The 57,671-nt window shown below is 60.7% G+C and carries 51 protein-coding genes (1 of these 51 running past the window's edge); 37 read left to right on the top strand and 14 right to left on the bottom strand.

Annotated features, from left to right (window positions below; genetic code table 11):
* Positions 1-238 carry the 5' end (the start) of a TraX family protein gene (locus ACEN2T_RS19460; protein ID WP_442117328.1) on the bottom strand. 491 nt of this gene lie to the left of the window's left edge, so the window shows 238 of its 729 coding nt (coding positions 1-238); its start codon is at positions 236-238; its stop codon lies off the left edge, out of view.
* A 90-nt stretch (positions 239-328) separates the two neighbouring features.
* Here ACEN2T_RS19460 and ACEN2T_RS19455 point away from each other — a divergent pair, with 90 nt between their 5' ends.
* Positions 329-1,369 (top strand): threonine aldolase family protein, encoded by a 1,041-nt coding sequence (locus ACEN2T_RS19455; RefSeq protein WP_442117327.1) that lies wholly within the window; start codon positions 329-331, stop codon positions 1,367-1,369.
* A gap of 146 nt (positions 1,370-1,515) precedes the next feature.
* Here the strand turns inward: ACEN2T_RS19455 and gbcB are convergent, their stop codons facing one another.
* Positions 1,516-2,616 (bottom strand): glycine-betaine demethylase subunit GbcB, encoded by a 1,101-nt coding sequence (gene gbcB / locus ACEN2T_RS19450; protein ID WP_032883983.1) that lies wholly within the window; start codon positions 2,614-2,616, stop codon positions 1,516-1,518.
* A 284-nt stretch (positions 2,617-2,900) separates the two neighbouring features.
* Between gbcB and gbcA the strand changes: the two genes are divergently transcribed.
* From gbcA to ACEN2T_RS19380, 14 genes are all read left to right on the top strand, one after another.
* Positions 2,901-4,196, top strand: a complete 1,296-nt coding sequence (gene gbcA, locus ACEN2T_RS19445) for a glycine-betaine demethylase subunit GbcA (RefSeq protein ID WP_032883986.1) — start codon at positions 2,901-2,903, stop codon at positions 4,194-4,196.
* A gap of 809 nt (positions 4,197-5,005) precedes the next feature.
* A complete protein-coding gene (locus tag ACEN2T_RS19440) occupies positions 5,006-5,503 on the top strand; it encodes a prepilin-type N-terminal cleavage/methylation domain-containing protein (protein WP_422631334.1) in 498 nt (165 codons plus the stop codon).
* Positions 5,478-5,858, top strand: coding sequence for a type II secretion system protein (locus ACEN2T_RS19435; RefSeq protein WP_032883989.1), 381 nt, complete (start codon positions 5,478-5,480; stop codon positions 5,856-5,858). Before ACEN2T_RS19440 ends, ACEN2T_RS19435 begins: the two co-directional genes overlap by 26 nt.
* Positions 5,845-6,351 (top strand): type II secretion system protein, encoded by a 507-nt coding sequence (locus ACEN2T_RS19430; RefSeq protein WP_442117326.1) that lies wholly within the window; start codon positions 5,845-5,847, stop codon positions 6,349-6,351. Before ACEN2T_RS19435 ends, ACEN2T_RS19430 begins: the two co-directional genes overlap by 14 nt.
* Before the next feature lie 70 nt (positions 6,352-6,421).
* Positions 6,422-7,954 (top strand): lytic polysaccharide monooxygenase, encoded by a 1,533-nt coding sequence (locus tag ACEN2T_RS19425; protein ID WP_442117325.1) that lies wholly within the window; start codon positions 6,422-6,424, stop codon positions 7,952-7,954.
* 202 nt (positions 7,955-8,156) lie between these two features.
* A complete protein-coding gene (gene gspG / locus ACEN2T_RS19420) occupies positions 8,157-8,588 on the top strand; it encodes a type II secretion system major pseudopilin GspG (RefSeq protein ID WP_122763904.1) in 432 nt (143 codons plus the stop codon).
* Between the two features lie 6 nt (positions 8,589-8,594).
* Entirely contained in the window at positions 8,595-9,059 is a 465-nt protein-coding gene (locus tag ACEN2T_RS19415) for a transglycosylase SLT domain-containing protein (RefSeq protein ID WP_032883995.1), read from the top strand.
* Positions 9,056-10,240 carry a type II secretion system F family protein gene (locus ACEN2T_RS19410; RefSeq protein ID WP_032883996.1) on the top strand — a complete coding sequence of 395 codons (1,185 nt, stop codon included), beginning with the start codon at positions 9,056-9,058 and terminating at the stop codon, positions 10,238-10,240. The genes ACEN2T_RS19415 and ACEN2T_RS19410 overlap by 4 nt, the downstream gene beginning before the upstream one ends.
* Positions 10,241-10,244: 4 nt before the next feature.
* Positions 10,245-11,882, top strand: a complete 1,638-nt coding sequence (locus ACEN2T_RS19405) for a GspE/PulE family protein (RefSeq protein ID WP_122754267.1) — start codon at positions 10,245-10,247, stop codon at positions 11,880-11,882.
* Positions 11,863-12,588: a hypothetical protein gene (locus tag ACEN2T_RS19400; protein ID WP_095185083.1), complete on the top strand. Its 726-nt coding sequence runs from the start codon at positions 11,863-11,865 to the stop codon at positions 12,586-12,588. Before ACEN2T_RS19405 ends, ACEN2T_RS19400 begins: the two co-directional genes overlap by 20 nt.
* The gene (locus ACEN2T_RS19395) at positions 12,585-13,139 is read left to right on the top strand and encodes a hypothetical protein (protein ID WP_095185084.1); all 555 of its coding nucleotides are present in this window, start codon (positions 12,585-12,587) and stop codon (positions 13,137-13,139) included. Before ACEN2T_RS19400 ends, ACEN2T_RS19395 begins: the two co-directional genes overlap by 4 nt.
* A gap of 5 nt (positions 13,140-13,144) precedes the next feature.
* Entirely contained in the window at positions 13,145-13,681 is a 537-nt protein-coding gene (locus ACEN2T_RS19390; RefSeq protein WP_032884514.1) for a hypothetical protein, read from the top strand.
* Entirely contained in the window at positions 13,678-14,169 is a 492-nt protein-coding gene (locus ACEN2T_RS19385; RefSeq protein WP_095185085.1) for a hypothetical protein, read from the top strand. The genes ACEN2T_RS19390 and ACEN2T_RS19385 overlap by 4 nt, the downstream gene beginning before the upstream one ends.
* A gap of 18 nt (positions 14,170-14,187) precedes the next feature.
* On the top strand, positions 14,188-16,107 hold the full coding sequence (locus ACEN2T_RS19380; RefSeq protein ID WP_442117324.1) for a secretin N-terminal domain-containing protein: 1,920 nt from the start codon (positions 14,188-14,190) through the stop codon (positions 16,105-16,107).
* Positions 16,108-16,244: 137 nt separating this feature from the next.
* Here ACEN2T_RS19380 and etfB read toward each other — a convergent pair whose 3' ends face one another.
* From etfB to ACEN2T_RS19350, 6 genes are all read right to left on the bottom strand, one after another.
* A complete protein-coding gene (etfB, locus tag ACEN2T_RS19375; protein ID WP_442117323.1) occupies positions 16,245-17,015 on the bottom strand; it encodes an electron transfer flavoprotein subunit beta in 771 nt (256 codons plus the stop codon).
* Positions 17,016-17,025: 10 nt separating this feature from the next.
* The gene (gene etfA, locus ACEN2T_RS19370; protein ID WP_442117322.1) at positions 17,026-18,246 is read right to left on the bottom strand and encodes an electron transfer flavoprotein subunit alpha; all 1,221 of its coding nucleotides are present in this window, start codon (positions 18,244-18,246) and stop codon (positions 17,026-17,028) included.
* Positions 18,246-20,189, bottom strand: a complete 1,944-nt coding sequence (gene dgcB, locus ACEN2T_RS19365; RefSeq protein ID WP_122763907.1) for a dimethylglycine demethylation protein DgcB — start codon at positions 20,187-20,189, stop codon at positions 18,246-18,248. Before dgcB ends, etfA begins: the two co-directional genes overlap by 1 nt.
* Before the next feature lie 154 nt (positions 20,190-20,343).
* Positions 20,344-22,404: a dimethylglycine demethylation protein DgcA gene (dgcA, locus tag ACEN2T_RS19360; protein WP_099601666.1), complete on the bottom strand. Its 2,061-nt coding sequence runs from the start codon at positions 22,402-22,404 to the stop codon at positions 20,344-20,346.
* A 15-nt stretch (positions 22,405-22,419) separates the two neighbouring features.
* Positions 22,420-22,950, bottom strand: coding sequence for a DUF5943 domain-containing protein (locus ACEN2T_RS19355; protein WP_005792152.1), 531 nt, complete (start codon positions 22,948-22,950; stop codon positions 22,420-22,422).
* 77 nt (positions 22,951-23,027) lie between these two features.
* Positions 23,028-24,005, bottom strand: a complete 978-nt coding sequence (locus ACEN2T_RS19350) for a dipeptidase (RefSeq protein ID WP_032884008.1) — start codon at positions 24,003-24,005, stop codon at positions 23,028-23,030.
* A 219-nt stretch (positions 24,006-24,224) separates the two neighbouring features.
* On the opposite strand from ACEN2T_RS19350, the gene ACEN2T_RS19345 reads away from it, so the two are divergent.
* From ACEN2T_RS19345 to ACEN2T_RS19335, 3 genes are read left to right on the top strand one after another with little or no spacing between them, the layout of a single operon-like run.
* Positions 24,225-24,626 (top strand): lysozyme inhibitor LprI family protein, encoded by a 402-nt coding sequence (locus ACEN2T_RS19345; RefSeq protein ID WP_032884009.1) that lies wholly within the window; start codon positions 24,225-24,227, stop codon positions 24,624-24,626.
* Between the two features lie 40 nt (positions 24,627-24,666).
* Positions 24,667-25,149: a hypothetical protein gene (locus tag ACEN2T_RS19340; protein ID WP_122754262.1), complete on the top strand. Its 483-nt coding sequence runs from the start codon at positions 24,667-24,669 to the stop codon at positions 25,147-25,149.
* A 40-nt stretch (positions 25,150-25,189) separates the two neighbouring features.
* Complete coding sequence (locus ACEN2T_RS19335; protein ID WP_032884011.1) at positions 25,190-25,606, top strand: DUF3010 family protein; 417 nt, start codon at positions 25,190-25,192, stop codon at positions 25,604-25,606.
* A 124-nt stretch (positions 25,607-25,730) separates the two neighbouring features.
* Here the strand turns inward: ACEN2T_RS19335 and ACEN2T_RS19330 are convergent, their stop codons facing one another.
* Positions 25,731-26,909 carry an AAA family ATPase gene (locus tag ACEN2T_RS19330; protein WP_442117321.1) on the bottom strand — a complete coding sequence of 393 codons (1,179 nt, stop codon included), beginning with the start codon at positions 26,907-26,909 and terminating at the stop codon, positions 25,731-25,733.
* A gap of 68 nt (positions 26,910-26,977) precedes the next feature.
* A complete protein-coding gene (locus ACEN2T_RS19325; RefSeq protein ID WP_032884013.1) occupies positions 26,978-27,922 on the bottom strand; it encodes a GlxA family transcriptional regulator in 945 nt (314 codons plus the stop codon).
* A gap of 193 nt (positions 27,923-28,115) precedes the next feature.
* Here ACEN2T_RS19325 and ACEN2T_RS19320 point away from each other — a divergent pair, with 193 nt between their 5' ends.
* The 5 genes from ACEN2T_RS19320 to ACEN2T_RS19300 all read left to right on the top strand — a co-directional run bounded on the left by ACEN2T_RS19320 (position 28,116) and on the right by ACEN2T_RS19300 (position 32,244).
* Positions 28,116-29,060: a choline ABC transporter substrate-binding protein gene (locus ACEN2T_RS19320; RefSeq protein WP_032884015.1), complete on the top strand. Its 945-nt coding sequence runs from the start codon at positions 28,116-28,118 to the stop codon at positions 29,058-29,060.
* A gap of 73 nt (positions 29,061-29,133) precedes the next feature.
* Complete coding sequence (locus ACEN2T_RS19315; protein ID WP_442117320.1) at positions 29,134-30,021, top strand: 3-keto-5-aminohexanoate cleavage protein; 888 nt, start codon at positions 29,134-29,136, stop codon at positions 30,019-30,021.
* Between the two features lie 125 nt (positions 30,022-30,146).
* Complete coding sequence (locus ACEN2T_RS19310) at positions 30,147-31,112, top strand: L-carnitine dehydrogenase (RefSeq protein ID WP_442117319.1); 966 nt, start codon at positions 30,147-30,149, stop codon at positions 31,110-31,112.
* 139 nt (positions 31,113-31,251) lie between these two features.
* Entirely contained in the window at positions 31,252-31,728 is a 477-nt protein-coding gene (locus ACEN2T_RS19305; protein WP_032884018.1) for a thioesterase family protein, read from the top strand.
* Positions 31,729-31,980: 252 nt separating this feature from the next.
* Positions 31,981-32,244, top strand: coding sequence for a hypothetical protein (locus ACEN2T_RS19300; RefSeq protein ID WP_032884020.1), 264 nt, complete (start codon positions 31,981-31,983; stop codon positions 32,242-32,244).
* A gap of 103 nt (positions 32,245-32,347) precedes the next feature.
* Here ACEN2T_RS19300 and ACEN2T_RS19295 read toward each other — a convergent pair whose 3' ends face one another.
* Both ACEN2T_RS19295 and ACEN2T_RS19290 read right to left on the bottom strand, forming a co-directional pair.
* Positions 32,348-33,451 (bottom strand): GlxA family transcriptional regulator, encoded by a 1,104-nt coding sequence (locus ACEN2T_RS19295; RefSeq protein ID WP_032884022.1) that lies wholly within the window; start codon positions 33,449-33,451, stop codon positions 32,348-32,350.
* Between the two features lie 591 nt (positions 33,452-34,042).
* Positions 34,043-35,419 (bottom strand): L-serine ammonia-lyase, encoded by a 1,377-nt coding sequence (locus ACEN2T_RS19290; RefSeq protein ID WP_032884024.1) that lies wholly within the window; start codon positions 35,417-35,419, stop codon positions 34,043-34,045.
* 416 nt (positions 35,420-35,835) lie between these two features.
* Between ACEN2T_RS19290 and ACEN2T_RS19285 the strand changes: the two genes are divergently transcribed.
* The 3 genes from ACEN2T_RS19285 to choV all read left to right on the top strand — a co-directional run bounded on the left by ACEN2T_RS19285 (position 35,836) and on the right by choV (position 38,873).
* Positions 35,836-36,783 (top strand): choline ABC transporter substrate-binding protein, encoded by a 948-nt coding sequence (locus ACEN2T_RS19285; RefSeq protein WP_032884025.1) that lies wholly within the window; start codon positions 35,836-35,838, stop codon positions 36,781-36,783.
* Positions 36,784-36,852: 69 nt separating this feature from the next.
* Positions 36,853-37,698, top strand: coding sequence for a choline ABC transporter permease subunit (choW, locus tag ACEN2T_RS19280; protein WP_003194913.1), 846 nt, complete (start codon positions 36,853-36,855; stop codon positions 37,696-37,698).
* Positions 37,695-38,873, top strand: a complete 1,179-nt coding sequence (choV, locus tag ACEN2T_RS19275) for a choline ABC transporter ATP-binding protein (protein ID WP_032884027.1) — start codon at positions 37,695-37,697, stop codon at positions 38,871-38,873. The genes choW and choV overlap by 4 nt, the downstream gene beginning before the upstream one ends.
* Positions 38,874-39,050: 177 nt before the next feature.
* Here the strand turns inward: choV and ACEN2T_RS19270 are convergent, their stop codons facing one another.
* Positions 39,051-40,985, bottom strand: coding sequence for a BCCT family transporter (locus tag ACEN2T_RS19270; RefSeq protein WP_233897097.1), 1,935 nt, complete (start codon positions 40,983-40,985; stop codon positions 39,051-39,053).
* 389 nt (positions 40,986-41,374) lie between these two features.
* Here ACEN2T_RS19270 and betI point away from each other — a divergent pair, with 389 nt between their 5' ends.
* From betI to yccS, 10 genes are all read left to right on the top strand, one after another.
* Complete coding sequence (gene betI / locus ACEN2T_RS19265; RefSeq protein ID WP_032884029.1) at positions 41,375-41,968, top strand: transcriptional regulator BetI; 594 nt, start codon at positions 41,375-41,377, stop codon at positions 41,966-41,968.
* Positions 41,969-42,078: 110 nt separating this feature from the next.
* Positions 42,079-43,551 (top strand): betaine-aldehyde dehydrogenase, encoded by a 1,473-nt coding sequence (gene betB / locus ACEN2T_RS19260; RefSeq protein WP_032884031.1) that lies wholly within the window; start codon positions 42,079-42,081, stop codon positions 43,549-43,551.
* A 142-nt stretch (positions 43,552-43,693) separates the two neighbouring features.
* A complete protein-coding gene (gene betA / locus ACEN2T_RS19255; RefSeq protein ID WP_032884032.1) occupies positions 43,694-45,397 on the top strand; it encodes a choline dehydrogenase in 1,704 nt (567 codons plus the stop codon).
* 203 nt (positions 45,398-45,600) lie between these two features.
* The gene (locus tag ACEN2T_RS19250) at positions 45,601-47,043 is read left to right on the top strand and encodes a TldD/PmbA family protein (protein WP_099601671.1); all 1,443 of its coding nucleotides are present in this window, start codon (positions 45,601-45,603) and stop codon (positions 47,041-47,043) included.
* A complete protein-coding gene (locus ACEN2T_RS19245) occupies positions 47,043-48,359 on the top strand; it encodes a TldD/PmbA family protein (RefSeq protein WP_442117318.1) in 1,317 nt (438 codons plus the stop codon). Before ACEN2T_RS19250 ends, ACEN2T_RS19245 begins: the two co-directional genes overlap by 1 nt.
* Before the next feature lie 183 nt (positions 48,360-48,542).
* Positions 48,543-49,433, top strand: a complete 891-nt coding sequence (locus ACEN2T_RS19240) for an alpha/beta fold hydrolase (protein ID WP_442117317.1) — start codon at positions 48,543-48,545, stop codon at positions 49,431-49,433.
* Positions 49,434-49,468: 35 nt separating this feature from the next.
* Positions 49,469-50,896, top strand: a complete 1,428-nt coding sequence (gene mdtD / locus ACEN2T_RS19235) for a multidrug transporter subunit MdtD (protein WP_032884036.1) — start codon at positions 49,469-49,471, stop codon at positions 50,894-50,896.
* A gap of 130 nt (positions 50,897-51,026) precedes the next feature.
* Complete coding sequence (dbpA, locus tag ACEN2T_RS19230; protein WP_233897098.1) at positions 51,027-52,364, top strand: ATP-dependent RNA helicase DbpA; 1,338 nt, start codon at positions 51,027-51,029, stop codon at positions 52,362-52,364.
* Between the two features lie 158 nt (positions 52,365-52,522).
* Positions 52,523-53,701 (top strand): NAD(P)/FAD-dependent oxidoreductase, encoded by a 1,179-nt coding sequence (locus ACEN2T_RS19225; protein WP_442117316.1) that lies wholly within the window; start codon positions 52,523-52,525, stop codon positions 53,699-53,701.
* 220 nt (positions 53,702-53,921) lie between these two features.
* Complete coding sequence (gene yccS, locus ACEN2T_RS19220) at positions 53,922-56,105, top strand: YccS family putative transporter (protein ID WP_032884039.1); 2,184 nt, start codon at positions 53,922-53,924, stop codon at positions 56,103-56,105.
* Between the two features lie 109 nt (positions 56,106-56,214).
* On the opposite strand, the gene ACEN2T_RS19215 is transcribed toward yccS, so the two are convergent.
* Positions 56,215-56,952: a substrate-binding periplasmic protein gene (locus ACEN2T_RS19215; RefSeq protein WP_032884040.1), complete on the bottom strand. Its 738-nt coding sequence runs from the start codon at positions 56,950-56,952 to the stop codon at positions 56,215-56,217.
* Positions 56,953-57,153: 201 nt separating this feature from the next.
* Here ACEN2T_RS19215 and ACEN2T_RS19210 point away from each other — a divergent pair, with 201 nt between their 5' ends.
* Complete coding sequence (locus ACEN2T_RS19210) at positions 57,154-57,606, top strand: GNAT family N-acetyltransferase (RefSeq protein WP_095185098.1); 453 nt, start codon at positions 57,154-57,156, stop codon at positions 57,604-57,606.
* Positions 57,607-57,671 lie beyond the last annotated feature (65 nt).

Here is a 57,671-nt window from a genome sequence, read left to right as displayed (position 1 = left end):
GCCAGCCCAGGTAACGCCAATGCCCAGTCACCGGTTCGTTTGCGACGCGGTGCAGGTTCACCGCAATCGCCAGGCAAAACCACGGGAACGCCAAGCGCCCCGGTACGTAGAGGCCATCGAGGCTCAAGCCGACATAACGCAGGTGGTCGAGCACCATGCTCAGCAGCGCCAGCCACTTGAGCAAATCCAAAGCGCCATCACGGACACGTCCGACAGGTATCGTTTCAGTACCGTGCATAATTCCCCAGTGACTTTGCATTTACAGAGCGTGCGTACGCCCGACAATCTTGGTTAAAGTGCGCACCAACATCGACCACAGGAATGGGCCATGACCGACAAGAGCCAACAATTCGCCAGTGACAACTATTCGGGCATTTGCCCGGAAGCCTGGGCCGCCATGGAACAAGCCAACCAAGGCCATCAACGCGCCTATGGCGATGATGAATGGACCCACCGCGCCGCCGACGGTTTCCGCAACCTGTTCGAAACCGACTGCGAAGTGTTCTTCGCCTTCAACGGCACCGCCGCCAACTCACTGGCGCTGTCCTCCTTGTGCCAGAGCTACCATAGCGTGATTTGCTCGGAAACGGCCCACGTCGAAACCGACGAATGCGGCGCGCCAGAGTTTTTCTCCAACGGCTCCAAGCTGCTCGTAGCCCGCACCGAAAACGGCAAGCTGACCCCGGAATCGATCCGCGAGATCGCGCTCAAACGCCAAGACATCCATTACCCCAAACCGCGCGTAGTCACCCTGACCCAAGCCACTGAAGTCGGCAGCGTGTACAGCCCGGAAGAAATCCGCGCCATCAGCGTCACTTGCAAAGAACTGGGCCTGAACCTGCACATGGACGGCGCGCGCTTTTCCAACGCCTGCGCCTTCCTCGGCTGCTCGCCAGCAGACCTGACTTGGAAAGCCGGTGTGGACGTACTGTGCTTTGGCGGCACAAAGAACGGCATGGCCGTGGGGGAAGCAATCCTGTTCTTCAACCACAAGCTGGCCGAAGACTTCGACTACCGCTGCAAACAGGCCGGCCAGCTCGCGTCGAAAATGCGCTTCCTGTCGGCGCCATGGGTGGGGCTGCTGGAAAACGACGCCTGGCTCAAACATGCACGCCACGCCAACCACTGCGCACAACTGCTGAGCAGCCTGGTGGCGGATATTCCGGGCGTGGAATTGATGTTCCCGGTACAGGCCAACGGCGTATTCCTGCAACTCTCGGAACCAGCCATTGCCGCGTTGACCGCCAAGGGCTGGCGCTTCTACACCTTCATCGGTAAAGGCGGCGCGCGATTCATGTGCGCGTGGGATACCGAGGAAGAGCGCGTGCGCGAACTGGCCGCAGACATCCGCGAAGTCATGGGCGCCTGACAATGACTCACTGATGTACATAAAAAATGTGGGAGGGGGCTTGCTCCCGATGGCGGTGGGTCAGCTTGCACATGCAGTGGCTGACACTCTGCTATCGGGAGCAAGCCCCCTCCCATATTTGGACTGTGTTGTGCCTGTTTGAGCAATCAGAACTCGATACGCACATCCCCTTTCGGCACGCTGCAGCACGACAGGATGTAACCGTCGGCTTCGTCTTCCTCGGTGATCCCGCCGTTGTGGTCCATCTCGACCTCCCCGCCCAGCTTCATCACCTTGCACGTTCCGCAAATGCCCATGCCGCAAGCTTTCGGGATCAACAGCCCAAGCTTGGCCGCCGCTGCGTGCACGGTTTCGCCCGGCGCCACGCGGATGCTCTTGCCTGACGAAATGAATTCCACCTGATGCAGGTCTGCCAAATCGATTTCCGGCGCGTCGGCCGCCTGTTCGGCTTGTTCCACCGCATCGGCACGAGCTTCCGGCGGCGTCGCACCGAAGGATTCCTCGTGATAGCGCGCCATGTCGAACCCGGCCACTTCCAGCAGGCGCTTGACCGCGTTCATGTACGGCGTCGGGCCGCAGCAGAACACTTCGCGCTCCAGGAAGTCGGGCACCATCAGTTCGAGCATCTTGTGGTTCAGGTAGCCCCGATAACCGGCCCAAGGTTCGCCCAGACCGTGCTTCTCACAGATCAGGTGCAGGCTGAAGTTATCGATCCGCGACGCCATGTGCTCCAGCTCGCGGTGGTAAATGATGTCTTTAGGCGAGCGGGCGCTGTGGATAAAGGTCATGTCGACATTGGCGTTGGTGTCGTAGAACCAACGCGCCATGGACATCACGGGAGTAATCCCCACACCGCCGCTGAGGTACAAGACTTTGGGGCTTGGGAAGTCGATGGCGTTGAACAACCCCACCGGTCCGTGTACCGCCAGTTCCTGGCCTTCGTGCAGCGTGTCGTGCAGCCAGTTGGACACCTTGCCGCCCGGCACACGCTTGATGGTCACCGAGAAGCTGTAAGGCACCGAGGGCGAGCTCGAAATCGTGTACGAGCGCATGATCGGCTGGCCTTCGATTTCCAGCTCCAGGGTGACAAATTGCCCCGGCTTGAAAAAGAACAGGATCGGCTGGTCGGCCATGAAGCAAAAGGTGCGCACGTCCCAGGTTTCCTGGATGACTTTGACGCAACGGACGATGTGCCGACCATTGGCCCAGGTCTGGGTAGTTACTGGATTCAGGAAACTGTTGGACATGCTGATTCTCCACTGCCGATATTCGGCTTTATGGTGGCGATTCTGCGTAACGCGAGAACCACCCATTTACCTATCTGCGACATTCACATACTTATCGCGACCAGCCCCCAACGACAGGGGGTTGCGCGTCGGGATCAGATTGGGCCATGTCGCCCATGGATAAGGATCGTCGCAACGCCGGCCCCACACTCGCACCCAACAACTACGCTTTCTTTACGCCTTGCATAGCATCAACCGTAGCCACTATTCGCCGGCCACACAGAATGGCCATGAGGACACACACGATGGACGTCACCGCAACCTTAAGCTTGGGCGATCCGCTGGAACCCGCACGCAAGGCCACCGCGCAAATGCTGCAAGAGCGCGAGCGCACGTTTTCGCTGCCGCAGCCGTTCTACTCTGATGACCGGCTGTTTGATATCGACATGCAGGAGATTTTCCAGAAAGAGTGGTTGATCGCTGGCATGACCTGCGAAATTCCCGCCAAGGGCAACTACCTGACCCTGCAAATCGGCAAGAACCCGATCATCGTGATTCGTGGCGCCGAAGGCGTGGTGCATGCGTTCCACAACGTCTGCCGCCATCGCGGCTCGCGCCTGTGCACCAGTGACAAGGGCAAGGTCGCCAAACTCGTGTGTCACTACCACCAGTGGACTTACGAGCTGGACGGCCGCCTGCTGTTTGCCGGTACCGAAATGGGCGCCGACTTCGACATGAAGCAGTACGGTTTGAAGCCGGTGAACGTGAAGACCGCCGGTGGCTACATCTTCATCAGCCTGGCCGAGAACCCGCCGGCCATTGATGACTTCCTGTCGACCCTGAACCACTACATGGAACCGTACGACATGGAGAACACCAAGGTGGCGGTGCAAACCACCTTGATGGAAAAAGCCAACTGGAAGCTGGTGCTGGAAAACAACCGCGAGTGCTACCACTGCAACGCCTCGCACCCGGAACTGCTCAAGACCCTGCTGGAATGGGACGATGTCACCGACCCGCGCGCCGACCAGGCGTTCAAGGACCACGTGGCCGCCTCCGCAGCCGCTTGGGACGCGGAAAAAATTCCTTACGCCCACGCCAGCTTCGGCCTGCGCAACCGCATCGTGCGCATGCCGCTGCTCAAGGGCACTGTGTCGATGACGCTGGACGGCAAGCAAGGCTGCGCCAAGCTGATGGGCCGCATCAAAAACCCCGATCTGGGCTCGATGCGCATCCTGCACCTGCCGCATTCCTGGAACCACTGCATGGGCGATCACATCATCGTGTTCACCGTGTGGCCAATCAGCGCCCAGGAAACCATGGTCACCACCAAGTGGATCGTGCACAAGGACGCCGTCGAAGGCGTGGACTACGACGTGGAGCGCATGCGCCAAGTGTGGGACGCCACCAACGACCAGGACCGTCGCTTGGCCGAAGAGAACCAGCGCGGGATCAACTCCACCGCTTACCAGCCAGGGCCGTACTCCAAGACCTATGAGTTCGGCGTGGTGAACTTTGTGGACTGGTACAGCGAGCGCCTGCTGAGCAATCTGGGCGCTGCACCGGCGCCTTACCTCAAAGGCGTTGCTGCACACGAATAATCGATACCCGCAGCTCAACAAGGTGGGAGGGGACAAGCCCCCTCCCCCACTTGAACCTCACACTGCTCAATATTTGATCAAATCTCTCGCAGGCCTCTGCCAGCGCGCCCTCCAGCCTTTACCCAACAACTTATCCACAAAGCCACCCACAGTAATTGTGGGCAACTGGCTTACTTGTCCAAAATTAACTGAAGAAAATCCGTGACTTATTCAACTCCACGGGTTTAGCCCTGCCTTGATCAATTTATGATCAATAGCCTGCAAGCCACGTAATACAAAGCCCACAGCGGTACGCAAACACCTTATCCACAGATCCGCCAACAGACTTTGGGGGCAACTCTGGCGACGCTGTGGAAAACCGCCTCAAACCTTCATAAACCGGGGCATCTACCGGTTTATCGGAACAAAAAGGGCGAATTGATCAAAATACAACCAACTCACTGAGAGCCACTGTTTATATGGCCTGTAGCTGATAGCGAACATCTTATCCACAGAACCGCCAACAGAGTTTGGGGGCAAGTCGAGAATGGGCAGCGTCCTTATCCACATCAAAATGCCTGTAAAAACCGCCACTTAGCCTGGTTGTTTTTCGTACAGCGCGCTGCAGGCCTTGATTTACATGCTCTGTGGACAACCACAAACACCTTATCCACAGGCACGTGCACAGTGATTGTGGGTAACCACCGCTTATCGGCCAACTGTACAAAAAATACTCAGATTCAAAGTTCATCTACACTCACTTTTGCAGTTATATCCATTGGCCTGGGTTAATGCAGAAGTCCTTGGCGCGATAGAAGGGAGATAGATCAGTGATAGGGCGGGGTCATTCCAGTCATCACTGCGCCAAAGGTTTTACGCTGATTGAATTACTACTGACGCTGGCCCTACTGGCCACGCTTTCGACAGTGGCTTATCCGCTGACGGCGTTGATGGGTAAACGCGACAGGGAACTTGACCTGCAACGCTCGTTGCGGGAAATACGCCGTGGGATCGACGCCTACAAAGAAGCCAGCGACGACGGACGTATTGAAAAAAGTATCAGCGACAGCGGTTATCCACCCTCCCTCCAAGCATTAGTCGAGGGGGTCACGGACAAGACCGATCTCAAAGGCAAAAAACTCTTCTTCCTGCGCCGCATCCCCCGCGACCCCGTCTGCGAGTGTCCGGAACTGTTGCCCGCGCAAACCTGGCAACTGCGCAGTTACAAGAGCACCGCTGATAACCCACAAGAGGGGGAAGATGTATTCGACGTTTCGTCCCGCAGCACACGGGAGAGTTTGAATGGAACGTCATACAGCCAGTGGTAATCGGGGTTTTACCCTGATCGAGTTGCTGGTGGTGATGGCTATCATCGCCACCCTCATGACCCTCGTGACGCCCCAGTATTTTCGCCAGCACGCCAAGGCCCAGGAAACCGTGCTGCGCCATAACCTGTCTTCCATCCGCCAGGCCCTGGACCAATACCGTGAAGACCACGGCAACAATCCCGAGTCCCTGCAAGCCCTGGTCGACCGGCGCTATTTGCGCGAAATCCCCATGGACCCGCTCACCGGCAAGCGCGACACCTGGCAACTGCAACCCTCCGACGAACAAGGCCTGGGCGACGTGCGCAGCGGTGCGCCCGGCAGCGCCCACGACGGGAGCGCCTATGCAGACTGGTAAACACAGCCAGGACGGCTCGGTGTTCATGGGCATGTTGGTGACAGTGGCCGTGGTGGCCGTGATGTTGATGGAAACAGGCACGCTGTGGTCCAGCGTGTTGCAGCGCGAGCGTGAGTTGGAACTGCTGGCGCGAGGCAATGAGATTCGGCGGGCGATCGGCCTGTACTACGCGGCTGGCAATACGTTCCCTAAGTCCCTCGAAGACCTGGTGCTGGACCGTCGCCAACCGACCATCAAGCGCTACCTGCGCCGGGTCTATGACGACCCGCTGACCGGCACCGCCGATTGGGGCGTGGTCCCGGGGCCGGGTGAAACGATCATGGGCGTGTTCAGCAACGCCAGCGGCGCGCCGTTCAAGCAAAGCAACTTTGCGGTGATCAATCAGAGTTTTACAGGGCAAGGCAGTTATCAAGGGTGGGTGTTTCTGTACGGCCCTGGACAGAGTAACCCTCCAATCCCCAGCGCTCCCCGTGGAGACCAGCCCAACCAATGATGCCCTTGCACACACACTGATCGTTCCAGCCGTTCGGAACTTTTCTATCTGAATTGAGGCGGACTACAACATGAATAACCTAAAGCGCTACACAAGGAACTTGATTAACTGGGTGCTCGCACTGGCAATTCTGATGCCGGCGCTGGCGATAGCCCATGGCGGCGTGGATACCCCCATCGCACGACAGATCCACTGCAGAATGCTTCCGGACTTTTGGTCAGGTAGCAAAAGTGACGCTGGGTGCGCAGCACTGGACAAAAAAAGTGAAAAGTATCCAGGTCAACAATGGAATGAAGTCGCGCACTTGATCCGGGCGCCCGGCTATGAGGACCTGGAGACCGTCAAGCGAGAAGTGCCGGACGGCAAACTGTGCTCGGCAGCCGACAGCAAAAAAGACGGCCTGAACCTGGTAGGGAACGAATCGCCGTTGGAGGCGAAATGGGATTGGCACCGCACCGACGTGACGCCCGAAAACGGCAAAATGGACGTGCGCATCATCGGCACGGCGCCCCACGTGCCCAGCTTTGCGCGGGTGTTCCTGACCAAACCAGGCGTTGACCCAACCCGCGCCCCCTTGACCTGGAATGACTTGACCCTTATCCACACCGAGCAATTCACGGTCGCGCAAACCAACTGGGGCAACAAGCCACCGGCTATTTCGGCCTCGGGATACTTCAAGATGTCAGTTCCGGTTCCGGCACAGCAGTCCGGCAAGGCGACGCTCTTCGTGCAATGGCAGCGCATAGATCCGGCCGGGGAAGGGTTCTACAACTGCAGCGACATTAACATCGTCGGGGGCGGTATTCCGGAGCGCTGGCGCGAGCTTGGCCAGTTCATCGACGCCGTCATGGGCGCCCTCAAACCCGGTGACGCCGTGCGCTTCCGCATCCTCGACAACACCCCGCGAGCCCAGGAGGTCGTCGATATAACCCTGCCCATCACGGCAGCCAATCTGGACGCGAAAATCTGGGGCCAACAACTGGCCAGTCAGATCAATGCGAGCATCGCCAAAGTCGGGGAAAAGCACGGTAACGACATTGCGTTCAACTCAGCCGACCCAAGCGCCAACTCAGTGTTCGTCCAGAACGAGGGTTACTCCAAGGCGATGTCCATCATTCCGGGTGGGGAAACGCCTGTTAACCCAGCGCCACCGGTTGCCCGTATTACCGGCCCCACTTCGTTGAAGTCCGGACAGGCATTTACCTTCAGTGGCACGGGCTCGACCGGTAGCAACGGGCAACTGCTCTACCAATGGGCGGTGCCTGGGATGACCGGGGCGCAGAACGCCGCCAACGTCAGCGGTACTGCCTACACCGTCACAGAGGCGACCCCGTTCAAGGCACGCCTGAATGTGCGCGACCAGCAAAACGGCAAGACCAGCCAGGCGGAGTTCGACTTCACGGTGACTCCGGACAGCGGCGGCGGAGAGTATCCGGCCTACGTAGAGGGCACACCGTACAAAGCCGGGGACATCGTGAGCAACGCTGGCGGTAACTACCGCTGCAGACCGTTTCCGAACAGCGGCTGGTGCGCTGGTGCCGCATGGGCTTATGCACCGGAAACCGGCGAAGCATGGCGCGACGCTTGGGAAAAGGTGGAATAAGCCGACGCGCATATTCATTAACTCGATAACCCCAAGAGCCAAACGTTATAGGGCGCCTCACGGCGCCTTATATCGACGAACGCTACAGTTGTAGAGGTGTAATTCGAATAGCGATGCAGTACTACCGGCGGTGCCCGCTCAAACGCGGGCCGGGAGATGGCTACACAACCGCCGTGCCTTGGCACTCCCACAGGGTATCTCCATGTACAGTCGCGCCTTTTTCCGCACCCGCTCCTGCGGTTTCACCTTGCTTGAGCTGCTGGTAGTCCTGCTGATCATTGCCCTGCTCGCCAGCTACGTCGGGCCGAAGATGTTTGATCGATTGGAACTGGCCAAGGTGCAAACAGCCCAGGGGCAGATGAAGTCCCTTGCCGATGCCTTGCATCAGTACCGCTTGGACACTGGCACCTACCCCGACGAAACACTCGGCCTGAATGCGCTCACGACGCGCCCCGCCAACGCGAACAATTGGCAAGGGCCGTACCTCAAGTCACTGCCGCCAGACCCATGGGGCAACCCTTACCTCTTCAAGAACCCCGGTACTGCGCCCAACGACGCAGAGATCATCTGCCTGGGCCGAGACGGCAAAGCTGGCGGTGAGAACACCTACGCCGACATCGTCTACGGGCTGTGACCCACCATGCGCCGCCTGCCGCTTGCCTTAACCCTGTTGTGCTGCATGGGCGTTGCCCAGGCCAACTGCTGGCAATTGGCGGCCAGCCGTTACCACGTTGACCCGCTTCTGCTGTACGCCATCGCCAAGGTCGAGTCCGGCCTCAACCCACACGCGCGTAACGTCAACAGTGACGGCAGCCAGGACATCGGCCTGATGCAAATCAACAGCCGTCACTTGCCTGCGCTCGCGCAATGGGGCATCACCGAACAACACCTGATTACCCAGCCCTGCACCAGCGTGATGGTCGGCGCGTGGATCCTCGCCGGGTTTATCCGCGAACAGGGCTATGGCTGGCAGGCAGTCGGCGCCTACAACGCCGGGGCCAAATCGGATCGCCAGGCGCAGCGCTCGCGCTACGCCCGGGCGGTGTGGCGCTACTACGGTGAGTTACTGCAACAACGCCAACAACTGGCGAGGCAGGCACCATGATCGACGTCGACGCACGCATCATCCGCGACGGCCATTTGCAGTCCCTGCAACTGCACGCCGTGGACCTCTCCCAGGCGCGCCGGCAACTGCAGGCCGAGGGTGTGCAAGTCATCTCGCTCAAAGCCCGCCGCCAACTCAAACTGCCGAGTCGCCGCAGCACGTTCGCCCTTGGCCTGTTTATCCAGGAACTGGTGGTGCTGCTGGACGCCGGACTGGTGCTGGTGGAAGCGGTGGAAACCCTGCGCGACAAGGCGCCGCCGGGCGTCAACCGACAGGTCATGAGCGATCTGCTCGCCTCCATGTATGAAGGCAACTCACTGTCCAAGGCGATGCAGCTCAAGCCACAGACGTTTCCTTCGCTGTTGATCGCCACCGTGGCGTCCTCCGAGCACAGCGGCCAATTGGCCGTGGCCCTGCGCCGCTACCATCATTTCGAAGCGCATTTGGAAACCGTCAAAAAGCGCGTCAGCGGCGCCCTGATGTACCCCTTGGTGGTGCTCAGCGTGGGCGCGTTGATCCTGCTGTTTCTGCTGTTTTTCGTGATCCCGCGCTTCGCCTCGGTATTCGATGCGGTCACCGACCTGCCAGCCACCGCGCGCTTCATGGTGTGGTGGGGCGCGCTGGTGGACGCCCATAGCCTGGAGATGCTGGTCGGCTTGGTGCTGGTCATCGCCGCACTGGTGCTGATGTTTCGCAGCGCCGGGTTCAAGCGTCGCGCAGCGGGCCTGTTCTGGAAAATCCCCAGCCTGGGAGCCCAGCGCACGCTGTTTGTGCTCGCGCGGTTTTATCGCACCGCAGGCATGTTGCTGATGGGCGGAATGCCGGTGGTCACGGCGGTGGAGTTGTCCGGCGCGCTACTGCCCGTGGAACGTCAAGGCGCCTTGCGCCAAGCCATGACCGATATCCAGGCCGGCCAACCCCTCTCTACCGCCCTCGCCCGCCATCAACTGACCACCGCCGTCGCCGAACGCCTATTGCGGGTGGGCGAGCAAAGCGGCGAATTGGCGGCCATGTGTGAGCGCATCGCGCAGTTTCACGATGAGGCACTGGAGCGCGCCATTGAGCTGTTCAGCAAGGTGTTCGAGCCACTGTTGATGCTGGTGGTGGGCGGGCTGATCGGCTTGATCGTGTTCATGCTGTACATGCCGATTTTCGAACTGGCGGGTTCCATTCAGGGGTAACGCGATGAGTGAGCAGACACTGCAATGGCAAGCGCTTGCGGCACAACGAGGCATCCCCTTGTCCGATTACCTGCGGGAGGTCCTGGAAAAAGCACCCGACCAATTAAGCACTATCGCCCAGCCCCTCGGCCTGCTTGCCATCGCTCCGCAAACCCTCAGTGAAAACTGGCGTTTTGATCTGCTGGCATTGCCCCAGGCACTGATCCATAACGCGCTGCCTGTGGATAACCACGGTGAGCCCTGCCTGGTACTGGGCGACCCGTTCACCCTGGCCAGCCGACACTGGTTGCAGTCCTCCAAAACCTTGCGCCAATTACCCCTCGCCATGAGCCTGCCCGGCGCGGTGAAAGCTCAATTGACCCTGGCCGAAGCCAGCCAACGGGTCATGCAACCCTTCGGCAGCGACGATGAAAGCGCCCGTGTCAGCCAGGCCGCCCAGGAAATTTCATTGAGCAGCATCGCCCGCGACGACAACCCAGTGGTGCGCCTGGTCAACTCCATGTTGTTCGATGCGCTGCAAAGCCGCGCCAGTGACATCCATGTGGAAACCACGCCCCAGGGCCTGGTGATCAAATACCGTATCGACGGCGTGTTGCAGCAGATGGGCCAGGCCAGCGGCCTGGACATGGCCGAGCAGGCACTGTCGCGGATCAAGGTGCTGTCGGAGCTGGATATCGGCGAGCGGCGGGTGCCCCAGGACGGACGCTTCAAGATGAAGATCCAGGGCCGCGAGGTGGATTTTCGTGTGTCGATCATGCCCAGCATCCACGGCGAAGATGCGGTGCTGCGGATTCTCGACAAGTCCCAGCGCGGCGAATCCCTGAGCTTGGAAACCCTTGGCCTGAGCGCCGACACCATCGCGCGCATCCGCGTATTGGCCAGCGAACCCTATGGCATGTTGCTGGTGACCGGACCCACCGGCAGCGGCAAATCCACCACGCTGTACGCCGCCCTGTCGGAGACCAATACCGGCGAGAAAAAGATCATCACCATCGAAGACCCGGTTGAATACGAACTGCCCGGCGTGCTGCAAATTCCGGTCAACGACAAGAAGGGCCTGACCTTCGCCCGTGGCCTGCGCTCGATCCTGCGCCACGACCCGGACACGATTCTGGTGGGGGAAATCCGCGACGGCGAAACCGCCGGTATCGCGGTGCAGGCGGCGCTGACCGGGCACCTGGTGCTGTCGTCGGTGCACGCCAACAGCGCGTTCAGTGTGCTGGAGCGCTTTACCTATATGGACGTGGACCCGGCCAGTTTTGTCGAAGCCCTCAACGGCGTGGTCGCCCAGCGCCTGGTGCGGCGCATCTGCCCGGACTGCGGCGTCGACGCCGAGCCCGACCCCGATATTGTCCGCCTCGCCCAACTGCCTGACGCCCAACTCAGACAGGGCCACTACCGTGTGGGCACAGGCTGCGAGACCTGCCGCCACACCGGCTATCGAGGCCGGCTCGCCCTGGCCGAAGTGCTGACGCTGACCGACAGCATCAAGGAGGGCCTGCTCAACCGCAATTCGGCCTCCAGCCTGCGTGAACTGGCGCGTGAAGCCGGCCACGTATTTATCCGCGATATCGCCCTGGCCCATGCCGCCCAGGGCGATACCACGCTCAAGGAGATCCACCGTGTCATTTCCCTTTATTGAGCATGTGGTGTGGCTGCACAGCACCGGTGCCGAGTGGGCCGCGCGCCCGCGCTGGCGCGGTGCGCCGGTGTGGCGCGCGCAACATGAAGGCGTGCCCTTGGCCGCCTGCGCCGAGCTGTTGGAACAGGCGCCGCGCGGCCGCGTAGGGTTCCTGGACCGCGCCACGGTGCTGCTGGGATTTCCCCATGTGCATTACCTGATGCTGGGGTGGCAAACCGGGTTGTACAGCGCAGACGATTGGCAAGGATTCGCCGAGGCCACGTTCAGCCAACAAGCCGGCATCGACCCTGAGCAGTGGCAAATACACGTGGCGGACAGCGCCTTCGGCCATGAACGCCTGGCGGTCGCGATGCATCGGGAGCTGCTGCACGACCTGCGTGAGCTATTCAAGCTGCGTCGCCTGCCGCTGGTGACGTGTATGCCATTGCTGACAGCGGTGGCGCAGCGGTATTGGCGGCACTTACCGGCCGACTGTGTGCTGGTGGTGCCCGAAACCGAAAGCCTCAGTTGCCTCTATCGACAACAGGGTGTGATCGATCAGGTCTGCGTCATACCCACCCCACGCGGCAGCACCTTGAGCGACAACCTGTTCACCGCCGACCTGCTGGTGGAGCGGCATGCCGCTGCCACCTTGGTGGTCACCAACACCCCGGCGGAAAACCGGTTGGGTCCGGTGCACCCCTGGCTGGAGGAGTCGTCTGCATGAAATCCAGGCTCGCGACTGTCTGGCAGCACCTGCGTACGCCTCAAGGGCCACACGTGGATTTCCTACGCGCCAGCGCCACCCGCAGGCCGTGGGTGACTGTCCTATGGCTGGGCGCGGCCGCCCTGCTGTTCAACACCTGGCAGCACTGGCAACGCATGGAGCAACAGCAACAACAGACCGACGCATTGGAGCAGCACTTCATCCAGCTGACTCGCCGTCAGGAGCAGTTGATACAGGCCGCCATTCGCCTGTCGCCCACGCAAAAACAGCAGCTGTCCACCTTCGCCCAACAAAAGGCCACGCCCTTCGCACTGATGGATGCCGTGGCCCAAGCCTGGTCCCGAGACATCGCCTTGACCCGCGTCGAGATCAACACACAGGCCCAACTGATTCATCTGGACCTGGAAGCCAAAGTGCTGGGCGACGCCTTTCGATTTGCCGAGCGACTCAAGGCGCAACCCGGTGTACAGGTGAACCTGCAACAAAGCGCCCGCAAGGCCAACGACCCGCAACACCCGGTGCAGGTCAAACTCACCGTTGGCGCGGGGTAGTGCCCATGCATGCCCTTACTCGCCACCTGCCGCGCCTGCGCTGGCAACTGACCCAGTGGCAACAGCGCCTGGGATTTTGGGGCCTGCTGGCGGTGGGGGCCATGATGGCGGCGCTGGTGATCGAAGTGACGGTGATCTACCCGGCAGGCATCAGCGACAACCTGCGCCGCCAGGAACTGCAGGCCGGCATCGATGAACAGCCTCAGGATGTGCAAGTCACCGAACCGGCAGTGGTCGAGCGCCTACCCAGCGCGCAGGACTTTGCCCCCCGCCTGGAAACGCTGCTGGGTGTGCTCAGCCGCTACGGCTTTGCCATCGAACAGACCACGCTGGCCTACTCCGCGCCCGGCGACACAGGGCTGCAACGGCTGGACGTGGAGATCCCGCTCTCCGGCCCCTACGCCTTATTGCGCAATGCCCTGGTCGACCTCTCGAACGAGCCCGCCGTGCGCATCGAGCGCGTGACCCTGGAACGCAAAGACATCAGCAGCGGCATGCTGGACATCAACCTCAAGGTCAGTGTGCTGGGGGTGGTGGAATGAAGCTGCCACTGTATTTGCGCGTGCTCCTGTTATTGACCCTGATCAGCTGTGGCTGGCTGTTCTGGCAGGACACGGTGGACAGCCCTGCCCCTGCATCGTCACCCGTGACGACGACGCCGCAGATCAAACCCACAGCGCCAGCGTCACCCTCAGCGCCAACCTTGGCTGAGACGGTCGACCTGTTCCCCACCCAAACCTGGACACCTGCGCCGCCCCCCATTCCAGTCGACACCGCACCGCCCAAACCACCTGCGCTGCCCTTCAGCGTGAGCGCGCAGTGGCGTTATGAGAACCAATCGAAAATCGTCGTGCTGCGCGGTAACGATCGCCAATACACGCTGTGCAACCGCTGCTCGGTGCCGGGGCGCATCGTGCCCGGCAAGATGCTCGACTCGCACTACCGACTGGACAAGCTGACCGACACGACCGTGGTGCTGACCTACATGCCGCTCAAGCATGTCAGCACCTTGCGGCTTGACACTCACTGACCAGGGCGGGACACGATCATGGCGATACGTACATGGATTTATTTGAGCCTGACCCTGGCTCTGCTCAGCGCGTGCCAGACCCAACGCGCAATCAAAGAGAGCGATGAGTTGCGCCAAAAGGGCGACATCATCCGCTCGGTGGAAGTGCTCCAAGCCGAAGCCAAACAAGACCCGGACGACGTGCAACTGCGCACCGCCAATTTCAGCAAACTGGAGTTGCTGGTGGCCCAGTACAGCCGCGAGGCCAGTACCGCACTGATGCGTGGTGACGACGCGGCCGCCATCCGCGCCCTGGAAACCATCCTCAAATACGACCCCAGCAACCTCGGCGCACGCCAGGAGATCCAGAGCATCCAGGCGATGAAACAACTGCGCCCACAACTGGCGCAGGCCTACGAAATGAAACGCGCAAACCCAGTGGAGGCGCTCAACCTGGTGCGCCGGATCATCGCGCAAAAGCCCAACTACCGAGAGGCCCTGGACTTTCGCAATGCCCTGACCCGCGAGCTGGTCAGCGCCGACTACCTCAGCGCCGACCTTTCCGAGGCCATGCGCAAACCCCTGAGCCTGGAGTTCAGCGCCCAGAGCCTGACCACGATTTTCGAGACCATCGCGCGACTCTCGGGGGTCAACTTCGTCATCGACAAAGACGTCAATCCCAGCGCCTCGGCAAGCATGACCGCCAGCCGAACCACCGCCGAAGATGCGCTGAACCTGCTGCTGACCACCCAAGGGCTGGACAAGAAAATCCTTAACGCCAACACCATCCTGGTTTACCCCCGCCGCCCGGACAAAGAACGTGAATACCGTGAGTTGGCCGTCCGCACCTTCTACCTCAGCCATGGCGACCCCAAGGTCATCGCTGCCGAGATCAAGCAGGTGTTCAAGCCCAAGGAGGTGTTGGTAGACGAGCGCCTGAATGCGGTGATTGTGCGCGATGGGCTGGACACCCTCAGCGCCGTGGAAAAACTGGTGGAGGCCATCGACATTGCGCAGTCGGAAGTGACCATCGATATCCAGGTGCTGGAGGTCAGCCTGACCGACGAATTGAACCTGGGCATCCAGTACCCGGAAGGTATCGGCTTGTCGGTAGGCAACCTGGCCAACGTGCCCGCCGGGCTTGCGGGTATCCCCATCAGCGCGTTGCGCGGGATCAACGGTGACAACATCCTGCTGGATTCGGGCAGCACATCGGCGCGTATCAATATGCTGCAGCGCAGCGGCAACACCGTGACCCTGGCCAACCCCAGGGTGCGGGTGCGCAATCGTGAAGAAGCCCAGGTGAATATCGGCGACAAGATCCCGGTGGTGACCACCACCACCGCCAACCAGATCACCACCTCATCGGTGTCTTATCAGGACGTGGGGCTGCAGATCACCGTCAAGCCCAATATCAGCCTGAGCGATGAGGTGAACCTGGAGCTGAACGTGGAAATGAGCCACATCACCAAGCGCATTCCCGGCTCGGAAAACGTGCCAGCCACCTTCGAACTGGGCTCACGTTCCACCAAGACCCTGCTGACCGCGCGCAACAACGAAACCCAGATCGTCTCGGGGCTGATCCGCACCTCGGATATCGATGAAGGTTCGGGGCTGCCGTGGTTGAGCCAGATCCCGTGGATCGGCAAGAAACTGTTCGGCACTAACCAAAATACTCAGCAGAAAACCGAGATCATCCTGCTGCTGACGCCGAGGATCGAACGCAACCTCGACCTGCCGATTTCCCAGATCAGCACCTTTCACAGCGGCACCGAAGCGCGCAGCTCAACCCAGGGCATGATCCTGCGCGACACCACCGACAAAATGATCCTCAAGCCGATGGGCGGCGACCCTACACAGGCCCTGCCACCGCCGATGCAACAGCCGGATGCCACCTGGCAGCCGCTGCCGCCACCGCTGCCGGAGCTGGTGCCGAAACCCGCGCCAGCCGCCCCTTAACCTCAGACCCTGATGGAGATAAAAATGTGGGAGGGGGCTTGCCCTCGATGGCGGTGGATCAGTTCAGTACATCTGTGACTGACACAGCGCTATCGGGGGCAAGCCCCCTCCCACATTGGTTTTGCAGTGTTGGTGGGTTAGCGCACGACGCCTTCTTCTATGAGCAACTTGAGAATGGCTTGGGCGCCTTCCTCGGCGCTGACACCTTTGAGCACTTGCCCACCGCCACCACTGGCCTTGGCCGTAGCGGCTTTCATGCGGTCGGCGCCGCTTTTGGCTTTGATCACTTTGAGGCGTTTGGGACGAGGCTTGGCTGGTTGCAGCACCGCGCCTGTGAATAACTCATCGACTTCAACTTCAACCTCATGGGCTGCCAACTCACCGCGTTGTGCCGGGCCATAGGCGCTCTGCCGAGGCTTGGGCGCGGCGTTATCCACAGTCGCCAAAAACGGCAAGCGCACCTTCAAGCGCCGCCGCTGCCCACGCGGCAAGGCTTGCAGCACATGAGCAACGCCGCCTTCGATGGACTCCACCTGAGCCAACCCGACAACCAGCGGCCAGCCCAATTGCTCGGCCAGCAGAAACGGCAGCATGCCCGAGCCTTCACCGGTTTCGGCCTGGCTGCCGGTGAGTACCACCTGGGCGCCTGCCTCGCGCAGATAATCACTGAGTACCGGCAAGGCATCGGCACCCTCCGGTTGTTCGAGTACATGCAGTTGCGGCAAGCCCATGCCCAAGTAGCTGCGCAAGGTGGGTTCGGCGATATTGCCCGCGTGCAGCACCTGCAACTTATCCCCAGCCATTTGCAGGCCGAGTTCAACGGCTCGCGCATCCTGCTCTGCCCGGCGCGGGCGCCCGGAGGTGGGGTGTGCGCCGATGGACACCAGGCTGATTACATTCGTGGTCATAGTCATGTCCTCAAGCCGCATCGCGCTTGGCGCCGTTGCGGTAGGCCTCGACCGCATCGATCAAGGCTTGCAGTATCGCGGCGCTTTCGCCGATCACCGACAGGTCGGCACGCTTGATCATGTCGCAACCCGGATCGAGGTTGATCGCCACCACCTTGTCGCAGGCACCGATGCCTTGCAGGTGCTGGATTGCCCCGGAAATCCCCACGGCCACATACACCCGTGCGGTGACCCAGGTGCCGCTGGCGCCGACCTGGCGATCGCGGGCCATAAAGCCGTCGTCCACGGCCACACGCGAGGCGCCTTCGGTGGCGCCCAGGGCAGCAGCGGTTTGGTGGAACAGGTTCCAATCCTTCACGCCGTTGCCGCCAGAGAAAATAAACTCAGCCTCGGCCATGGGGATCGCCGCCGGGTCCACCGCCACCGCGCCGAGGTCTTCGATGCGCGGCAGTCTGCGGGCCAGGGTTGTGGATAACTCCACGGGCAAGACTTCATGACGTGTGTCGCTGACCGGATCGGCACATTCGACGGCGGCGAGGATCAGGCGCGGCAGTGGCCGCGCCAGGTCTTCCTGGCCAGCGCCGGCGCGGCCGATGCACGCGTCGCCCTTGATCTGCCACACCCGCGTGGCCGGGCGCTCCTTGAGGCTCGCGGCAAACCGCCGACCCAGCTCACCACCGCCGCTGCGGCTGTCGGGCAGCAACCAATGGCGTGGGTTGAACTGGTTATCCACAGCCCGCAAACCCTGCACGCGTTGTTCTGGTGAATAACCGTCGAATTCGTGGCCGTCCAGCACCAGCAGACGGTCGACACCGGCCGTGGCGAACGCGTTTTCCTTATGCTCGCCAAACACCACCGCCAACACCGCACCGTCGCTGCCGGCAAGTTGCCGAGCCAGGCCGAGCAGGTCGCGGTCGTGGCTGCTCAAGCGGCCGCCGACCATGTCCGGCACCACGTTGATATAGAACGCCGGCGCAGGCACCTGATGCAGCGGCAACTGCACTTCAATCGCCGCCGTACGCTTGGTCACGCCACCCTGCTGGGCGCCGCTGCGGTCGATGCGCTTGATGCCGTTAGGGCCGATAAAACCGACGCCATGTACGTTTTTGCGGATAACGCCGTTCGGCCCCATCCAGCTGTGTTGTACCGGCTGCATCGCCGCATGCAACGGGTGCAGGCGGTTACGGGCGATCCATTCGGCCCGTGGGTCGCGGCGGATAATGTCGCTCATCAGTGCACCTCCGCAGGTTCACGTTTGATGGGAGCTTTGGCTGGCGACGCCTCGTCAAGCAACGCATCGGCCACCAGCTCGGCGATATCCTTGATCAACGGACGCGGCTCGACCACACCTTCAAGCATCGCAGTGCATTGTGGACAGCCCACCGCCACCAGCTCGGCGCCGGTTTCGCGGATGTCGTCCATGCGCATGTCGGGGATACGTTGCTTGCCGGGGATGTCGGTGATCGGCGCGCCGCCGCCACCGCCGCAGCAACGCGAGCGGAAGCCCGAACGTTGCATCTCCTTGACCTCGATCCCCAGCGCCCGCAGCACTTCGCGCGGCGCCTCGTATTCGCCGTTATAGCGGCCCAGGTAACACGGGTCGTGGTAGGTCACGCTGTTGCCTTTGTGCTGGCCCAGGTTCAGCGCGCCCTCGCCGATCAGCTCGGCCATGAAAGTGCTGTGGTGCTGTACGCGGTAGTTGCCGTTGAAGGCGCCGTACTCGTTTTTCAGCACATGAAAACTGTGCGGATCGCAGGTGACGATGCGCTTGAAGCTGTACTTGGCCAACGTCTGGATATTGCGCGTAGCCAGCAGTTGGAACGTCGCCTCATCGCCCAGGCGACGGGCAACGTCGCCACTGTCGCGCTCTTCCAGGCCGAGCACGGCGAAATCGACTTTGGCTGCTTTGAGCACTTTGACGAAAGCGCGCAGGGTGCGTTGGTTGCGCATGTCGAAGGCGCCATCACCGACCCAGAACAGCACGTCAACGCTGCTTTTGTCGCTGAGCAACGGCAGGTTCAAATCCGCCGCCCAGTTCAGGCGACCGCCCGGTGCGAAACCGCCGGGGTTGTCGGTGGCGATCAGGTTTTCCAGGACTTCGGCGCCTTTGTTCGGCGTGGCGCCTTTTTCCAGGGTGAGGTGGCGGCGCATGTCGACGATGGCATCCACGTGCTCGATCATCATCGGGCACTCTTCCACGCAGGCGCGGCAGGTGGTGCAGGACCACAGGGTTTCGGCGTCCACCAGGCCGTTGACGATCGGTTGATGCGGATTGCCGCTGTGTTCGCCAATGGCTTTGCCTGGGTATGGGCTGCCGGCGAATTTGGCATCGGTGCCGCCGGCCAGGCCGACCACCATGTCCTGGATCAGCTTTTTCGGGTTCAACGGCTGGCCGGCGGCAAAGGCCGGGCACGCCGCTTCGCACTTGCCGCACTGCACACAGGCGTCGAAGCCGAGCAGTTGGTTCCAGGTGAAATCCTTGGGTTTCTCCACGCCCAACGGCGCGGATTTATCACTGAGGTCCAGCGGCTTCAAGCCGGTGGAACGACCACCGCCAAAGCGTTCGGCGCGACGGTGCCAGGCCAGGTGCAGTGCACCGGCGAAGGCGTGTTTCATCGGGCCGCCCCAGGTCATGCCAAAGAACATTTCGGACACGCCCCACAGCACACCCACACTCAAGAGCGCAGCCAGCAACCAACCGCCGAAGTCCGCCGGCAGAATCCCGGCCACGGGCAAGGTCACCAGGAAAAAGCTCACCGAGAACGCCATCAGGCTTTTCGGCAGGCGCATCCATGGGCCTTTGGACAGGCGCGACGGCGGATTGCGCCGGCGCAGGTAAACGAAGGTGGCGCCGACAAACATCAACACCGAGGCCAGCAGCAAGGCGTAACCGAGGATACGGTTTTGCAGGCCGAAGCCATGCACCAGAATCGCCAGCAGTGCCGACAGCACAAAGCCCAGGGCAGTGGCGACGTGGGTGTTAGCGATGTATTTGTCGCGGGCGACCACGTGGTGCAGGTCGACCATGTAGCGCTTGGGCATGGCCAGCAGGCCGCCCAGCAGGTCGACTTTGGACGCGCGGCCACGGCGCCACATGTTCACCCGGCGCAGGGCGCCGAGGACGGCAAGGCCCAAGGCGGCGAACAAGAGAATAGGCAGCAAGGTGTTCAACATGGTGAAGCTCCCACAGACCACACAAATCTAATGCGAAACTGACCCGAATGTGGGAGGGGGCTTGCCCCCGATGGCGGACTGTCAGTCGGTACAGTTGTCGCTGACCCACCGCTATCGGGGGCAAGCCCCCTCCCACATTTTTGGCCCTGTGGTGTCAGAAATCCTTGCACAGGCGCAGGGCGTCATAGATGGCAGCGTGGGTATTTCGCTGTGCCACACAGTCACCGATGCGGAACAGCAAGTACCCCTCGCCCGCCTCGCTCAGGCACGGCTGCGGCTTGATCGCGAACAAGGCTTCAACGTCAATCTGACCCTTGTTGCGCGAACCTTCCTTGAGCCCGTAGTAGATGGCTTCATCCGGACGCACGCCGTTCTCGACCACCACCTGGTCCACTACCCGCTCTTCTTTGGCGCCGGTGTATTCGTTCTCCAGCACCGCCACCAGCTTGTCGCCTTCGCGGTAGACCTTTTCCAGCATCATGTCGCCGGTCATGATCACTTCTTTCGGGTACATGCTGCGGTAGTAGGTCGGGAACGACGTACCGCCAATCGCCACGCCCGGCTTGATGTCGTCGGTGACGATTTCCACCTGGCTGCCTTTGTCGGCCAGGAAGTCAGCCACTGACATGCCGGTGAATTCGCAGATGGTGTCGTAGACCAGCACGTTCTTGCCCGGCGCGACTTTGCCGTCGAGCACGTCCCAACTGCTCACCACCAGGCCTTCGGCCGCGCCCCAGTGTTCGTTCTGCTCGATGTTCGGATGCCCGCCGACCGCCAGCACCACCACGTCTGGACGCAGGTCCAGGATGGTCTCGGCATCGGCCGCCACGCCCAGGCGCAGGTCGACTTTCAAGCGCGCCAGTTCCAGTTGGAACCAGCGCGTGATCCCCGCGATCTGGTCGCGTTGCGGAGCCTTGGAAGCAGTGGTGATTTGCCCGCCGATAAATTCTTTCTTCTCGAACAGGGTTACGTCGTGGCCACGTTCGGCTGCTACACGCGCAGCTTCCATCCCTGCTGGGCCGGCGCCGACTACGACGACCTTGCGTTTCGGTCCGGTGGATTTCTCGATGATGTGCGGCACGCCCATGTATTCACGGGACGTCGCGGCGTTCTGGATGCACAGCACATCCAGGCCCTGGTACTGGCGGTCGATGCAATAGTTGGCGCCGACGCACTGTTTGATCTGGTCGATCTGGCCCATCTTGATCTTGGCGATCAAGTGCGGGTCAGCGATATGTGCACGGGTCATGCCGACCATGTCCACATAGCCGCCTTCAAGGATGCGCGTGGCCTGGTTCGGGTCCTTGATGTTCTGCGCGTGCAGCACTGGAACCTTGACCACTTCCTTGATACCGGCCGCCAGGTGCAGGAACGGCTCCGGCGGGTAGCTCATGTTCGGGATTACGTTGGCCAGGGTGTTGTGGGTGTCGCAACCCGAGCCGACGACGCCGATGAAATCGAGCATGCCGGTGTCGTCGTAATACTTGGCGATCTGCTTCATGTCCTCGTGGGACAGGCCGTCCGGGTGGAACTCGTCACCGCACAGGCGCATGCCCACGCAGAAGTCATCACCGACTTCCGCGCGCACGGCTTTCAACACTTCCAGGCCGAACTTCATGCGGCCTTCGAAGGTGCCGCCCCATTCGTCGGTACGCTTGTTGACCCGCGGGCTCCAGAACTGGTCGATCATGTGCTGGTGCACCGCCGACAGTTCCACACCGTCAAGGCCACCGGCCTTGGCACGCTTGGCGGCACTGGCGTAGTTGCCGATAACGCGCCAGATCTCTTCCGGCTCGATGGTCTTGCAGGTCGCGCGGTGCACCGGCTCACGTACACCGGACGGCGACATCAGGGTCGGCCAGTTAAAGCCGTCCCAACGCGAGCGACGGCCCATGTGGGTAATCTGGATCATGATTTTGGCGCCATGCTTGTGCATGGCGTCCGCCAGGTTCTGGAAGTGCGGGATGATGCGGTCGGTGGACAGGTTCACCGAACTCCACCATTCCTGGGGGCTGTCGATGGCGACCACCGAGGAACCGCCGCAGATCGCCAGGCCAATGCCGCCCTTGGCTTTCTCTTCGTAGTACTTCACATAGCGATCGGTGGTCATGCCGCCGTCGGTGGCATACACCTCGGCGTGGGCGGTGCTGAGCACGCGGTTGCGGATGGTCAGTTTGCCGATCTGGATCGGCTGGAACATTGCTTCGAAAGCCATGGCACGGTCCTCGGCTTACAACGGCTTGACGGTGAACAAGCCGTCATCGTGGCCCTCTTCGGAGCCTCCGTAGACTTGTTCGGCCACAGTGCGGATCTTGCTGCCACGGGCCTCAAGAATCTGGTCCATCGCGCCGGCAAACCAGCCGGTGAACATGTAGTCCACTTTGCGCCCGACCTTGCCGTACACGTAGACAAATGCCGAATGTTCGAGCTTGACGCTGGCGGTGCCTTTATCCAGGTCGATGTCCTGGATTTTGAACAGGCCCCAGCCGCGTTGCGACAGGCGCTTCATGTAGTGTTCAAACACCGCGACGCCTTCCAGGCCGTGGCATTCAGCTTCTTTCTCACACCAGTGCCAAGCGGATTTGTAGCCGGCCTTGTAGAGGATTTCGGCGTAGGCGTCAGCGCCCAGGACTTCTTCGATGCCCATGTGGTTGTTGACGAAGAAATGGCGCGGCACGTACAGCATCGGCAGGGCGTCGGAGGTCCAGACACCGGTTTCGCTGTCGACTTCGATAGGCAATTGAGGGGCGATCTTGGCCATGGAAACTTAACTCCAGAAAATTCGTTTGGATGCCCTCGGCGCCGGATGGCCGAGGGTAAAGAAGTGTCAGCGGTGGCTTATTCGCCCCAGACGTCCTTGAGCACGTTGACCCAGTTCTCGCCCATGATCTTGCGCACCACGCGCTCGCTGTGGCCGCGCTTGAGCAGGGTTTCGGTGAGGTTGGGGAACTCGCCCACGGTGCGGATGCCCAGCGGGTTGATGATCTTGCCGAAGCTGGTCAGGCGGCGGGCGTAGCCTTTGTCATGGGTCAGCATTTCGAAGAAATCCTGGCCATGGCCCTGGGTGAAGTCAGTACCGATGCCAATGGCGTCTTCGCCGACGATGTTCATGGTGTATTCGATGGCTTCGGCATAGTCGTCGATGGTCGAATCGATGCCCTTGGCGAGGAACGGCGCGAACATGGTCACGCCGACAAAGCCGCCGTGGTCGGCGATGAACTTCAGCTCTGCATCGGACTTGTTGCGCGGGTGCTCTTTAAGGCCGGAAGGCAAGCAGTGGGAGTAGCACACCGGCTTTTTCGATTCGAGGATGACTTCTTCGGAGGTTTTGGAGCCGACGTGGGACAGGTCGCACATGATGCCGACGCGGTTCATCTCGCCGACGATCTCGCGCCCGAAGCCCGATAGGCCGCCGTCACGCTCGTAGCAACCGGTGCCGACCAGGTTCTGGGTGTTGTAGCACATCTGCACCACACCAACGCCGAGCTGCTTGAAGATCTCGACGTAGCCGAGTTGGTCTTCAAACGCGTGGGCATTCTGGAAGCCGAAAATGATGCCGGTCTTGCCCAGTTCCTTGGCGCGACGGATGTCGGCGGTGGTTTTCACCGGGATCACCAGGTCACTGTTCTCGCGGATCAGGGTCTGGCTCGCGACGATGTTATTGATGGTGGCCTGAAACCCTTCCCACACCGACACGGTGCAGTTGGCGGCGGTGAGGCCACCTTTGCGCATGTCCTCGAACAGGTCGCGGTTCCACTTGGCAATAATCAGCCCGTCGATAACGATGCTGTCGGCGTGCAATTCGGCTGGGCTCATCAGGCGTCCCCTTATTGGCGATTCATGCGCCGAATCGTCTGCCGGCGCTTTGGGGCCAGCATATGCCCAGGGGCAACCTGAGCCGGGTGCAAAAACGACAGGGGAATTGCCGAAAGCGTCAATCCGCGACAAAGGCCTACATGACAGCTCTGACTGGCGACTGTTCTTTGTCTTACGCTTGAGCCAGAATTCCCGCATCACCTGATATGAGACGGCGCAATGAAATCGATTTTCCTGGCTTTGGCACTCATCGCAACCGGCGTCCACGCGGCTGAAGACACCGACAGCACGCCGTGCGATGGCATCGAAAACGACAAGCAAACCCTGGAATGCGCCACTTACAACAAAACCACCGCCGAACAATTGTTGAAAGACAACTATCAGGGCCTGCTGGAACGCATGGGTTCTACCTATGGCAGCGACAAGACCAAGCTCGCCGACATTACCGCTCGTCTGAAGGACGCCCAGCAGAAGTGGGAAAAACTACGTGACGCCGATTGCGCGGTGGACACCTTCCCGGCAGTGACCGGCACCAAAGCCTATGCGATTGCGCAAAATGACTGCCTGGCGCGGATGAGTGATGAGCGGTCGGAGTTTTTGGAGTCGATTGGGCAGGAATGAGTAGGTCTGAATCGTTAAAAACAATTGAAAAGGACGTCACATGTACTACCCACGCGAAGCGCAACGAGACTTCCTGTTCACGCGCGCCACGTTGCTGTTTTTCGCCATGCTGGCATTGGCGCTGATGCTGTTTTTGTCCAAAGACCGGGGCGCACCCTATGCGCTGATCAAAGCGGCGCCCGTAGAGACCATCGGGCAAATCATTCAACTTGAAAGCATCGGCCCACGGGACTCAAGCACCAATGTGTACTATGCGTTCGATCATGAAGGCCAGCGCGTAGAAGGCATGGTGAACAACAGCAGCTACGTCGAAGACCGTGGCTACAAGGTTGGCGGTCCGGTCGAGGTGGTGTATTCAAAATGGTTCCCGACGGTGCATAGCATCAAGGCGAACCTGAAATCGAGCTCACCTAACTTCTACATTATGAGCGTCAGCGCCGGCTTGATGATTGTGTGCCTTATCCTGATGTTCTGGACGATCCACCAGATTTATCAGCATAAAGAGGAAGACAGGCATTACTGATACCGGCTACCCAGTCCTCCTCTTCTCAATAGGCTATTGAATGACAATTTGCGGCATCGAAATCAAAGGCAGCGAAGCCATCATCGCTGTCGCCTCCCTGGACAACCAGGCGCTGAGCCACGTCGCCCTGGCTACCAAGAAAATCGCCCTTGAAGACGATGATGAAGCGGCCAACGTCAAAGCCTTTGCCGCCCAGGTGAAGGCCTTCGTGCAGGCCAACGCCGTCACTCGCATCGCGATCAAGAAACGCAGCAAAAAAGGCGAATTCGCCGGTGGCCCGACCACGTTCAAGATTGAAGGGGTGTTTCAACTGCTGGAGGGGGTTGAGGTGACGTTGCTGTCGCCGCAGACCATCAATGCGCAGAACAAGAAGCACACCTTTGAACTGCCGGCGACGTTGAACAAGTATCAGCATGAGGCCTTCAAGACCGCGTGCTCCGCCCTGCTGAAGAAATAAGCCACGCCGAAATCCACTGTGGGAGGGGGCTTGCTCCCGATGGTGGTGGATCAGCTTGCTCATGCATTGGCTGACCTACCGCTATCGGGAGCAAGCCCCCTCCCACACTGGGTCTGTGGTGTTTTCAGTGGGGTGTATGGCGCATGTGCCGCAGCCAGTCGCAGAACGTTTTGTCCTCCAGGGCATACCCACCCCGGCTCGACTTCCACACCAACTCCTTATCGCGTAACGCATCGATACAGGCCTGAATGGTCTGGGTGCCCGGCACCACGTCGCTGCCCATGTCCTCCAATGCCTTGCTGACCGCTATGAGTGTGCTGTCGGTAAACGGCGCAAAAGGTTCGTTGTTCTGTGAGCGCTCCACCATCACCTCCAACACCGCACGCTGCGGGATCGTCAGGGCGTTCCAAGCGCTTTCGAATTCGGTCCATACACCCGCGCGCAGCAGTTCGGCGCGGCTGTGCAGCAGTTCGCCCAGATTGCTGGCCTCGCCCAACTCCAACGCCACTTCGCCGATGATCGTGCGCAGCATTTCGGGACGACGACCGACCAACTCGAAGGCTTCGTCGATATCCGCAGCACTGAATTGATTGTCTTGGGCCAAGTGCGAATTGAGGTGCACGGTGTAGGCCTGGGTGAACTCTTTGCCCAGCAACGGAAACGGCGTAATGCTGGAGCCGAAAAACGGTTGGCTTTTGCCCAGCACCAAATGGGCCAGTTTGTCGCGATTGGAGCCCGTGAACACGAGATGCAATCCGCTGCCCTCCTCGTCACGGCCCTGGTTGAGTTGGTCCCGGGCAGCTTTGAGCGCGAACATCGCGTTGATACCCGAATCGCTGGTCAATGCGTGCTGCGCTTCGTCTATCACCAGCACGACGGTTTTTTGCGCAACGCTGTGGAGCAACTCCAAGGCTTGGGTCAACGTGGCGCCGACCGGCAATTGCGGCTTGCTGAAATCCCAGGACAGGGTACGCAGAAAGCTGAGCTTCTCGATCCCGATATTCTTGGCCAGCTTACGAATGCCCTTTTCATAGGGAACCAGCGCAGCGGCTATGGCGCTGGCGATTAACTCGGCGGGGTCCTTTTCTTTGTCGGCCCACAAATCCACGTACACGGTCAGCCAGCCCCGAAGCTGACACTCCGGGATCAGGTCTTCGCGCAAAAAAGTACTCTTACCGGTGCGGCGCGGCGCTGCGAGAAACAGGCCGGAAGTGAAATCCTGAATACCGGCCCCCACAAGACCATCGGCAATGCTGCGCGCCAGAGCCGGACGGCGGAACACGAAACCGCTGTTCTTGGACATGGTTTTATACTCAATTATGGAAAGGACTATAAATTATAGCCATGAGTATAATTGACTATAATTGCCCGTCAAACCACCTCCCGTCGCCGATCCTCCCTCGGGCACTTCGCAAACCTCGCGCGATAGCTGCGCGTGAAATACGACGGCGACTCAAACCCACAGGCAATGCTGACTTCCAGCACGCTTAAATCGCTCTGGCGCAGCAGTTGCCGGGCCTTTTCAAGACGCAGGCCGAGGTAGAAGTTGCTGGGCGTGTCATTCAGATGCAGGCGAAACAGCCGCTCCAACTGGCGCCGAGTCACCTTGATCGCTTCGGCCAGGGCCAGGGTGCTCAAGGGCGGTTCGGTGTGTTGCTCCATTTCACCGATCACTTGCACCAATTTTTTGTTGTTGATGCCGTAGCGCGTAGCGATCTGCATGCGCTGGTGGTCTTTGCGTGGGCGGATGCGGCCGAGTACGAATTGTTCGGAGACTTGAATCGCCAGTTCCGGGCCGTGGGCCTGGGCGATCAGGTCGAGCATCAGGTCGATGGACGCGGTGCCGCCGGCGCAGGTGATGCGGCGGCGGTCGATCTCGAACAGCTCCTGGGTGACGGTCAGGTGCGGATAGGACTCCTTGAACGCGTCGATGGCTTCCCAGTGCAGGGTCAGGCGATGGCCGTCAAGCAGGCCGGCTTCGGCGAGGACGCAGGCGCCGGTATCAATGGCGCCAAGGGTCACTCCGTCGTGGTCGAGGCGACGCAGCCAGTGTTCCAGGGCGGGGGTGGCGAACTGCAGCGGTTCAAAGCCGGCCACCACCAGCAAGGTCGCCCCTTTTTTCAGCGGTTCCAGCCCGGCGTCCGCGTTGACCGACATGCCATTGCTCGCCAACACCGCGCCGCCATCGGCACTCAGCACATGCCAGCGGTACAGCTCGCCACGAAAGCGGTTGGCCACCCGTAGCGGTTCCAGCGCGGAGATAAAACCAATGGCCGAAAACCCCGGCATCAGCAGAAAGTAGAAATCCTGGGACATGGTGGCGCTCTCGTCGGACGGGCAGCGTGGCACTGTGATACTCCCGTTCAGGGGCGGATTCAAGGGGGCAGGTCGCTGCAGTGCAAGAGGTGGTCGCCGCCGTGCGTTTTGCTGGCCCCTGGCTTGCGTAACTTGGCTGCACGGCGCACAAAGACGCCGGACCCCACAATAACGACCTGCCGAGGGATCCACCATGAATCGACTGATCAGCCGCTGCGTGCTTGCACTCAGTGCCAGCGCTATTTTGAGCACCAATGTGATGGCAGCGGATGCCGCTTCATGCCAGAACGTGCGCATGGGCGTGGTGAACTGGACCGACGTCATCGCCACCAGCGCCATGACCCAAGTACTGCTCGACGGCCTCGGCTATAAGACCAAACAAACCAGCGCCTCCCAGCAAATCATCTTCGCCGGCATCCGCGACCAGCGCCTGGACTTGTTCCTGGGGTACTGGAACCCGCTGATGACCCAGACCATCACGCCATTCGTCGACGCCAAACAAGTCAAAGTCCTCGACAAGCCAAGCCTGGAAGACGCCCGCGCCACCCTCGCCGTGCCGACTTACCTGGCGGACAAGGGCCTGAAAACCTTCGCCGATATCGCCAAATTCGAAAAAGAACTGGGTGGCAAGATCTACGGCATCGAGCCGGGCTCAGGGGCTAACACCCAGATCAAGGCGATGATCGCCAAGAATCAGTTCGGCCTGGGCAAATTCCAACTGGTGGAATCCAGCGAAGCCGGCATGCTAGCCGCCGTCGACCGCGCCGTTCGCCGCAAGGAAGCCGTGGTGTTTTTTGGCTGGGCGCCGCACCCGATGAACGTCAACGTGGCGATGACTTACCTCACCGGCAGCGACGACGCCCTGGGCCCGAACGAAGGCATGGCGACCGTCTGGACCGTCACTTCGCCGACCTACGCCGAGCAGTGCCCCAATGTGCACAAACTGCTGACCAACCTGACCTTCACCGCGGCCGACGAGAGCCGAATGATGCAGCCGTTGCTGGATCACAAGGACGCTATCGAGTCGGCCAAGCAGTGGCTCAAGGATCACCCTCAAGACCAGGCTCGCTGGCTGGAAGGCGTGACCACCTTCGATGGCAAACCGGCCGCCGCCAACCTGCAATTGACCGGCAAGTAACACACTTTCAACCACTGCTTCGCAGCCAGACACGGCTGCGAACGGCATCACCACGCCTGTAAGGAACCGTCTCATGAATCACGACGTCATCATCACCTGCGCACTCACCGGTGCTGGCGACACGACCGCCAGAAGCCCACACGTGCCGGTCACCCCCAAACAAATCGCAGCCGCAGCGGTTGAAGCCGCCAAGGCCGGCGCCACCGTGGTGCACTGCCATGTGCGTGACCCCGAAACCGGCAAGTTCAGCCGAGACGTGGCGCTGTATCGCGAAGTGATGGAGCGCATCCGCGAGGCGGACATCGACATCATCGTCAACCTCACCGCTGGCATGGGCGGCGACCTGGAGATCGGCGGCGGCGAGAACCCGATGGAGTTCGGCCCCAATACCGACCTGGTCGGCCCGCTGACGCGCCTGGCCCATGTGGAAGAACTGCTGCCGGAAATCTGCACCCTGGACTGCGGCACCCTGAATTTTGGCGACGGCGACACGATTTACGTCTCCACCCCGGCGCAGCTGCGGGCGGGCGCCAAACGTATTCAAGAGCTGGGCGTTAAGCCTGAGCTGGAAATTTTCGACACCGGCCACCTGTGGTTCGCCAAGCAGATGATCAAGGAAGGCCTGCTCGACAACCCACTGTTCCAACTGTGCCTGGGCATCCCGTGGGGCGCGCCGGCCGACACCACCACCATGAAATCCATGGTCGACAACCTGCCAGCCGACGCGGTGTGGGCGGGCTTCGGCATCGGCCGCATGCAAATGCCGATGGCGGCGCAAGCGGTACTGCTGGGCGGCAATGTGCGGGTAGGCCTGGAAGACAATCTGTGGCTGGACAAGGGCGTGCTGGCGACCAATGGGCAGTTGGTGGAACGGGCCAGTGAGATCCTCAGCCGCTTGGGCGCGCGAGTCATGACCCCCGCAGAGGGCCGGGCAAAGATGGGCCTCACCAAACGCCGCTGATCAACATGTGGGAGGGGGCTTGCCCCCGATGGCGGAGGATCAGCACCAGCTGTATCGACTGACACACCGCTATCGGGGGCAAGCCCCCTCCCACAGGGGATTACCAACCTCTTTAGGAATGTGCCATGAGCTTTATCACCGAAATCAAAACCTTCGCCGCGCTCGGCAGCGGTGTCATCGGCAGTGGCTGGGTATCCCGCGCCCTCGCCCACGGCCTTGATGTAATCGCCTGGGATCCGGCCCCCGGCGCCGAAGCCGCCCTGCGCAAACGCGTTGCCAACGCATGGGGTGCGCTTGAGAAACAAGGCCTCGCACCCGGCGCATCCCAAGACCGCCTGCGCTTTGTCGCCACCATTGAAGAGTGCGTAAAAGACGCTGACTTCATCCAGGAAAGCGCCCCAGAACGCCTGGAGCTGAAGCTGGAATTGCACAGCAAGATCAGCGCGGCAGCCAAGCCCAATGCATTGATCGGCTCCAGCACCTCAGGCCTGTTGCCGAGCGAGTTTTACGAGGGCTCGACCCACCCTGAGCGCTGCGTGGTCGGCCACCCGTTCAACCCGGTTTACCTGCTGCCATTGGTGGAAGTGGTCGGCGGCAAAAACACCGCGCCCGACGCTATTCAAGCCGCGATCAAGGTGTACGAATCCCTCGGCATGCGCCCGTTGCATGTGCGTAAGGAAGTCCCCGGCTTCATTGCCGATCGCCTGCTCGAAGCGCTCTGGCGTGAAGCGTTGCACCTGGTGAATGACGGCGTGGCGACCACCGGCGAAATCGACGATGCCATCCGCTTTGGCGCAGGGTTGCGCTGGTCGTTCATGGGCACCTTCCTGACCTACACCCTGGCGGGCGGCGATGCGGGGATGCGGCATTTCATGGCGCAGTTTGGTCCGGCACTGCAGTTGCCGTGGACGTATCTGCCGGCGCCCGAGCTGACTGACAAACTGATTGATGATGTGGTGGATGGCACTAGCGATCAGTTGGGTATACACAGCATTTCGGCACTGGAACGCTATCGTGATGATTGCCTGTTGGCGGTGCTGGAAGCGGTAAAAACCACCAAAGCCAAGCACGGTATGACTTTCGCCGAATAACCCATGTGGGAGGGGCGGTGCGACGATTCGACTTGCCCCCGATAGCATTGGATCAGTCAAGAAATCTGGCAACTGACACACCGCTATCGGGGGCAAGCTCCTCCCACATTTTGACCGAGTACTGATCCGGGAGTTTTCCATGCCTGCACTGACGACCTACACCACAGCAATCCTCCCCGAGTGGGTCGACTACAACGGCCACCTGCGCGACGCGTTCTACCTGCTGATCTTCAGCTACGCGACCGACGCGCTGATGGACACGTTGGGCCTGGACAGCGAAAACCGCGACGCCAGCGGCCACTCGCTGTTCACCCTGGAACTGCACCTGAACTACCTGCACGAGGTGAAACTCGGCGCCGAGGTTGAGGTGCATACCCAACTGATCGCCCATGACGCCAAGCGCCTGCACCTCTATCACAGCCTGCATCTTGTGGGCGAAGAGCGGGCGCTGGCGGGTAACGAACAGATGCTCTTGCACGTCGATCTGGCCGGCCCGCATTCGGCGCCGTTTACCGAGGCGACGCTGGAAAAAATCATCGCTGTCAGCGCTGCACAGGCTGACCTGCCCAAGCCTGCCCTGCTTGGCCGTGTCATCGGTTTGCCGGTCAGACAATAAGCAAAAAAAAACCCCGATCCAATGTGGAGTGGATCGGGGCAGAGTGCCTTGTGTGAGCCGTACATCCCGAGGGTGACCAAACCGTCAAGCTGTGTGCCTGGGTTCAGTGTGCCGATAAGTGCGGTTGGCAAATGGCCCGAAAACGACACGCTCATAGCCATCTGAGGCATTCGCGCATTCTGCCCTTGCCGACCGCATGGGCGGCTACCAGAATCCCAGTCAGACCTCGCTCCCCTCACCAGGATAAACGTCATGATGCATGCGGATTTGATTGACCAGGATGACCTGCTGGGCCAACTGCGCTCACTGGGTTTCGACGTGTCCAGCGGCGCCACCGCTGAGCAGGCCTGCGAGTGCGCCGTGCGCGGTTTGAGCGAAGCACGGGCTAAAGCGCTCAAGGGCATGGTGGAACAGATGTACAGCGGCAGCGCGACGATCCTGCCGGCGGTGCGTCAGGCGATTGATAAGCAGCTGTTGCCGGCTTTGGTGCAGTTCAAGCAGAACTCTGGTGTCTGATAGAACGCTATTGAGAGCAAGTCGAATCGTCGCACCGTCCCTCCCACACTTGGAATCCATTCCCATGTGAGAGGGGGCTTGCTCCCGATGCAGTCAACTCGGTCTAAAGCCGCACGCTCGCAAAAGTCGACTCATTGCGCGCCTGACTCAACGCCGACATCGGCCCGGCCAACGGTGACAACACCAGCGCCTGCGGAATCGGCATCATCGCCACCTGCTGGGTGGTGTTGGAACCGACGCGCTCATCCCGTGGCGGAATGCCGAAGTATTCGCGGTAGCACTTGGAGAAGTGCGGCGTAGACACAAACCCGCACACCGAGGCCACTTCGATGATCGACATCGGCGTTTGCTTGAGCAACTGCCGTGCACGGATCAGGCGCAGTTTGAGGTAGTAGCGCGACGGCGAGCAGTGCAGGTATTTCTGGAACAGGCGCTCCAGCTGGCGCCGCGACACGGCGACGTACACCGCCAGTTCGTCCAGATCGATCGGCTCTTCCAGGTTGGCTTCCATCAGCGCCACAATTTCCTGCAGCTTCGGCTGGTTGGTGCCCAGCATGTGCTTGAGCGGCACACGCTGGTGATCCTGTTCGTTGCGGATGCGCTCGTACACAAACATCTCGGAGATCGCTGCCGACAGTTCGCGGCCATGATCGCGGCTGATCAGGTGCAGCATCATGTCCAGCGGCGCAGTGCCGCCGGAGCTGGTGAAGCGATTGCGGTCGAGGGTGAACAGGCGTGTGCTCATGGCCACGCGCGGGAAGGCTTCCTGCATCGACGCCAGGCATTCCCAGTGCACGCTGCAATCAAACCCATCAAGCAGGCCGGCACAAGCCAGGGCCCAACTGCCGGTGCAGACGGCGCCAAGACGGCGGGACTGGCGCGCCTGGCTTTGCAGCCACGACACGTGTTCACGGGTAACGGTGCGCTGAATACCCACGCCGCCGCACACGATGACGGTGTCCAGGGCCGGAGCTTTGTGCATGGAGGCATCGGGGGTGATTTGCAGACCGTCGCTGGCCCAGACTTGGTTGCCGTCGACACTCAGGGTTGTCCAGCGATACAACTCGCGACCGGACAATTGGTTGGCCATGCGCAGCGGTTCCACGGCTGACGCCAGGGAAATCAGCGTGAAATTGTCCAACAGCAAAAAGCCGATGGATTGAGGCGCACGGTTCTGGGGTTGGGCCCCTGAGTTGAACGACGTCATCGCGGTATCTCCTCACACTAAGCGGGTGTTGGCCTCAGGCGAGGCTCTTGTTATGGCGGTCGGCCTCAGGAAGGCGACGCTTTAAATAGATAGAGCAAATGCCATGCCTAAAATTGAATGGCTATTCAATAACTCCTGAAAACGACCTGATGACGTGTCTATATAAGCCCGCGCAGGAAGTGCGGGATACGGCCGAAAAGGGACGTAGGAGCAGCACTGCTAAGGGGTGTGAGCAGATCGGTAGCACTTGTGGGAAGGCGCTTTGCGGGCGTGGGAGAAGTCTGTCACCCCATGCACAGGTGACGGGTGGTCGGAGGGAAAATCGTTCGGGAGCTACTTATCTGTTTGCGACGCGCTAAAAGGTGGCGATTTTGGTTGGAGTGTTCACTTGTAGTGAGCGGGCTTGCTCCGCGCTGGGTGGTGAAGCCGCCCCAAAATCAGGCGACCGGGTTTTATCTGAAACTATGTGGTGCCTTTATTGATTGGGGCGGCTTCGCCACCCAGCGCGGGGCAAGCCCGCTCACCACAAAAGCCCGGCTCACCACAAAAGCCCTGTTCATCACTAAGGCCCTGTTCATCACAACAAGCTCATCAGCACTCCACTGCACTGACCGCCAACCCACCCCGCGATGTCTCTTTGTACTTGTCATGCATATCTGCCCCGGTATCGCGCATGGTGCGGATTACCCGGTCCAGGGAAATAAAGTGCTGACCGTCGCCACGCAAGGCCATTTGCGCCGCGTTGATCGCTTTTACCGCCGCAATCGCATTGCGCTCGATGCACGGCACTTGCACCAACCCGCCCACGGGATCGCAGGTCAAGCCGAGGTTGTGTTCCAGGCCAATTTCGGCGGCGTTGCACAGTTGCTCCGGCGTAGCGCCAAGAATCTCGGCCAGTCCGGCCGCGGCCATGGCACACGCAGAACCCACCTCCCCCTGGCAACCGACTTCGGCACCCGAGATTGAGGCGTTCTTCTTGCACAGAATCCCTACCGCCGCCGCGCTGAGCAGGTAGTCGACCACGTTGGCTTCGGTGACTTCGTCGCTGAACTTCATGAAGTAGTGCAGCACCGCCGGAATAATCCCCGCCGCGCCATTGGTAGGCGCGGTGACCATGCGCCCACCCGCGGCGTTTTCTTCGTTGACCGCGAGGGCGAACAGGTTGACCCACTCCATAGCGCTCAACGTCGAGCCAATCACATTGGGCTTGTTCAACTCCTGCAGGCTGCGGTGCAACTTGGCCGCGCGGCGACGCACGTTAAGGCCGCCAGGCAGGATGCCTTCGTGCTTGAGGCCCTGCTCCACGCACGCTTGCATGGCGCGCCAAAGCTTCATCAGGCCGCTGCGGATTTCTTCTTCGGAGCGCCAGACCTTTTCGTTGGCCAGCATCAACTCGGCAACGCGCAGGTTGTGGGTCTTGCACAACTGCAACAACTCCACCGCGCTGGAAAAGTCATAGGGCAACTCGGTGCGGTCCATATCCGCCACGCCGCTTCGGGCCTGGGCTTCATCCACCACGAAACCACCGCCCACTGAGTAGTAGGTGTCGCGGTGCAGCTCGCCATCATCACCAACTACCACCAAGGTCATGGCGTTGGGGTGGAACGGCAGGTTCTCATCGAGCAGACGCATGTCCCGTGCCCATACAAACGGCACCGGCAAACGCCCGTCCAGCAGCAGTGTGTCGGTCTCGCGCAGGGTGTGGATGCGCAGGCCGATCTGCGACGGATCAATTGCATCCGGCCACTCGCCCATCAGGCCCATGATGGTTGCGGTGTCGCTGCCGTGGCCGATGCCGGTGGCCGACAACGAGCCGTACAGCTGAACTTCGACGCGCCGTACTTGTTCCAACAATTCACGTTCACGCAGTGCTTGGACGAACAACGCCGCGGCGCGCATGGGGCCGACGGTGTGAGAACTAGAAGGCCCGATGCCGATCTTGAACAGGTCGAAAACGCTGATAGCCATTAACGTGGAACTCCTCGATAAGCACGGGCCGGACTTGAACAAGCTGCTACGCTCAGATCGCCCAGATGGCGGCATCATCAAGGTTTTATCTGCCGTCACGGCGTCTCACACCGACGCACCCATGCTCACCAGCGTCGCTCGCGTGCGATCGCCTGTTTTGGCCGTTTTCAGCGGCGCAGATGGGCAAAAACTGCGGTTTTGCCTTGGGAAAAACCTGTAAGCGACGTCACCGACACTGGATGCGACCCTCCCTGTACTGGATACGACGCCCCCTGTAGGCGTCAGATTTTCACTGGTACATGATCAGTCTCGACTCGTTTGCAAGGCACCGTGGCAGAGCTGTTGTCGCACGCTCCAACCGCAACACTTATAAAGCGCGGCGAAGGCCGCCAGAAAAAACACAGGAGTCTACCCAGATGAAAGGTTCACCCTCGTTGTTGTTGGCCGCCATGCTGAGTCTTCCCGTCATGGCGCACGCTGCAGAACCGGAACAGTGCAAGACCGTCAACTTCTCCGATGTCGGCTGGACCGACATTACCGTCACTACCGCGACCACCAGCGAAATCCTCAAGGGCCTGGGCTACAAGCCGCGCACCACGATGATTTCGGTACCGGTGACTTACAAGTCCCTGGCCGACGGCAAGAATATGGATATTTTCCTCGGCAACTGGATGCCGACCATGGAAAACGACATCAAGCAGTACCGTGATGCCGGCACCGTGGAAACCGTGCGCGCCAACCTGGAGAACGCCAAATACACCCTGGCGGTCCCCGAGGCGCTGTACAACAAAGGTCTGAAAGACTTCGCCGATATCGCCAAATTCAAGGATGAGTTGGGCGGCAAGATCTACGGCATCGAGCCGGGCAACGACGGCAACCGCACCATCCAGACGCTGATCGATAAAGACGCCTTCGGCCTGAAAACCGCCGGCTTCAAAGTGGTCGAATCCAGCGAAGCCGGAATGCTCTCGCAGGTGGAACGCGCCTCCAAGCGCGACCAGGCCATCGTGTTCCTCGGCTGGGAACCGCACCCGATGAACACCCGCTTCAAGATGAAGTACCTGACCGGGGGTGACGATTCGTTCGGCCCCAACTACGGCCAGGCCACCATCTACACCAACGTCCGCAAGGGCTATACCCAGGAATGCAGCAACGTTGGCCAACTGCTGAAAAACCTGTCGTTCACCTTGAACATGGAAAGCACCCTGATGGGTAACGTCCTTGACGACAAGATGAAGCCCGACGCCGCCGCCAAGGCCTGGCTGAAAAAGAACCCAGAAGTACTCGACACCTGGCTTGCAGGGGTCACCACCGTCGATGGCAAACCAGGTCTGGAGGCCGTCAAAGCGTATCTCGCCAAGTAATACTGCTGACCCCGGGGCGGTACGCTGCCCCGGGATGTATTCCCTCTTCGCATGTGGACATTCACTACCATGCTGACTGAACAGAAAATCCCACTAGGCCAGTACATCGCTGCCTTCGTCGATTGGTTGACCCAACACGGTGCCAACTACTTCGACGCAATCGCATCGACACTGGAAACGATGATCCACGGCGTGACGTTTGCGCTGACCTGGTTCAATCCGCTGGCATTGATCGGTCTGATTGCGCTGCTGGCTCACTTTATTCAACGTAAATGGGGACTGACGGTTTTTGTCATCGCCTCCTTCCTGCTGATCCTCAACCTGGGGTACTGGCAGGAAACCATGGAGACCCTGGCGCAGGTGCTGTTTGCCACCCTGGTCTGCGTGGTCATCGGTGTGCCGCTGGGCATTGTTGCCGCGCACAAACCGATGTTCTACACCATGATGCGGCCGGTGCTCGATCTGATGCAGACCGTACCGACCTTCGTCTACCTCATCCCTACCCTGACCCTCTTCGGGCTGGGTGTGGTGCCTGGGTTGATCTCCACGGTGGTCTTCGCCATTGCCGCGCCGATCCGCCTGACCTACCTGGGTATCCGCGATGTACCGCAAGAGTTGATGGACGCCGGCAAGGCCTTTGGCTGCTCGCGCCGTCAGTTGCTCTCGCGCATTGAACTGCCCCACGCCATGCCGAGCATTGCCGCCGGCATTACCCAATGCATCATGCTGTCGCTGTCGATGGTGGTGATCGCCGCGCTGGTAGGCGCCGATGGCCTCGGCAAGCCAGTGGTCAACGCGCTGAACACCGCCGACATCGCCCTGGGCTTTGAAGCGGGCCTGGCAATCGTGTTGCTGGCCATCATGCTCGACCGCATCTGCAAACAACCCGACGCCAAAGTAGGGGGTGATGCATGAGCATTATCCGATTCGACAATGTCGACGTGATCTTCTCCAAAGACCCACGCGAAGCACTCAAGCTGCTCGACCAGGGCATGCATCGCAACGAGATTCTGAAAAAGACCGGGCAGATTGTCGGCGTTGAAAAAGCCAGCCTGGATATCGAGAAAGGTGAAATCTGTGTGCTGATGGGCCTGTCGGGCTCCGGCAAATCGAGCTTGCTGCGTTGCATCAACGGCCTTAACACCGTGAGCCGTGGCCAGCTGTTTGTGGAGCATGAAGGTCGCCAGATCGACATCGCTTCCTGCACCCCTGCCGAGCTGAAAATGATGCGCACCAAGCGCATCGCCATGGTGTTCCAGAAGTTTGCCCTGATGCCTTGGCTGACAGTGCGTGAAAACATCAGTTTCGGCCTGGAAATGCAGGGCCGTCCGGAGAAAGAACGGCGCAAGCTGGTGGACGAGAAACTTGAGCTGGTGGGCCTGACCCAGTGGCGCAACAAGAAGCCGGACGAACTCTCCGGCGGTATGCAGCAGCGTGTTGGCCTGGCCCGTGCGTTGGCGATGGACGCCGATATTCTGCTGATGGACGAACCCTTCTCCGCCCTCGACCCGCTGATCCGCCAGGGCTTGCAGGACGAGTTGCTGGAACTGCAACGCAAGCTGAGCAAGACCATCGTGTTCGTGAGTCACGACCTCGACGAGGCGCTCAAGTTGGGCAGCCGCATCGCGATCATGAAAGACGGCAAGATCATTCAGTACAGCGTGCCGGAAGAGATCGTACTCAACCCCGCGGACGACTATGTGCGTACCTTCGTCGCCCACACCAACCCGCTGAACGTGCTGTGCGGCCGCAGCCTGATGCGCACGCTGGACAACTGCACGCGAGTGAACGGCTCGGTGTGCCTCGATCCGGGCGGCGACTCGTGGCTGGACCTGGCCGAGGGCAACACTATCCAGGGCGCCCGTCAGAATGGCGTGGTGATGAACCTGCAGAACTGGGCACCGGGGCAAGCAGTAGAAGGCCTGGGCCGGGTACCGACGCTGGTGGATTCGAATATCGGCATGCGTGATGCGCTGCAGATTCGTTACCAGACAGGGAACAAGCTGGTGTTGCATGACAACAACCAGGTGGTGGGGATCCTGGGCGACAGTGAGCTCTACCACGCCCTGCTGGGCAAAAACCTGGGCTAGCAAACACCGCAAACGCCATTGGAGAAACTGGGTCAAACATGTGGGAGGGGGCTTGCCCCCGATAGCGGTGGATCAGTAACAGATGAACTGACTGACACACTGCAATCGGGGGCAAGCCCCCTCCCACATTTTTTGCCCCAGTGGTGTCAGTGACAACACCACCGGGCTTTCAAAGCATCAGCTATAGACACGGCCAAGGAGCTGCCGATGGCTTTCAAACTGATCGAGCACGTCCCGGGTGATCTGTTCCTGGGCGAAGCCCATCAGGTCGTATTCCTGAGGCCCGTTGTGCAGGTACACCTCGGCACGGTAATAGCGGGTGCGTTCTTCTTCAGGCAGGTCGCTCGGCGCCGACGAGTAAGCATCCAGGCTCACTTCATAAACGAACGGGTTGCCCTCTTCCATCTCGATCCGCACACCGATGCAACGCTTGGACTTGCCCAACAGCGTCTGCACTTCCAACCCTTGCTCACGCAACGCGACCGCCGCCTCTTCAAGCGCTGGCGTGACGTGCTTGTCCATGAAGCGCTGCACAGTGCCCTGGCTCGGTTGCAGGTCGAGTGCCGTCAAACGCTCGCTGAAACCACGACGCCCGCGTTCAGCCAGTTGCGCCTGCTCCTGTTCGATCGCCGCGTCCTGGCGCATAGCCTTGTGCAGACCGAACATGAAGAAAATCAGCACCACCGAGAACGGCAGCCCCGCCAACACCACCATGGTTTGCATGGCTTCGAAGTTGCCGGCAAACAGCAGGCCGATGGTCACCAGAGTGATCACCACCGACCAGAAGATCCGCAGCCAGTGCGGCGCATCTTCATCCACGTTGCCGCCTTTGCAGGAAAGGTTGGCCATCATCACCGCGCCGGAATCCGCCGGGGTCAGGAACAGCACAAAGCCTACGAAGATCGACACACCAATGACGATTTTCGACGCTGGGTAGTGCTCCAGCAGTTGGTAGATAGCCATGGACGGTTGTTCCAGCGCCGTCTTGCCCAACTCCACCGCCCCTTGGTTCAGCACCAGGTCCAGCGCCGAGTTACCAAAGATCGACAGCCACGCCAGGGTAAAGCCCAGCGGGATCAGCAGCACGCCGGCCACCAGTTCACGCACCGTGCGACCACGGGAAATACGCGCGATGAACATACCTACAAATGGCGCCCAGGAAATCCACCAGGCCCAGTAGAACAGAGTCCACAGGCCCATCCAGCGCTCGGTTTTTTCACCGTCGCCTTCATACACATACAGGTCAAACGTCTTCAGCACGATGCCGTTGAGGTAATCACCGGTGTTCTGCACCAAGCCATTGAGCAAGTGCAGGGTCGGGCCGAACAGCAGCACGAAGATCAGCAAACCGCTGAACAGCACGATGTTGAGATTGGACAGGCGACGAATGCCATTCTCCACACCCGACACGGCAGCGATGGTGGCGACGGTGCTCATCACGATGATCACGATGAGCAGGTTGGTGTTGCTGTGTTCCATGCCGAACAGGTTTTCCAACCCGGACGACACCTGCAACGAACCGATCCCCAGGTTGGTTACCAGGCCCAGCAGGGTCACGAACATGCCGAAACCGTCCACCGCGTGGCCCGCCGCGCCTTTGACCCAACGCTCGCCCATCAGCGGGTACAACGCCGAACGCAACGCCAGCGGCTGGTTATGGCGGTACGCAAAGTACGCCACGGCCAGGCCGACCAAGGCGTAGATCGCCCAGCCATGCAAGCCCCAATGCAGGAAGGTCAGTTGCAACGCCTGGCGAGCGGCGCCATTGCTGGCGGCCGCGCCTTCAGGCGGGTTGAAGTAGTGATCCAACGGCTCCGAGGCGCCGAAGTACAGCAGCGAGATGCCGATGCCCGACGAGAACAACATGCCGGCCCAGGCGCCGTAGCTGAAGTCCGGGGTGTCGTCCTTGCTGCCCAGTTTCAACTTGCCGTAGGACGAAAACGCCAGGCCGACTACGAATACGAGATAGGCGGCGATGACCACCATGTAGTACCAGCCGAAGCTTTTGGAAAGCCACGCCTGGGCTACGCCGAGCATGCGCCCGGCCTCCTGCGGGGCGATGATCAGAATGGCAGTCAACAACAGAATCAGCGCGGTGGAGGTGTAGAACACCCAACCGTTGACCCGCACCTTTTCCGGCGGGGTCTTTATAAGAGAGGCAGAACTCATGGCGCAGATGCTCCGGGCAGTGCGAGAGAGAAACACAAGGCAACGGTTATCCCAGGCCATCGATTTTTCGGCAGTCGACGGACGGGTGTTATAAAGACACCCCGAAAATTCCTGCGCCCCGTCGATGCGGTGCCAGGCGCTTATGCGGCCTGTTTCAAGGGTTTCCCAGGTGTCAGATGTCGCCGCCCTCACGTAGGAAATACCTGTAGGCAGCGACCATTTGTCGCAGAGCTTATTCTTTGTTGATTGAACGTTCAATCAAAACAAAATAGACTGGCCTTCAAGTCGACGAACGTTCATCGCCCGTCGGCAGGCCTAAGGAGAGGTGCTACATGCCCAAGGTCGGTATGCAACCCATACGCCGCCAACAGTTGATCGAAGCCACGTTGACGGCCATCGATCAGGTCGGAATGGGAGATGCCAGCATTGCGCTGATCGCTCGTTTGGCCGGCGTTTCGAACGGCATCATCAGTCACTACTTCAAGGACAAGAACGGCCTTATTGCAGCGACGATGCGCTACCTGATGAACGCGCTGATTGAGAACGTCCACGAACGCAGGCTTGCGCTCACGGACGACAGCCCACGGGCACACCTTCAGGTGATCATCGAGGGCAACTTCGATGCCAGCCAGGTCAACGGCCCGGCAATGAAAACCTGGCTGGCCTTCTGGGCCACCAGCATGCACCACCCGTCATTGCACAGGTTGCAGCGGATCAACGATCAACGTCTGTATTCCAACCTGTGCTGCCAGTTCCGCCGAACGCTGCCGCTGCCGCATGCACGCAAAGCAGCCCGAGGCCTGGCGGCGTTGATCGACGGTTTGTGGTTGCGCGGCGCCCTGTCGGGAGACGCTTTCGACACGGCGCAAGCGCAACGGATCGCTTACGAATACATGGATTTCCAATTGGCCAAGCAGGTGAGTTAGAGCCCTTATAAACGCTCAACCCCTGAACGTCTGCCGCTCAGTGTTGCCACACCCTTATGGCCCACTTAGCGGCGGGTAACGCCAACCACTTATGCACTTGCGAGGACTTTATGGCCCGTTTCGACCTGCAAAAACTCTACATTGACGGCGGCTACAGCGACGCTGGCAGCGATGCCACCTTCGAAGCCATCAACCCGGCTAACGGTGAAGTTCTCGCCCAAGTGCAACGCGCAACGAAAGAAGACGTTGAACGTGCCGTGGTCAGCGCCGAAAAAGGCCAGAAAATCTGGGCCGCCATGACCGCCATGGAGCGTTCGCGCATCCTGCGTCGTGCCGTCGATATCCTGCGCGAGCGCAACGACGAGCTGGCCGCCCTGGAAACTCTGGACACCGGCAAATCCTTCTCCGAAACCAAGTACGTCGACATCGTCACCGGCGCTGACGTATTGGAATACTACGCAGGCCTGGTGCCAGCCATCGAAGGCGAGCAGATCCCACTGCGCGACACCTCGTTTGTCTACACCCGCCGCGAGCCGCTGGGTGTGGTCGCCGGTATCGGCGCGTGGAACTACCCGATCCAGATCGCCCTGTGGAAATCCGCACCGGCCCTGGCTGCCGGTAACGCGATGATCTTCAAGCCAAGCGAAGTCACTTCGCTGACCACCTTGAAACTGGCTGAGATCTACACCGAGGCTGGCGTTCCAGCCGGCGTGTTCAACGTACTGACCGGCAGCGGCCGTGAAGTCGGCACCTGGCTGACCGAGCACCCACGCATCGAGAAAGTCTCGTTCACCGGCGGCACCGACACCGGCAAGAAAGTCATGGCCAGCGCGTCGAGCTCTTCGCTCAAAGAAGTGACCATGGAACTGGGCGGCAAGTCGCCGCTGATCGTGTTCGAAGACGCAGACCTGGATCGTGCGGCCGACATCGCGATGATGGCCAACTTCTACAGCTCCGGTCAGGTCTGCACCAACGGCACTCGCGTGTTCGTGCCTAAGCACCTGCAAGCGGCGTTCGAAGCCAAGATCGTTGAGCGTGTTGCGCGCATCCGCGTTGGCGACCCGCAAGACGACAACACTAACTTCGGTCCGCTGGTCAGCTTCGCCCACATGGAAAGCGTGCTGGGCTACATCGCCAAAGGCAAAGAGCAAGGCGCACGCCTGCTGTGCGGCGGCGACCGCCTGACCGACGGCGACTTCGCCAAAGGCGCATTCGTGGCACCGACTGTCTTCACCGACTGCACCGACGACATGGTGATCGTGCGTGAAGAAATCTTCGGCCCGGTGATGAGCATCCTCACCTACGAAACCGAAGAAGAAGTGATCCGCCGCGCCAACGACACCGACTTCGGTCTGGCTGCCGGCCTGGTCACCAAAGACCTGAACCGCGCTCACCGCGTGATTCATCAACTGGAAGCGGGTATCTGCTGGATCAACGCTTGGGGCGAGTCCGACGCAAAAATGCCGGTCGGCGGCTACAAGCAATCGGGTGTTGGCCGTGAGAACGGCATCAGCTCGCTGAATAACTTCACCCGCATCAAATCGGTACAGGTTGAGCTGGGCGACTACGCCTCGGTGTTCTGAGACCCGAGCCTTGCGTTGCCTTTGAGGCCGCCATCGGGGGCGAGCCCCCTCCCACCTTTGACGGTGTGAACCCGATCACATGTGGGAGGGGGCTTGCCCCCGATGAGGTCCGACCTGACCACACATCAAAGAGGGTGCATTTATGTCCCAAGAATACGACTACATCATTGTGGGTGCCGGCTCCGCCGGTAATACCCTGGCGACCCGTCTGACCGAAGACGAAGGCGTCACCGTCCTGCTGCTGGAAGCCGGTGGCCCCGACTACCGCCTCGACTTCCGTACCCAAATGCCCGCCGCCCTGGCGTTCCCGCTGCAAGGCCGCCGCTACAACTGGGCCTACGAGACCGATCCAGAGCCACACATGGACGGCCGTCGGATGGAATGCGGTCGCGGCAAGGGCCTGGGTGGCTCTTCGCTGATCAACGGCATGTGCTACATCCGCGGCAACGCCATGGACTACGACAACTGGTCGAAGCTGCCAGGTCTGGAAGACTGGAGCTACCTCGATTGCCTGCCGTATTTCCGCAAGGCTGAAACCCGCGACATCGGCCCGAACGACTGGCATGGCGGCGATGGCCCGGTCAGCGTGACCACGCCTAAAGCCGGCAATAACCCGCTGTTCCACGCCATGGTTGAAGCGGGCGTGCAGGCCGGTTACCCGCGTACCGAAGACTTGAACGGCTACCAGCAGGAAGGCTTCGGTCCGATGGACCGTACCGTCACGCCTAACGGCCGTCGCGCCAGTACCGCGCGCGGTTACCTGGACACGGCCAAGAAGCGTTCGACCCTGACCATCGTCACCCACGCCCTCACCGACAAAGTCTTGTTCGAAGGCAAGCGTGCCGTTGGCGTGCGTTACCTGATCGGTGCCGCCGAAGAGCGCGTTGAAGCCCGTGCGCGTAAAGAAGTGCTGGTGTGCAGCGGCGCAATCGCTTCGCCGCAACTGCTGCAACGCTCCGGCGTGGGCCCGGCCAAATTGCTGGAAAGCCTCGACATCCCGGTGGTCCATGACCTGCCTGGCGTCGGCGAAAACCTGCAGGACCACCTTGAGCTGTACCTGCAATATGCGTGCACTCAGCCGGTGTCGCTGTACCCGTCGCTGCTCTGGTACAACCAGCCGGCCATCGGTGCCGAATGGCTGTTCAACGGCACCGGCATCGGCGCCAGCAACCAGTTCGAAGCGGGCGGTTTTATCCGTACCCGTGAAGAATTCGAATGGCCGAACATCCAGTACCACTTCCTGCCGGTAGCGATTAACTACAACGGCAGCAACGGTGTGAAAGAGCACGGTTTCCAGGCACACATGGGCTCCATGCGCTCGCCGAGCCGTGGCCGCGTACAACTGAAGTCGAAGAACCCACGGGACTACCCGAGCATCCTCTTCAACTACATGGCCACCGAGCAGGACTGGCAGGAATTCCGCGACGGCATTCGCCTGACCCGTGAAATCATGCAGCAGCCGGCCCTCGATCAATACCGTGGCCGCGAAATCAGCCCGGGCATCGACGTGCAAACCGATGAGCAGTTGGACAAGTTCATCCGCGAGCACGCCGAAACTGCGTTCCACCCGTCCTGCTCGTGCAAGATGGGCACCGACGAGATGGCCGTGGTGGATGGCGAAGGTCGCGTGCATGGCATGCAAGGTCTGCGTGTGGTCGATGCCTCGATCATGCCGATCATCACCACCGGTAACCTGAACGCGCCGACGATCATGATCGCCGAGAAAATCGCCGACAAGATCCGTGGTCGCCAGCCGCTGCCGCGCAGCACGGCGGATTACTACGTGGCAGGCGATGCGCCGGTGCGTGGCAAGCCGTTGCGTGAAGTGGGGCCGACTGCGCAGTAACTGATTCACTGCGGTGCCTTCATCGGGGGCAAGCCCCCTCCCACATTTGAATGTATTCACAAATCAAATGTGGGAGAGGGCTTGCCCCCGATAGGGCCCTATCAGGCACTGCAAACCTTACCTCTACACTTTCCTTGATCAGCCCCCAGCCCAGGCCTACTCTGTTTGCTTGCCCGCGCTGAGCTGCCCACAAGGAAGGCCCCATGTTCGAACACCACGCCACACTCAAACGGCATTTCAGTGCCCTGCGCACTACCGCCGATTTCTTCTCCCTACGCTACGTTCGCGAATCCGGCCAGTACCTGTCGGTGCGCAAGAACGTCGCCGAACCGCCACACTTGAGCAACGACGAAGGCGCCATGCTCACCGTGCGTCTCAACGGTGTCGAAGCCTACGCCGCGACCAACGACATTTCCCTTGCCGGCCTGCAAGCCGCCCTTGAGCGCGCAGAACAGCAAGCCCGGCAAATCAAGCCTCACGCCCTGCTGGATGTGCGCGACCAACACGTCTCCAGCGACATCGCCGACTATCTGTCGCCTGACCTCGACCAAGCCTTCCCGTCCCTAAGTGACTGCTATCACCTGCTTGGCGACGAATCGGCCGCCGTGCCCAAGGACGAGCGCCTGGTCAGTTGGGACGTCAGCCTGGGTCTGACCCACGTCGAGCAGATCTACCTCAATACTGCCGGCGCCGAGCTGCGCCAGGCCCAGCGTTTTGTGTTCCCTGGCGTCAACGTTACAGCCTTTGACGGCAACGACAGCCAGACCCGCACCCTCGGCGGCAGCAACTTTGGCCAGCAAGGCGGCTTTGAGGTGATCAACCGTTTCGGCCTGGTCGGCGCGGCCCCGCGCATTGCCGACGAAGCCCTGCAACTGCTCCTGGCGCCGAACACGCCCCAAGGCCCGCGCGACCTGCTGCTGATGCCTGACCAGATGATCCTGCAGATCCACGAGTCCATCGGCCACCCGCTGGAACTGGACCGTATTCTCGGCGACGAGCGCAACTACGCCGGCACCAGTTTTGTGAAGGCCAGCGACTTTGGCCACCTGCAATACGGCTCCAAGCTGCTCAATGTGACGTTCGACCCGAACATTCCCGAACAGCTCGCCAGCTACAGCCATGACGACGACGGCACCGCCGCCAGCAAGCAATTCCTGATACGCGAAGGCCTGTTGATCAAGCCGCTGGGTGGGGCGCTGTCGCAATTTCGATCCGGCATGAGCGGCGTAGCCAACAGCCGCGCCAGCAGTTGGAACCGCGCGCCGATCGACCGCATGGCCAACCTGAATATCGAAGCCGGCGACAAGAGCCTGGCGCAACTGATTGGCGGCATCGAAAACGGCATCCTGATGTCGACGAACCGTTCATGGTCCATCGACGATGCGCGCAACAAATTCCAGTTCGGCTGCGAATGGGGCCAGTTGATTGAAAACGGAGAGCTCAAGGGCGTGGTGAAGAACCCCAACTACCGAGCTATTTCCGCGCAGTTCTGGCGCAAGCTCAGCGCCGTGGGTGACGCCAGCACCACCAAGGTGCTGGGCACGCCGAACTGCGGCAAGGGCGAACCCAACCAGGTGATCCGTGTCGGCCACGCCTCACCCGCGTGTGTGTTCAGCAACATTGACGTATTTGGGGGAGATGCCTGATGAATACCTTCAAGGCATTGGTGGAGTGGCTCAAGCAGGCCATCACCGAAAAGGAACAATTTCACCTGAGCTATGCGGCCGAGGCGTCCGAGTTCGTGCGGTTCAACCACGCCAAGGTGCGCCAGGCCGGACAAGTGCAACAGGCCAGCCTCAACCTGAAACTGATCAACGATGGCCGCCACGCCGACCTCGCTATCACCCTGGCCGGCACGCCTGAGCTGGACCGCCAGCGCCTCGCCGATGGCCTGCAACAACTGCGCGAAACATTGCCGTTGCTGCCCCATGACCCGTATCTGTTGCTCAACCACGATGCCTGGCACAGCCACAACGAACAGGCCCAGCCGCTGCCCGATCTGGCCCTCGTGCTGGAGGACATCAGCCAGTCCACTGACGGCGTGGACTTGGTTGGCATCTACGCCGCCGGGCCGATCAGCCGTGGCTTTGCCAGTTCCGATGGGGCATTCGGCTGGCACCAGGCCAATAGCTTCAACTTCGACTTCAGCCTGTTCCATGCCAACGGCGAAGCGGTAAAGGCCAACTATGCCGGGCACACCTGGGACAGCGCCGAGTTCGCCCGCCGCTTGCAACAGGCCCGCAACCAGCTTGAGTTCCTCGGTCGACCGTTGCACACCCTGGCGCCCGGGCAGTATCGCGCCTACCTCGCCCCGGCGGCGCTGGAAGAAATCATCAGCATCATCACTTGGGGTGGTTTCTCAGCACAGGCCATCGCCAGCAAAGGCAGCTCACTGCAAAAGCTGTACGCGGGCGAGCAACACCTCAACCCGCTGGTAACAGTGAACGAACACGTCAGCGGCTCCCTGAGCCAGGCGTTTTCCAGCGAGGGCTACCCGCGCGGCGATGTCACGCTGATCAACGCGGGCAAGGCCGAAGGCCAACTGGTTAACTCGCGCAGTGCCGCCGAATATGGTCTCAGCACCAACGGCGCCAGCAGCGACGAATCCCCCAGTGCCTTGCAGATGGCAGCGGGCAGCCTGTCCGAAGCTGACATCCTCAAACAACTCGGCACCGGGCTGTACATCAGCAACCTGTGGTACCTGAACTATTCAGACCTGCCCGCCGCCCGCCTCACCGGCATGACGCGCTTCGCCACGTTCTGGGTGGAAGACGGCGAGATCAAGGCGCCGGTCAGCACCATGCGGTTTGATGACAGCGTCTACAGCCTGCTCGGCTCGCAGTTGGAAGCCCTAACCGCTGAGCGCGAGTTGCTGCTGTCGGCCAGCACCTACGGACAGCGCAACACTGCATCCAACCTGTTGCCGGGGGCCTTGGTAAAACGCCTGACCCTGACTCTCTAAACATCAAATGCCTGTGGGAGGAGCCCCTCCCACAGTGTTTTGTGCTGATTTCAGACATCCCGGTTTCGGCCCTTCCTACCGTAAATTCTCTTCCTGTCCGTTTGCACGGGCGGCCTGTTGTCGCCTGCAAAAAACCTCGCTATAACAGCTAGTGGCATACCGCCACACACTGGAAGTACTGCGATGAACCATGGAAGTTTCGTCATACAAAAGCTGTTCAAACACTACAACGTTCACATGGAGCAACTGGGTCACGACCCGCAAAAGAAAACGGTACTGATGGTCAATGGCGCGCTCTCCACCACCCGCTCCTTCGCCCGCACCAGCAAATGCCTGGCCGAGCATTTCAATGTGCTGCTCTTCGATTTGCCATTCTCCGGCTATTCCCGCGAGCACAACACCGACCTGGACCTAGTGACCAAAGACGACGAAGTGCAGATGCTGCGCGCCCTGGTAGAACGCTTCGAGGTCAACCACCTGGTATCGGCCTCCTGGGGTGGCATCTCCACGCTGCTGACCCTCGCGCACAACCCGCCGTCCATCGAAAGCTCTGTGGTGATGGCCCTGGCGCCCAACCTCAACCAACCCATGCTCGACTACGTGGAGCGCGTGCGTGTGCTGATCGAGGCCGATGACAAATCCGCTGTCGGCCACTTGCTCAACGAGACGGTCGGCAAATACCTCTCGCCCCGGCTCAAACGAAATAACCACCGTCACCTGTCGACCATGGCCACCACCGAGTACCGCCAGGCGCGCTTCCATATCCATCAGGTACTCGGTCTGGGTGACGGCAACTACCTGCCAGCACTGCGGCAGATTGAAACGCCGGTGCATTTCCTCAACGGCGCCCTGGACGAATACACCCCGGCCGCCGAAGCTCAGCTGTTCAAGCATTACGTGGCCCGCAGCAGCTTTGCAGTGGCCGAGCACACCGGTCATTTGCTTGATCTGGAGTCCCGCGAGGCCGCGTTATCGGTGCACCGCGCGCTGCTGAATTTTTTGGTGGGCGAGCACACGGTGTTGTCGGACTTAGACGAACCGCCAGTGGGAAAAAGCGCGACGAATGGCGCATAATCGCCAACACATAGCCTGCTAACAAAAGGGTTCCCATGCCGAATCGCGTCCCGCTCGATGACAAGACCGCCCGCTGGCTCCCCTGGGTGGTGGCGATTGCCTTCTTCATGCAGTCGCTGGACGGGACGATTCTGAATACGGCGCTGCCGGCAATGGCGCGGGACCTCGCCGAGAACCCGCTGCGTATGCAAGGTGTGGTGATCGCCTACATGCTCACCGTCGCCCTGCTGATCCCGGCGTCCGGCTGGATTGCCGACCGCTTCGGCACTAAGAAAATCTTCTTTGGCGCGATCATGCTGTTCAGCATCGGCTCCTTGCTGTGCGCCTTGTCCAGCAGCCTGACCATGCTGGTGGGTGCGCGGGTGATCCAAGGCTTGGGCGGCGCGCTGATGCTGCCGGTCGGAAGGCTGGTCGTTCTCCGTGCTTACCCGCGCTCCGAGCTGGTGCGGATCATGGGCTTCATCACCATTCCTGGCCTGCTCGGCCCATTGCTCGGCCCGACCATGGGCGGCTGGATGGTGCAATACCTGACGTGGCACTGGATCTTCCTGATCAACCTGCCGGTGGGCATGATCGGCTGCTACGCCGTGTGGAAATTCATCCCCGACCTGCGCGGCAGCGAGCGCACACGCTTTGATGGCCTCGGCTTTTTGCTGTTCGGCGCGGCGATGGTGTTGATCACCATCGCGATGGAAGGCCTGGGCGAACTGCACCTTCCGCACCTGCGGGTGATGTTGCTGCTGTTCGGCGGGCTGGCGTGCCTGGCGGCGTATTGGCTGCGGGCCGGGCATATCGACAATGCGCTGTTCTCGCCGGTGCTGTTCAAGACGCGCACGTTTGCGGTGGGCATTCTGGGCAACCTGTTCGCCCGCTTGGGCAGCGGCGCGCTACCGTTCCTGGTGCCGCTGTTGTTGCAGGTAGCGCTGGGTTATTCGCCATCGCAAGCCGGTATGAGCATGCTGCCACTGGCGGCGGCGGCTATGTTTGCCAAGTCCGTGGCGCGTCCGTTGATCGAGCGCCTGGGTTATCGCATCGTGCTCACCGGCAATACCCTGGCGCTGGGGATGATGCTCGCCAGCATGGGTCTGGTTACGGAACAGACGCCCTACCCTTTGCTGCTGGGCATGCTCGCGGTGCTGGGGGCGATCAACTCCCTGCAATTCACCGCCATGAACACAGTGACCCTGATCGACCTCGACGACGCTCAGGCCAGCAGCGGCAACAGTTTGCTTTCGGTGGTGGCGCAACTGTCTCTGAGCCTGGGCGTGGCCTGCGCCGGTGCGCTGCTCGGCGGCTTCACTGCCGAATCGGGCAATGATGGCGTGGAAAGTGTGTTGGGCGCCTTCCAGTTGACCTTCCTCACCGTGGGCATCATGGCGATGCTGGCGGCGGCGATCTTCCTGCAACTGTCGCCAACAGACGGCAAACGGGTGGTCAACCCGGACCAACATATCGAGCATTAAGCGGCGTCTCGTCTAGAACTTGCGGGGAAATTCCCACAGGGCTGGTACACTGCGCGACATTTTGTTTTGCAGAGCCAGTCCCGTGACTACCATCGCCACCGCTTTTAATACTTTGCCCCTGTCCGCCGCCATGCTGGCTAACCTCGACTCGCTGGGTTATGTCGAGATGACGCAGATCCAGGCGCAAAGCTTGCCGGTGATCCTCAAAGGGCTGGACCTGATTGCCCAGGCCAAGACCGGCAGCGGCAAGACCGCTGCATTCGGTATCGGCCTGTTGAACCCGATCAACCCGCGCTACTTCGGCTGCCAGGCGCTGGTGATGTGCCCGACGCGTGAACTGGCCGACCAGGTCGCCAAGGAAATCCGTCGCCTGGCCCGCGCCGAAGACAACATCAAGGTCCTGACCCTGTGCGGCGGCGTGTCCCTCGGCCCGCAGATCGCCTCCCTTGAGCACGGCGCCCACGTGATCGTCGGCACCCCGGGCCGCATCCAGCAACACCTGCGCAAAGGTTCGCTGGTGCTGGACGGCTTGAACACCCTGATCCTCGACGAAGCCGACCGCATGCTCGACATGGGCTTCTACGACGCGATCGAAGACATCATCAGCAAGACCCCACCACGCCGCCAAACCCTGCTGTTCTCGGCCACCTACCCGGTGAGCATCAAGCAGCTGGCCTCGAAGTTCATGCGCGCGCCGCAGCAAGTGAAAGCCGAAGCGTTCCACTCCGACGACCAGATCGAGCAGCGTTTCTACGAGATCTCCCCGGAAGAACGCATGGACGCCGTGACCAAGGTGCTGGCGCATTTCCGCCCGGCTTCCTGCGTGGCGTTCTGCTTCACCAAGCAGCAAGTACAGGAAACCGTCGATCACCTGACGTCCAAGGGCATTTCCGCCGTTGGCCTGCATGGCGACCTGGAACAGCGCGACCGTGACCAGGTGCTGGCGATGTTCGCCAACCGCAGCACCTCGGTGCTGGTCGCCACCGACGTCGCCGCCCGTGGCCTGGACATTGACGCGCTGGACATGGTGATCAACGTCGAACTGGCCCGCGATTCGGAAATCCATATCCACCGCGTCGGCCGTACCGGTCGTGCGGGCGAGACCGGCATCGCAATCAGCCTGGTGGCGCCGTCCGAAGCGCACCGCGCCCAAGCCATCGAGCAACTGCAGAAGTCGCCGCTGAACTGGGACCAACTGGACAACCTCAAGCCGCAAAGCGGCGGTCCGTTGCTGCCGGTGATGAGCACCCTGTGCATCGCCGCAGGCCGTAAAGACAAAGTACGTCCGGGCGACATCCTCGGCGCACTGACCGGCGAAGCCGGCATCCCGGGCGCCCAGGTCGGCAAGATCGCGATCTTTGACTTCCAGGCCTTTGTGGCTGTTGAGCGCGGAATCGCCAAGCAAGCGTTGCAGCGTTTGAATGACGGCAAGATCAAAGGCCGTTCGTTGCGCGTTCGGATCCTGTAACACGATCTCCGCACCAATGGAGATCCAATGTGGGAGGGGGCTTGCCCCCGATAGCGGAGTGTCAGTCAATATAGATGTGACTGAACCGCCGCTATCGGGGGCAAGCCCCCTCCTACATTAATTGCATTCCAAATCAGAATTTGTATGAGGACACCGTTTTGCGCTCGACCGAAGTTGTGATCATTGGCGCCGGCGCCGCAGGCTTGATGTGCGCACTGACCGCCGCCGGGCGCGGGCGCAAGGTGATGCTGATCGACCATGCGAACAAGGCCGGCAAGAAGATCCTGATGTCCGGCGGTGGCCGCTGCAATTTCACCAATATGTACACCGAGCCGGCCAACTTCCTCTCGCACAACGCGCACTTCTGCAAATCCGCCCTGGCCCGCTACACCCAGTGGGACTTTATCGGGCTGGTGGCCAAGCACGGCGTGCCGTATCACGAGAAGAAGCTGGGCCAGTTGTTCTGCGATAACAAGTCCAGCGACATCCTCGGCATGCTGCTCGATGAATGCATCCAGACCGGCGTCAGCATGCACTTGGACACGTCGATCCAGGAGATTGCCAAGGTCGACGGCGGCTACCAGTTGCAAACCACGCTGGGTGAGTTGCGCTGCGAATCCTTGGTGGTCGCCACCGGCGGCTTGTCGATTCCGACCCTGGGCGCCACCGGTTTTGGTTATCAAGTGGCCAAGCAATTCGGTCACGAACTGCTGCCAACCCGCGCCGGGCTGGTGCCGTTCACCATCACTGATCAGCTCAAGGACTTGTGCGGCGAGTTGTCCGGCACCTCCGTGGACTGTCTGGTCAGCTGCAACGACCAGAGCTTTCGCGAGAACATTCTGTTTACCCACCGTGGCCTGAGCGGTCCGGCGATCTTGCAGATTTCCTCCTATTGGGAATCCGGCGACACCGTGGAAATCAACCTGCTGCCCGACCACGACGCCCACACCTGGCTGCAACAGCAACAGGTCGAGCGCCCCAACAGCGAGCTGAAAACCCTGCTGGGTGAGATCTTCACCAAGAAGATGGCCAACCTGCTGGCGGACACCTGGTTTGCGTCCAAGCCGATGAAGCAGTACACCCACGCCGAAATCGCCGACATCGCGCAGAAGCTGGGGAGCTGGCAGCTGGTGCCAGCGGGCACCGAGGGCTATCGCACCGCCGAGGTGACGTTGGGTGGGGTGGACACGCGGGAAGTGTCGTCCAAAACCATGGAATCGCTGAAAAGCCCTGGCTTGTACTTTATTGGCGAAGTACTGGACGTGACCGGTCACCTGGGCGGATTTAACTTCCAGTGGGCGTGGGCCTCCGGTTACGCGGCCGCGCAGTTTGTTTGACACGACGCAGTAAAAAATGTGGGAGGGGGCTTGCCCTCGATAGCGGAGTATCAGTCACCGATATTCTGGCTGACACGCTGCAATCGGGGGCAAGTCCCCTCCCACATTTTGATTTGAGGTGTGCCTGCGAATAATTTGTTGTCAGATGTGATCACCACCCTTGCCGTGGCGTCACTGATGGCTCAATTTAACGGCATCGTCCCGGAAGACTCACGACTTCATGTCATCGACCTCGTTCAAGCAGTCTATGCGGCGCCTGTGGGCGCTGGATAAATTCAGTTACAGCATTCGGGTATTCATCGCCCTCACCGGCAGCATGGCGCTGTGCTGGTATCAGGATGAAATGACGCTGCTGATCCCGCTGTTCCTGGGGATTATCGCCAGCGCCCTGGCTGAGACCGACGACAGTTGGCAGGGCCGCCTCAATGCCCTGGCAGTAACGCTGGTGTGCTTCAGCATCGCCGCGCTGTCGGTGGAATTGCTGTTCCCTTACCCCTGGATTTTCGCCATCTCCCTGGCCCTGGCGACGTTCGGCCTGACGATGCTCGGGGCGCTGGGCGAACGCTATGGCGCGATTGCGTCGGCCACCTTGATTCTGTCGGTCTACACCATGATCGGCGTGGACCAGCGCGGCGGCGCCGTCAGTGATTTCTGGCATGAGCCGTTGCTGCTGGTGGCCGGCGCGGCCTGGTACGGCGCGTTGTCGGTGCTGTGGCAGGCGCTGTTTTCCAACCAGCCGGTGCAGCAGAGCCTGGCGCGGCTATTCCGCGAGTTGGGGCGCTACCTCAAGCTCAAGTCGTCGCTGTTTGAACCGATCCGCCAGCTGGATGTAGAGGCGCGCCGCCTGGAACTTGCCCAGCAAAATGGCCGGGTGGTGGCCGCGCTGAATGCCGCGAAAGAAATCATCCTGCACCGCGTGGGCAATGGCCGACCGGGGTCGAAGGTCAGTCGCTACCTCAAGCTGTATTTCCTGGCCCAGGACATCCACGAACGCGCCAGCTCATCCCACTACCCTTACAACGCCCTGGCCGATGCGTTCTTCCACAGCGATGTGCTGTTCCGCTGTCAGCGCTTGCTGCGCCAACAAGGCAAGGCCTGCCAGGCCCTGGCCGAGTCGATCCAACTGCGCCAACCGTTCATCTATGACGACAGCTTCGCCGAAGCCCTGAGCGACCTGAACGCCTCCCTGGAACACTTGCGCATCCAGAGCAACCCGGCCTGGCGCGGCCTGCTGCGTTCGTTGCGCGCCCTGGCGGCCAACCTGTCCACCCTTGACCGCCTGCTCGGCGACGCGAGCAACCCCGACGCCCTGGCCGACGCCACCGACAGCAACCTGTTGGACCGCGCGCCGCGCAACCTCAAAGAAATGTGGACGCGCCTGCGCACCCAACTCACGCCGACGTCGCTGCTGTTCCGACACGCGTTGCGCCTGTCACTGGCGCTGACCATCGGCTACGGCACCTTGCATGCCATCCACGCCTCCCAAGGTTATTGGATCATCCTCACCACCCTGTTTGTGTGCCAGCCCAACTACGGTGCGACGCGGCGCAAGCTCGGCCAGCGGATCATCGGCACCGCTATCGGCCTCACCGTGGCCTGGGCGCTGTTCGACCTGTTCCCAAGCCCCTTGGTGCAATCGATGTTCGCCATCGCTGCCGGCCTGGTGTTCTTTATCAACCGCACCACCCGCTACACCCTGGCCACAGCAGCAATCACCCTGATGGTGCTGTTCTGCTTTAACCAGGTGGGGGATGGCTACGGGCTGTTTTTGCCACGGCTGTTCGATACTTTGCTCGGCAGTTTGATCGCCGGCCTGGCCGTGTTCCTGTTCCTGCCGGACTGGCAAGGCCGTCGCCTGAATAAAGTGCTGGCCAACACCCTGACCTGCAACAGCATCTACCTGCGCCAGATCATGCAGCAATACGCCGCCGGCAAAAGCGACGACCTGGCCTATCGCCTGGCCCGCCGCAACGCGCACAACGCCGATGCGGCGCTGTCCACCACGCTGGCGAACATGTTGATGGAGCCGGGGCATTTTCGTAAGGAGGCGGATGTGGGCTTCCGTTTCCTGGTGTTGTCCCACACCTTGCTCAGCTACTTGTCAGGCCTCGGAGCCCACCGCGATACGCCATTGCCGGCTGAGGTGCGCGAGCATCTGATCGACGGCGCGGGTAAAACCCTCGCTGCGAGCATCGATGAAATCGCGACAGGTTTGGCCAACAAGCAACCCATTGCGATCCAAAGCGACGCCGAGGAAGCCCTGGCGGCGGACTTGGAGCAGATGCCGGATGAGATTGATGAAGGGCAGCGATTGGTGCAGACACAGTTGGCCTTGATTTGCCGGCAGTTGGGGCCTTTGCGCACCTTGGCGGCGCACCTGATCAAAGATACCAGCGCGGCTTAGGCCGCTATCGGGGGCAAGCCCCTCCCACACTTGATCGGATTCACACGGTCCAAATGTGGGAGGGGCGGTGCGACGATTCGACTTGCTCCCGATGAGGCCCGCACAGGCACTACATGCCATGGGCCTTCATCAACCGCGCATAACTGCCATCGACCTTCATCTTGGCAATCTCGCGGTCAAAGCTCGCCACGATCTGCGCGTGCTCAGGGTTCTTCAGGCTCACCAGAATATGCAGGCTGTTTTCACTCAGCGGCTGTGGCAGGAACTCCACCGTATTGCGCACCCGGGCCGACTCCCGTGCCAGGTAAAAGCGCGCCACATATTCATCCTCCACCGTCAGCCGCACCCGCTGCGCCGCCAGCATGCGCACGGCCATGGCGAAGTTATGCACAGGCACTTTCTGCAACTGCGCATCCCCATCGAACGCCGCTGAATACGCATAACCACGTACCACCGCGATGGGATAGTCGTGCAGTTGCTGCAGGTTCTGAAACTCGATGGGGTCGTCACGGCGCTTGATAAAACGCACGCGGTTGAGCAGGTATTCGCCGGAGAATTGCCCCAAGTGCGTACGCGCGTCGTCGTACCAGGCGTTGACCAGCACGTCATAGCGCCCGTCACCCACGCCCATCAGCGCGCGAGCCCAGGGCACCTGCTCGAAATCGCTGGCATAGCCCGCGCGCGCCAAGGCCGTGCTGACAATATCAGTGGCCAAGCCCCCGTTGATCAGCGTGGCATCGGTAAAGGGCGGCCAGGCATCCGCGACCAGGCGCAGGCGCTGTGCACATGCAGGCGTTGCCAGCAGCAACACTCCAATCAAAGCAACGGCACGAGAGAATCGCGGCATGCTCAAAATCCTTGGCGGACAGGCGGTGGCCTTAGCTCAGGCTGCGCCTGAGGTTCTAACATTAGCTCAGATTACACAAAGAAACGGCCGCCGCCTGCACTCAATAGTGGCAAATTGATTTCATTCACAAAAATAGTTGATTTAGACACCGAAGCCCGTCGCGCCTACTATCCAGAACAGACATTTACGAGAGAACACACCATGACAGTCGATTGGGTCTGCAAACATCACACCGACCTGGGCAAGGAGCAGCTATACGCCATCCTACGCTTGCGCTGCGAGGTTTTCGTTGTCGAGCAGAAGTGCGTTTATCAGGACATCGACGGGCAGGATCTGACGGGTGATACCCACCACCTGATGGCTTGGAAAGACGATGAACTGATGGCCTACCTGCGCCTGCTGGATCCGGAATCCCAAGGTGGCGATGTGGTTATCGGTCGGGTGATCGTCGCACCGGCGGCACGGGGTACCGGGCTGGGGCACGAGATGATGGAGGAAACTCTCAAGCAGATTGAGGAGACCTGGCCTGAGACGCCGATATTCCTGTCAGCCCAGGCGCATTTGCAGGGCTATTACGGGCGGTATGGGTTTGTGGTGGCGGGTGAGGAATACCTGGAGGATGACATTCCACATATTGGTATGCGGCGCGCTTAAGGCCGCCATCGGGGGCAAGCCCCCTCCCACAGTTTGAATGTGTGAATACATTCAAACTGTGGGAG

Origin of the sequence: Pseudomonas sp. W22_MBD1_FP4 (assembly GCF_052113765.1) — a bacterium.
Lineage (GTDB): Bacteria > Pseudomonadota > Gammaproteobacteria > Pseudomonadales > Pseudomonadaceae > Aquipseudomonas > Aquipseudomonas sivasensis.
Note: the sequence above shows the minus strand (reverse complement) of the source record. Positions and strands in the feature narration are given on the sequence as shown.

Coding starts and splice junctions, on each gene's coding strand:
- mdtD (WP_032884036.1), top strand. CDS start 49,469: ATGCCGAATCGCGTCCCGCTCGATGACAAGACCGCCCGCTGGCTCCCC.
- gbcA (WP_032883986.1), top strand. CDS start 2,901: ATGGACGTCACCGCAACCTTAAGCTTGGGCGATCCGCTGGAACCCGCA.
- betB (WP_032884031.1), top strand. CDS start 42,079: ATGGCCCGTTTCGACCTGCAAAAACTCTACATTGACGGCGGCTACAGC.
- gbcB (WP_032883983.1), bottom strand. CDS start 2,616: ATGTCCAACAGTTTCCTGAATCCAGTAACTACCCAGACCTGGGCCAAT.
- ACEN2T_RS19310 (WP_442117319.1), top strand. CDS start 30,147: ATGAGCTTTATCACCGAAATCAAAACCTTCGCCGCGCTCGGCAGCGGT.
- etfB (WP_442117323.1), bottom strand. CDS start 17,015: ATGACCACGAATGTAATCAGCCTGGTGTCCATCGGCGCACACCCCACC.
- ACEN2T_RS19355 (WP_005792152.1), bottom strand. CDS start 22,950: ATGGCCAAGATCGCCCCTCAATTGCCTATCGAAGTCGACAGCGAAACC.
- ACEN2T_RS19290 (WP_032884024.1), bottom strand. CDS start 35,419: ATGGCTATCAGCGTTTTCGACCTGTTCAAGATCGGCATCGGGCCTTCT.
- ACEN2T_RS19455 (WP_442117327.1), top strand. CDS start 329: ATGACCGACAAGAGCCAACAATTCGCCAGTGACAACTATTCGGGCATT.
- ACEN2T_RS19435 (WP_032883989.1), top strand. CDS start 5,478: ATGGAACGTCATACAGCCAGTGGTAATCGGGGTTTTACCCTGATCGAG.
- choW (WP_003194913.1), top strand. CDS start 36,853: ATGCTGACTGAACAGAAAATCCCACTAGGCCAGTACATCGCTGCCTTC.
- ACEN2T_RS19410 (WP_032883996.1), top strand. CDS start 9,056: ATGATCGACGTCGACGCACGCATCATCCGCGACGGCCATTTGCAGTCC.
- ACEN2T_RS19390 (WP_032884514.1), top strand. CDS start 13,145: ATGCATGCCCTTACTCGCCACCTGCCGCGCCTGCGCTGGCAACTGACC.
- betA (WP_032884032.1), top strand. CDS start 43,694: ATGTCCCAAGAATACGACTACATCATTGTGGGTGCCGGCTCCGCCGGT.
- ACEN2T_RS19345 (WP_032884009.1), top strand. CDS start 24,225: ATGAAATCGATTTTCCTGGCTTTGGCACTCATCGCAACCGGCGTCCAC.
- gspG (WP_122763904.1), top strand. CDS start 8,157: ATGTACAGTCGCGCCTTTTTCCGCACCCGCTCCTGCGGTTTCACCTTG.
- ACEN2T_RS19395 (WP_095185084.1), top strand. CDS start 12,585: ATGAAATCCAGGCTCGCGACTGTCTGGCAGCACCTGCGTACGCCTCAA.
- ACEN2T_RS19245 (WP_442117318.1), top strand. CDS start 47,043: ATGAATACCTTCAAGGCATTGGTGGAGTGGCTCAAGCAGGCCATCACC.
- ACEN2T_RS19415 (WP_032883995.1), top strand. CDS start 8,595: ATGCGCCGCCTGCCGCTTGCCTTAACCCTGTTGTGCTGCATGGGCGTT.
- ACEN2T_RS19385 (WP_095185085.1), top strand. CDS start 13,678: ATGAAGCTGCCACTGTATTTGCGCGTGCTCCTGTTATTGACCCTGATC.
- dgcA (WP_099601666.1), bottom strand. CDS start 22,404: ATGGCTTTCGAAGCAATGTTCCAGCCGATCCAGATCGGCAAACTGACC.
- ACEN2T_RS19295 (WP_032884022.1), bottom strand. CDS start 33,451: ATGACGTCGTTCAACTCAGGGGCCCAACCCCAGAACCGTGCGCCTCAA.
- yccS (WP_032884039.1), top strand. CDS start 53,922: ATGTCATCGACCTCGTTCAAGCAGTCTATGCGGCGCCTGTGGGCGCTG.
- ACEN2T_RS19315 (WP_442117320.1), top strand. CDS start 29,134: ATGAATCACGACGTCATCATCACCTGCGCACTCACCGGTGCTGGCGAC.
- choV (WP_032884027.1), top strand. CDS start 37,695: ATGAGCATTATCCGATTCGACAATGTCGACGTGATCTTCTCCAAAGAC.
- ACEN2T_RS19305 (WP_032884018.1), top strand. CDS start 31,252: ATGCCTGCACTGACGACCTACACCACAGCAATCCTCCCCGAGTGGGTC.
- dgcB (WP_122763907.1), bottom strand. CDS start 20,189: ATGTTGAACACCTTGCTGCCTATTCTCTTGTTCGCCGCCTTGGGCCTT.
- betI (WP_032884029.1), top strand. CDS start 41,375: ATGCCCAAGGTCGGTATGCAACCCATACGCCGCCAACAGTTGATCGAA.
- ACEN2T_RS19240 (WP_442117317.1), top strand. CDS start 48,543: ATGAACCATGGAAGTTTCGTCATACAAAAGCTGTTCAAACACTACAAC.
- ACEN2T_RS19335 (WP_032884011.1), top strand. CDS start 25,190: ATGACAATTTGCGGCATCGAAATCAAAGGCAGCGAAGCCATCATCGCT.
- ACEN2T_RS19430 (WP_442117326.1), top strand. CDS start 5,845: ATGCAGACTGGTAAACACAGCCAGGACGGCTCGGTGTTCATGGGCATG.
- ACEN2T_RS19380 (WP_442117324.1), top strand. CDS start 14,188: ATGGCGATACGTACATGGATTTATTTGAGCCTGACCCTGGCTCTGCTC.
- etfA (WP_442117322.1), bottom strand. CDS start 18,246: ATGAGCGACATTATCCGCCGCGACCCACGGGCCGAATGGATCGCCCGT.
- ACEN2T_RS19340 (WP_122754262.1), top strand. CDS start 24,667: ATGTACTACCCACGCGAAGCGCAACGAGACTTCCTGTTCACGCGCGCC.
- ACEN2T_RS19250 (WP_099601671.1), top strand. CDS start 45,601: ATGTTCGAACACCACGCCACACTCAAACGGCATTTCAGTGCCCTGCGC.
- ACEN2T_RS19210 (WP_095185098.1), top strand. CDS start 57,154: ATGACAGTCGATTGGGTCTGCAAACATCACACCGACCTGGGCAAGGAG.
- ACEN2T_RS19405 (WP_122754267.1), top strand. CDS start 10,245: ATGAGTGAGCAGACACTGCAATGGCAAGCGCTTGCGGCACAACGAGGC.
- ACEN2T_RS19320 (WP_032884015.1), top strand. CDS start 28,116: ATGAATCGACTGATCAGCCGCTGCGTGCTTGCACTCAGTGCCAGCGCT.
- ACEN2T_RS19350 (WP_032884008.1), bottom strand. CDS start 24,005: ATGAGCCCAGCCGAATTGCACGCCGACAGCATCGTTATCGACGGGCTG.
- dbpA (WP_233897098.1), top strand. CDS start 51,027: ATGCTGGCTAACCTCGACTCGCTGGGTTATGTCGAGATGACGCAGATC.
- ACEN2T_RS19325 (WP_032884013.1), bottom strand. CDS start 27,922: ATGTCCCAGGATTTCTACTTTCTGCTGATGCCGGGGTTTTCGGCCATT.
- ACEN2T_RS19425 (WP_442117325.1), top strand. CDS start 6,422: ATGAATAACCTAAAGCGCTACACAAGGAACTTGATTAACTGGGTGCTC.
- ACEN2T_RS19330 (WP_442117321.1), bottom strand. CDS start 26,909: ATGTCCAAGAACAGCGGTTTCGTGTTCCGCCGTCCGGCTCTGGCGCGC.
- ACEN2T_RS19300 (WP_032884020.1), top strand. CDS start 31,981: ATGATGCATGCGGATTTGATTGACCAGGATGACCTGCTGGGCCAACTG.
- ACEN2T_RS19285 (WP_032884025.1), top strand. CDS start 35,836: ATGAAAGGTTCACCCTCGTTGTTGTTGGCCGCCATGCTGAGTCTTCCC.
- ACEN2T_RS19215 (WP_032884040.1), bottom strand. CDS start 56,952: ATGCCGCGATTCTCTCGTGCCGTTGCTTTGATTGGAGTGTTGCTGCTG.